The organism is Arthrobacter sp. G119Y2, assembly GCF_038069765.1.
GTDB lineage: Bacteria > Actinomycetota > Actinomycetes > Actinomycetales > Micrococcaceae > Arthrobacter_B.
Map to the genome: position 1 here is coordinate 279,316 of NZ_JBBPFS010000004.1, position 57,379 is coordinate 336,694.

53 protein-coding genes, 3 tRNA genes and 1 pseudogene (1 of these 57 cut by a window edge) are annotated in these 57,379 nt (G+C 63.9%); 28 read left to right on the top strand and 29 right to left on the bottom strand.

Features of this window, described 5'->3' with window-relative positions; translation table 11 throughout:
- The 5 genes in view from WKB88_RS10620 to WKB88_RS10640 are tightly spaced (at most 45 nt apart) and all read left to right on the top strand, a layout consistent with a single transcriptional unit that may run on beyond the window.
- Positions 1-234, top strand: partial view of a nucleotide sugar dehydrogenase gene (locus WKB88_RS10620; RefSeq protein ID WP_341394535.1) — the end only. 1,101 nt of this gene lie to the left of the window's left edge; only the last 234 of its 1,335 coding nucleotides appear in the window; its start codon lies off the left edge, out of view; the stop codon is at positions 232-234.
- 38 nt (positions 235-272) lie between these two features.
- Entirely contained in the window at positions 273-1,274 is a 1,002-nt protein-coding gene (locus WKB88_RS10625; protein ID WP_341394536.1) for an NAD-dependent epimerase/dehydratase family protein, read from the top strand.
- A gap of 45 nt (positions 1,275-1,319) precedes the next feature.
- Positions 1,320-2,948 carry a polysaccharide deacetylase family protein gene (locus tag WKB88_RS10630; protein ID WP_341394537.1) on the top strand — a complete coding sequence of 543 codons (1,629 nt, stop codon included), beginning with the start codon at positions 1,320-1,322 and terminating at the stop codon, positions 2,946-2,948.
- Positions 2,945-3,712, top strand: a complete 768-nt coding sequence (locus WKB88_RS10635; RefSeq protein ID WP_341394538.1) for a hypothetical protein — start codon at positions 2,945-2,947, stop codon at positions 3,710-3,712. The genes WKB88_RS10630 and WKB88_RS10635 overlap by 4 nt, the downstream gene beginning before the upstream one ends.
- A gap of 40 nt (positions 3,713-3,752) precedes the next feature.
- Positions 3,753-4,994, top strand: a complete 1,242-nt coding sequence (locus WKB88_RS10640) for a glycosyltransferase family 2 protein (RefSeq protein WP_341394539.1) — start codon at positions 3,753-3,755, stop codon at positions 4,992-4,994.
- A gap of 2,845 nt (positions 4,995-7,839) precedes the next feature.
- On the opposite strand, the gene WKB88_RS10645 is transcribed toward WKB88_RS10640, so the two are convergent.
- The 8 genes from WKB88_RS10645 to rpmH all read right to left on the bottom strand — a co-directional run bounded on the left by WKB88_RS10645 (position 7,840) and on the right by rpmH (position 13,879).
- Positions 7,840-9,189 (bottom strand): ParB/RepB/Spo0J family partition protein, encoded by a 1,350-nt coding sequence (locus WKB88_RS10645; protein WP_341394540.1) that lies wholly within the window; start codon positions 9,187-9,189, stop codon positions 7,840-7,842.
- Between the two features lie 101 nt (positions 9,190-9,290).
- A complete protein-coding gene (locus tag WKB88_RS10650) occupies positions 9,291-10,178 on the bottom strand; it encodes a ParA family protein (RefSeq protein ID WP_445818900.1) in 888 nt (295 codons plus the stop codon).
- A 533-nt stretch (positions 10,179-10,711) separates the two neighbouring features.
- Complete coding sequence (gene rsmG / locus WKB88_RS10655; protein WP_341394542.1) at positions 10,712-11,344, bottom strand: 16S rRNA (guanine(527)-N(7))-methyltransferase RsmG; 633 nt, start codon at positions 11,342-11,344, stop codon at positions 10,712-10,714.
- 47 nt (positions 11,345-11,391) lie between these two features.
- Positions 11,392-11,964, bottom strand: coding sequence for a Jag family protein (locus WKB88_RS10660; RefSeq protein WP_341394543.1), 573 nt, complete (start codon positions 11,962-11,964; stop codon positions 11,392-11,394).
- Positions 11,961-12,923, bottom strand: coding sequence for a membrane protein insertase YidC (gene yidC / locus WKB88_RS10665; RefSeq protein ID WP_341394544.1), 963 nt, complete (start codon positions 12,921-12,923; stop codon positions 11,961-11,963). Before yidC ends, WKB88_RS10660 begins: the two co-directional genes overlap by 4 nt.
- Before the next feature lie 8 nt (positions 12,924-12,931).
- Complete coding sequence (yidD, locus tag WKB88_RS10670; RefSeq protein ID WP_341394545.1) at positions 12,932-13,303, bottom strand: membrane protein insertion efficiency factor YidD; 372 nt, start codon at positions 13,301-13,303, stop codon at positions 12,932-12,934.
- Between the two features lie 7 nt (positions 13,304-13,310).
- Positions 13,311-13,679: a ribonuclease P protein component gene (rnpA, locus tag WKB88_RS10675; protein WP_341394546.1), complete on the bottom strand. Its 369-nt coding sequence runs from the start codon at positions 13,677-13,679 to the stop codon at positions 13,311-13,313.
- Between the two features lie 62 nt (positions 13,680-13,741).
- On the bottom strand, positions 13,742-13,879 hold the full coding sequence (gene rpmH, locus WKB88_RS10680) for a 50S ribosomal protein L34 (RefSeq protein ID WP_056010217.1): 138 nt from the start codon (positions 13,877-13,879) through the stop codon (positions 13,742-13,744).
- Between the two features lie 478 nt (positions 13,880-14,357).
- Between rpmH and dnaA the strand changes: the two genes are divergently transcribed.
- The 12 genes from dnaA (at position 14,358) to WKB88_RS10740 (ending at position 27,471) form a co-directional block, all read left to right on the top strand.
- Positions 14,358-15,776 (top strand): chromosomal replication initiator protein DnaA, encoded by a 1,419-nt coding sequence (gene dnaA, locus WKB88_RS10685; RefSeq protein ID WP_284024433.1) that lies wholly within the window; start codon positions 14,358-14,360, stop codon positions 15,774-15,776.
- Between the two features lie 562 nt (positions 15,777-16,338).
- Positions 16,339-17,463: a DNA polymerase III subunit beta gene (dnaN, locus tag WKB88_RS10690; RefSeq protein ID WP_341394547.1), complete on the top strand. Its 1,125-nt coding sequence runs from the start codon at positions 16,339-16,341 to the stop codon at positions 17,461-17,463.
- Between the two features lie 45 nt (positions 17,464-17,508).
- Entirely contained in the window at positions 17,509-18,477 is a 969-nt protein-coding gene (gene gnd / locus WKB88_RS10695) for a phosphogluconate dehydrogenase (NAD(+)-dependent, decarboxylating) (RefSeq protein WP_341394548.1), read from the top strand.
- Positions 18,478-18,604: 127 nt separating this feature from the next.
- Positions 18,605-19,789, top strand: coding sequence for a DNA replication/repair protein RecF (recF, locus tag WKB88_RS10700; protein ID WP_341394549.1), 1,185 nt, complete (start codon positions 18,605-18,607; stop codon positions 19,787-19,789).
- A complete protein-coding gene (locus WKB88_RS10705; RefSeq protein WP_445818901.1) occupies positions 19,773-20,375 on the top strand; it encodes a DUF721 domain-containing protein in 603 nt (200 codons plus the stop codon). Before recF ends, WKB88_RS10705 begins: the two co-directional genes overlap by 17 nt.
- 302 nt (positions 20,376-20,677) lie before the next feature.
- On the top strand, positions 20,678-22,744 hold the full coding sequence (gyrB, locus tag WKB88_RS10710; protein WP_445818902.1) for a DNA topoisomerase (ATP-hydrolyzing) subunit B: 2,067 nt from the start codon (positions 20,678-20,680) through the stop codon (positions 22,742-22,744).
- 57 nt (positions 22,745-22,801) lie between these two features.
- Positions 22,802-25,426, top strand: a complete 2,625-nt coding sequence (gene gyrA, locus WKB88_RS10715) for a DNA gyrase subunit A (RefSeq protein WP_341394550.1) — start codon at positions 22,802-22,804, stop codon at positions 25,424-25,426.
- Positions 25,423-25,932 carry a DUF3566 domain-containing protein gene (locus WKB88_RS10720; RefSeq protein ID WP_152220854.1) on the top strand — a complete coding sequence of 170 codons (510 nt, stop codon included), beginning with the start codon at positions 25,423-25,425 and terminating at the stop codon, positions 25,930-25,932. The genes gyrA and WKB88_RS10720 overlap by 4 nt, the downstream gene beginning before the upstream one ends.
- Positions 25,933-26,080: 148 nt before the next feature.
- Positions 26,081-26,154 (top strand) — tRNA-Ile (locus tag WKB88_RS10725).
- 45 nt (positions 26,155-26,199) lie between these two features.
- Complete coding sequence (locus tag WKB88_RS10730) at positions 26,200-26,319, top strand: DLW-39 family protein (protein ID WP_284024430.1); 120 nt, start codon at positions 26,200-26,202, stop codon at positions 26,317-26,319.
- A 68-nt stretch (positions 26,320-26,387) separates the two neighbouring features.
- Positions 26,388-26,460 (top strand) — tRNA-Ala (locus WKB88_RS10735).
- Positions 26,461-26,559: 99 nt separating this feature from the next.
- Positions 26,560-27,471 carry a DMT family transporter gene (locus tag WKB88_RS10740; protein WP_341394552.1) on the top strand — a complete coding sequence of 304 codons (912 nt, stop codon included), beginning with the start codon at positions 26,560-26,562 and terminating at the stop codon, positions 27,469-27,471.
- Positions 27,472-27,567: 96 nt separating this feature from the next.
- Here WKB88_RS10740 and WKB88_RS10745 read toward each other — a convergent pair whose 3' ends face one another.
- Positions 27,568-28,545 (bottom strand): hypothetical protein, encoded by a 978-nt coding sequence (locus tag WKB88_RS10745; protein ID WP_341394553.1) that lies wholly within the window; start codon positions 28,543-28,545, stop codon positions 27,568-27,570.
- A gap of 171 nt (positions 28,546-28,716) precedes the next feature.
- Between WKB88_RS10745 and WKB88_RS10750 the strand changes: the two genes are divergently transcribed.
- Positions 28,717-29,259, top strand: a complete 543-nt coding sequence (locus WKB88_RS10750) for a peptidylprolyl isomerase (protein WP_341394554.1) — start codon at positions 28,717-28,719, stop codon at positions 29,257-29,259.
- A 231-nt stretch (positions 29,260-29,490) separates the two neighbouring features.
- Complete coding sequence (locus WKB88_RS10755; protein ID WP_341394555.1) at positions 29,491-30,192, top strand: rhomboid family intramembrane serine protease; 702 nt, start codon at positions 29,491-29,493, stop codon at positions 30,190-30,192.
- Between the two features lie 691 nt (positions 30,193-30,883).
- Here the strand turns inward: WKB88_RS10755 and WKB88_RS10760 are convergent.
- Entirely contained in the window at positions 30,884-31,135 is a 252-nt protein-coding gene (locus WKB88_RS10760; RefSeq protein ID WP_341394556.1) for a cell division protein CrgA, read from the bottom strand.
- Between the two features lie 214 nt (positions 31,136-31,349).
- On the opposite strand from WKB88_RS10760, the gene WKB88_RS10765 reads away from it, so the two are divergent.
- Genes WKB88_RS10765 through WKB88_RS10775 form a run of 3 tightly spaced genes read left to right on the top strand, consistent with a single transcriptional unit; the run spans position 31,350 to position 32,996 of the window.
- Positions 31,350-32,156 carry a class E sortase gene (locus WKB88_RS10765; RefSeq protein WP_341394557.1) on the top strand — a complete coding sequence of 269 codons (807 nt, stop codon included), beginning with the start codon at positions 31,350-31,352 and terminating at the stop codon, positions 32,154-32,156.
- 1 nt (position 32,157) lies between these two features.
- Positions 32,158-32,328: a hypothetical protein gene (locus WKB88_RS10770; RefSeq protein ID WP_341394558.1), complete on the top strand. Its 171-nt coding sequence runs from the start codon at positions 32,158-32,160 to the stop codon at positions 32,326-32,328.
- A gap of 5 nt (positions 32,329-32,333) precedes the next feature.
- Complete coding sequence (locus WKB88_RS10775; RefSeq protein ID WP_341394559.1) at positions 32,334-32,996, top strand: aminodeoxychorismate/anthranilate synthase component II; 663 nt, start codon at positions 32,334-32,336, stop codon at positions 32,994-32,996.
- Here the strand turns inward: WKB88_RS10775 and pknB are convergent.
- Genes pknB through WKB88_RS10810 form a run of 7 tightly spaced genes read right to left on the bottom strand, consistent with a single transcriptional unit; the run spans position 32,993 to position 42,380 of the window.
- The gene (pknB, locus tag WKB88_RS10780) at positions 32,993-34,921 is read right to left on the bottom strand and encodes a Stk1 family PASTA domain-containing Ser/Thr kinase (protein WP_341394560.1); all 1,929 of its coding nucleotides are present in this window, start codon (positions 34,919-34,921) and stop codon (positions 32,993-32,995) included. The two genes, WKB88_RS10775 and pknB, sit on opposite strands and share 4 nt — an antisense overlap.
- Before the next feature lie 6 nt (positions 34,922-34,927).
- Positions 34,928-36,772, bottom strand: a complete 1,845-nt coding sequence (locus WKB88_RS10785) for a protein kinase domain-containing protein (protein WP_341394561.1) — start codon at positions 36,770-36,772, stop codon at positions 34,928-34,930.
- The gene (locus tag WKB88_RS10790) at positions 36,769-38,223 is read right to left on the bottom strand and encodes a peptidoglycan D,D-transpeptidase FtsI family protein (RefSeq protein ID WP_341394562.1); all 1,455 of its coding nucleotides are present in this window, start codon (positions 38,221-38,223) and stop codon (positions 36,769-36,771) included. Before WKB88_RS10790 ends, WKB88_RS10785 begins: the two co-directional genes overlap by 4 nt.
- Positions 38,220-39,644 carry an FtsW/RodA/SpoVE family cell cycle protein gene (locus WKB88_RS10795; protein ID WP_341394563.1) on the bottom strand — a complete coding sequence of 475 codons (1,425 nt, stop codon included), beginning with the start codon at positions 39,642-39,644 and terminating at the stop codon, positions 38,220-38,222. Before WKB88_RS10795 ends, WKB88_RS10790 begins: the two co-directional genes overlap by 4 nt.
- Positions 39,644-41,122: a PP2C family protein-serine/threonine phosphatase gene (locus WKB88_RS10800; protein ID WP_445818911.1), complete on the bottom strand. Its 1,479-nt coding sequence runs from the start codon at positions 41,120-41,122 to the stop codon at positions 39,644-39,646. Before WKB88_RS10800 ends, WKB88_RS10795 begins: the two co-directional genes overlap by 1 nt.
- Before the next feature lie 44 nt (positions 41,123-41,166).
- Positions 41,167-41,652, bottom strand: coding sequence for an FHA domain-containing protein FhaB/FipA (locus WKB88_RS10805; RefSeq protein WP_445818903.1), 486 nt, complete (start codon positions 41,650-41,652; stop codon positions 41,167-41,169).
- A complete protein-coding gene (locus WKB88_RS10810; protein ID WP_341394565.1) occupies positions 41,652-42,380 on the bottom strand; it encodes a DUF3662 and FHA domain-containing protein in 729 nt (242 codons plus the stop codon). Before WKB88_RS10810 ends, WKB88_RS10805 begins: the two co-directional genes overlap by 1 nt.
- Positions 42,381-42,812: 432 nt before the next feature.
- On the opposite strand from WKB88_RS10810, the gene WKB88_RS10815 reads away from it, so the two are divergent.
- Positions 42,813-42,895, top strand: a tRNA-Leu gene (locus WKB88_RS10815).
- A 213-nt stretch (positions 42,896-43,108) separates the two neighbouring features.
- On the opposite strand, the gene WKB88_RS10820 is transcribed toward WKB88_RS10815, so the two are convergent.
- Positions 43,109-43,540 (bottom strand): DUF5997 family protein, encoded by a 432-nt coding sequence (locus tag WKB88_RS10820; RefSeq protein ID WP_341394566.1) that lies wholly within the window; start codon positions 43,538-43,540, stop codon positions 43,109-43,111.
- A 125-nt stretch (positions 43,541-43,665) separates the two neighbouring features.
- On the opposite strand from WKB88_RS10820, the gene WKB88_RS10825 reads away from it, so the two are divergent.
- Entirely contained in the window at positions 43,666-44,478 is an 813-nt protein-coding gene (locus WKB88_RS10825) for a LysR substrate-binding domain-containing protein (protein WP_341394567.1), read from the top strand.
- Here WKB88_RS10825 and WKB88_RS10830 read toward each other — a convergent pair.
- From WKB88_RS10830 to WKB88_RS10850, 5 genes are all read right to left on the bottom strand, one after another.
- Positions 44,475-44,639: a hypothetical protein gene (locus WKB88_RS10830; protein WP_341394568.1), complete on the bottom strand. Its 165-nt coding sequence runs from the start codon at positions 44,637-44,639 to the stop codon at positions 44,475-44,477. The two genes, WKB88_RS10825 and WKB88_RS10830, sit on opposite strands and share 4 nt — an antisense overlap.
- Complete coding sequence (locus WKB88_RS10835) at positions 44,629-46,368, bottom strand: cation:proton antiporter (protein WP_341394569.1); 1,740 nt, start codon at positions 46,366-46,368, stop codon at positions 44,629-44,631. The genes WKB88_RS10830 and WKB88_RS10835 overlap by 11 nt, the downstream gene beginning before the upstream one ends.
- A 62-nt stretch (positions 46,369-46,430) precedes the next feature.
- Positions 46,431-47,204, bottom strand: coding sequence for a metal-dependent hydrolase (locus tag WKB88_RS10840; protein WP_341394570.1), 774 nt, complete (start codon positions 47,202-47,204; stop codon positions 46,431-46,433).
- 165 nt (positions 47,205-47,369) lie between these two features.
- A complete protein-coding gene (locus WKB88_RS10845; RefSeq protein WP_341394571.1) occupies positions 47,370-48,770 on the bottom strand; it encodes a GntP family permease in 1,401 nt (466 codons plus the stop codon).
- Positions 48,771-48,867: 97 nt separating this feature from the next.
- Positions 48,868-49,386 carry a gluconokinase gene (locus WKB88_RS10850; protein WP_341394572.1) on the bottom strand — a complete coding sequence of 173 codons (519 nt, stop codon included), beginning with the start codon at positions 49,384-49,386 and terminating at the stop codon, positions 48,868-48,870.
- A 153-nt stretch (positions 49,387-49,539) separates the two neighbouring features.
- Here WKB88_RS10850 and WKB88_RS10855 point away from each other — a divergent pair, with 153 nt between their 5' ends.
- Positions 49,540-50,247 carry a FadR/GntR family transcriptional regulator gene (locus tag WKB88_RS10855; RefSeq protein ID WP_341394573.1) on the top strand — a complete coding sequence of 236 codons (708 nt, stop codon included), beginning with the start codon at positions 49,540-49,542 and terminating at the stop codon, positions 50,245-50,247.
- Positions 50,248-50,319: 72 nt separating this feature from the next.
- Here the strand turns inward: WKB88_RS10855 and WKB88_RS10860 are convergent, their stop codons facing one another.
- Entirely contained in the window at positions 50,320-50,817 is a 498-nt protein-coding gene (locus WKB88_RS10860; protein WP_341394574.1) for a Dps family protein, read from the bottom strand.
- 183 nt (positions 50,818-51,000) lie between these two features.
- Here WKB88_RS10860 and WKB88_RS10865 point away from each other — a divergent pair.
- Positions 51,001-51,444 (top strand): annotated as a pseudogene (locus WKB88_RS10865) (SRPBCC family protein); the annotation flags it as partial.
- A gap of 220 nt (positions 51,445-51,664) precedes the next feature.
- Here the strand turns inward: WKB88_RS10865 and WKB88_RS10870 are convergent.
- Both WKB88_RS10870 and WKB88_RS10875 read right to left on the bottom strand, forming a co-directional pair.
- Entirely contained in the window at positions 51,665-53,149 is a 1,485-nt protein-coding gene (locus WKB88_RS10870; protein WP_341394575.1) for an FAD-dependent oxidoreductase, read from the bottom strand.
- Positions 53,150-53,152: 3 nt separating this feature from the next.
- Positions 53,153-53,950, bottom strand: coding sequence for an SDR family oxidoreductase (locus tag WKB88_RS10875; RefSeq protein WP_341394576.1), 798 nt, complete (start codon positions 53,948-53,950; stop codon positions 53,153-53,155).
- Positions 53,951-54,115: 165 nt separating this feature from the next.
- Between WKB88_RS10875 and WKB88_RS10880 the strand changes: the two genes are divergently transcribed.
- Complete coding sequence (locus WKB88_RS10880) at positions 54,116-54,580, top strand: DUF4383 domain-containing protein (protein ID WP_341394577.1); 465 nt, start codon at positions 54,116-54,118, stop codon at positions 54,578-54,580.
- A gap of 241 nt (positions 54,581-54,821) precedes the next feature.
- A complete protein-coding gene (locus WKB88_RS10885) occupies positions 54,822-55,061 on the top strand; it encodes a DUF2630 family protein (protein WP_341394578.1) in 240 nt (79 codons plus the stop codon).
- Positions 55,062-55,128: 67 nt separating this feature from the next.
- Here WKB88_RS10885 and WKB88_RS10890 read toward each other — a convergent pair whose 3' ends face one another.
- Genes WKB88_RS10890 through WKB88_RS10900 form a run of 3 tightly spaced genes read right to left on the bottom strand, consistent with a single transcriptional unit; the run spans position 55,129 to position 57,276 of the window.
- Positions 55,129-55,389 carry a hypothetical protein gene (locus tag WKB88_RS10890; RefSeq protein ID WP_341394579.1) on the bottom strand — a complete coding sequence of 87 codons (261 nt, stop codon included), beginning with the start codon at positions 55,387-55,389 and terminating at the stop codon, positions 55,129-55,131.
- A gap of 3 nt (positions 55,390-55,392) precedes the next feature.
- Positions 55,393-56,310, bottom strand: coding sequence for a non-homologous end joining protein Ku (ku, locus tag WKB88_RS10895; RefSeq protein ID WP_341394580.1), 918 nt, complete (start codon positions 56,308-56,310; stop codon positions 55,393-55,395).
- 15 nt (positions 56,311-56,325) lie between these two features.
- Entirely contained in the window at positions 56,326-57,276 is a 951-nt protein-coding gene (locus WKB88_RS10900; RefSeq protein ID WP_341394581.1) for a hypothetical protein, read from the bottom strand.
- Positions 57,277-57,379 lie beyond the last annotated feature (103 nt).

The window sequence follows — 57,379 nt, forward strand, 5'->3', positions numbered from 1 at the left end:
GCCGGCCTCATGGAGGAGGGGGCAACAGTTGCCTACACCGATCCCCTGATCCGGCAGATCCGCAGCGGAGACACCGTACTGGACTCGGTGACTGATCCTGCAGCGTTCGCCCCGGACCTCGTCATCATGCATACCGGCCACACCGGGTTCGATCTGGGCTGGCTTTCCTCCGTGCCGGCCGTCCTGGACACCACCTACAGGCTTCCGGCCGCCGACAACGTACAGCTGCTCTGACTATCAACCGCACCATTTCTTCGTAGGGAAAACACCACATGAAAACAGCTATAACCGGCGGCGCCGGCTTCATCGGCAGCCACCTCACCGAGTACCTCCTTGCCGCGGGTGACGAGGTCGCCGTCCTGGATGATCTTTCCACCGGTTCACTGGAGAACCTCCGCGGAGTCCTGGACCACCCCCGTTTCCGTTTTGTGGAGGGGACCATCCTGGACCGTGCCGCCGTCGACAGTGTGGTTGCCGGCGCCGACCGGGTCTTCCATCTGGCAGCGGCAGTCGGCGTCAAACTCATCGTTGAAGATCCGCTGACCAGCCTGCGCACCAACATCCACGGCACGGAAGTGGTTCTGGACGCCACCCTGGCCGCCGGCGCCGTCCTGCTGCTCGCCTCCACCTCCGAGGTGTACGGCAAAAACACTTCCGATTCCCTCTCGGAGGAAGCTGACCGGATCCTGGGTTCGGCACTGAAATCCCGCTGGACCTATGCCGCGGCCAAGGGCATCGATGAGGCCTTCGCCTATGCCTACTGGAAACAATACGGCCTGCGCGCCGCGATAGTCCGTCTGTTTAACACGGTTGGTCCCCGCCAGACCGGACGCTACGGAATGGTGGTTCCCAACTTGGTGGGCCAGGCACAGCGCGGCGAACCGCTGACGGTTTTCGGTGACGGCCAGCAGACCCGGTGCTTCTCCTACGTGGCGGACGTAGTGCCGGCGCTGGTTCGCCTGGCAGAACATCCGGATGCCTACGGAAAGGCCTTCAATCTGGGCGGCACGCAGGAGGTCTCCATCCTTGACCTTGCCAAGCGCGTCGTGCAACTCCTGGACAGCCCCAGCACGATCAGCCTTATCCCGTACGAGCAGGCCTACGCGTCCGGATACGAAGACATGCGCCGCCGCGTGCCGGACAATACCAAGGCCCGCGATCTGGTGGGCTTCAACCCGACGACCACCATCGACCAGATCATCGCGAACGTGGCCACTGGTTCCCCGGCGGGAATGGTTCGAAACAGCACGTCGCCCCAACTCGCCGGAGCGTAGGCAGCCAGCAGTCAGGCCGCCCTGTCAGAGAGAAGGAACCGAACCATGGGAACCAAGCGCCACCCCTCCGGCTCCCGTTCCGGACTGCATCTCCCCGCCCACCGGAAGCCGAAACGTTCCCTGCAGAACTTTGCTGCACTGCTGGTTCTTGCGTTGCCGGTGTCCTTCCTGCTCTTCGGCGGGCAATGGCTTGCAGCAGCCGGCTTGGGGCCCGACGACGGTACCCGGGACCAAGTCGAGGCGGTGGATCCCGAGGCCGAGGAGAAGTTGCGGGCGGCAAAGGAGGAAGCCGCGGCACGGGAGGCAGCCGCCGCCGAACGCAGGGCGGCGGCAGCGATCGCCGTTCCTGCGTACAACCCGCTGGATCCCATGGCTGTCACCCCCGGGCAGACCGTGGTGTCGCTGACCTTTGACGACGGCTTCAGCGGGCAGGCGGCGGCCGCACAGATACTCAGCGCGGCCGGCCTCAAAGGCACCTTCTATTTGAACTCGGGCCTGCTGGATGAACCCGGTTCCCTAACCCTGCGCCAGGCCAAGGAGGTTGCCTTGGCGGGTCACGAGGTTGCCGGCCATACCTTCTCCCACCCGGACATCGACACGCTTGACCTCGACGAGGCCAAGCGGGAAATCTGCCAGGACCGGGTGAATCTGCTGGGCCTGGGCTTCGAGGTCACCAATTTTGCCTATCCGTTCGCCTCCGGTGCTGCGGTGAAATCCCTGGTCCGGGAATGCGGCTACAACAGCGGGCGAGGCCTCGGCGGCACCTACAGCGAAGGGTGCCTGAACTGTCCGCCCCAAGAGTCCCTCCGACCCGCCGACCCCAACCTGTTGAAAGCACCGCGGCAGGTGGAAAGGGACTGGACCCTTGCCGATCTGCAGGAGGAAGTAACGTCGGCCGAGGCAGAGGGTGGCTGGGTCATCCTGACGTTCCACGGGCTGTGTCCCTATGAGTGCGACTGGATCGACATTGACGAACAGCTCTTCGCCGAATTTGCCGCGTGGCTGGCCCAGCGGACAACAACGGAAAACACCGTTGTCCGGACTGTCCAGGAAGTAATCGGCGGACCCAAGGCCCCGCCCGTGGAGGGACCGGCCGCCCAGCCTGCACCACCGGGACAAAACGGCATCAGGAATCCTGATCTGGAACAGTGGACTGAGAAGGTTCCCACCTGCTGGATCCAGGCAGGCTACGGCAGCAACCAGGCCGAATTCATCAGAGATGCGGGGATTTCCGGCAGCACCGGCTCCCGGACCACCATCCGGAGCTCTCAGGACGGCGATGCCAAACTGACGCCCAAGCAGGATCTTGGAGCCTGCGCCCCTGCCGTGGAGGCAGGCCGCTCCTACTCACTGCGGGCGTGGTACACCTCCGACGTCCGCACCCAGTTCAGCGTGCACTACCGGGACAACACGGGCGAGTGGCACTTCTGGGTTGCCAGTCCCTTCCTTGAGCCCAGCGCGGATTTCGCCCCGGCAGAGTGGACTACCCCCGCGGTGCCGGAAGGGGCAGTAGCTCTGAGCTTCGGCCTCGCCATCAGCGGTGAGGGCTACATAGTCACCGACGATTATGGACTGTACGACGCCGAGTCCGCTCCCCCTGCCCCGGCCCGCCCAGGCGCACCAGCCAGCGGCAACACCACACAGCCACCAGGACAAGGGAACGGCACCGGATGACGATGGCAAAGAACCTGACGATCTCCGCTGTTGCGGCAATCCTTCTGGCCGGGGCCGGCTGCGCTCCGAACAGCACCGGCGGCAGCGCCGGCGAGGAGCCGGCTGCCGAGAAGTACCCCTGGCACACGAACATCGTGGCAACCACCTTTTGGGTTGGTGAAATCCACGACCCGAACGCTGCGGACGGCAGCCAGGAGCGTTCCGCCTATGACAGCTTCTGGCTGGAGAGCTACGGCGGCTGTGACGGCAAGGTCATCGATGGCAGTTGTGAAACCGAAGAGCGAACCGAAGAGGAAAGCTGGCTGCCGCGGAATATGACACCGCTGGAAAACCCCTTCTACCTTGACCTGCCGTTCGACGATGTTAATGACCCGCGCGCCTTTGCCATCAGGCAATATGTCATCCCCTGGGCCGACGAACCGGGATTTGCCGGCCGGGAGAAAGACAAAAGCTTCAGCTACCTGAAGAACCGCTGGGTACGGATTACCAAGGGCGACCGCGAATGCTACGGCCAGATCCAGGATGCCGGCCCCGGCGTCTACGACGACGAGAACTACGTATTCAGCGACGATGGTGCCCGTCCGGCGAACACCGACTACAACGGTGCCGGGCTGGATGTCTCGCCGGCCTTGAACGGGTGTCTCGGGTTTGAAGCCCTCAACGGCGCAAACGACCGTGTCAGCTGGCAGTTTGTTGACGATGAGGACGTTCCGGACGGGCCCTGGCTGGAGATCGTCACCACGCGGCAGGTCCAGCATGGCTAACGGTTCAAAAACTCTATGCAACACCTTTTGGGGGTAAGCAATGGAACCATGGGCCATACTGGTCATCCTGCTGCTGATACTAGGCATCAGCACGCCGTTCTGGGCGACGGTCGGCCTGCTGCGCCGAGTGGGCGAATGGCAGAACAAGTCCTCCCCCGAGTATCTGGCGCTGCTTCAAAGACACACCGTGCGGCCCGACCAAGTGGCCGTCCTCATTGCTGCACATAATGAGGAGCTGGTGATCTCCGAGACCATAGCCTCGGCAGTCACACTCGTGCCGCCGTCGAACATTCATGTCATCTCAGACGGTTCAACCGATGCCACGGCTGCCATTGCCGCCGCCGCCGGCGTCAACTGTCTGGAGCTGTTTCCCAACCGCGGCAAGGCCGGGGCCTTGGCTGCCGGAATCGGTCACTTTGATTTGGCAGCCAATTACGAGGTGGTGCTGCTGCTGGATGCTGACACGCGCCTCTCCCCCGATTACCTCGAGACCGGCCTGCCGCTGTTTGCCGCACCGGACGTCGTTGCCGTCGCAGGACACGCGGTGTCTCTTCCGGCCAGCGGTGGACACGGGCTGCTCGGCCGTATTCTGCTGGGATACCGTGAACGGCTCTATGCCGCGGTTCAGGTGCTGATCAAATACGGGCAGGCGTCGGAGCGGGCGAATGTAGTGAATATAGTGCCCGGCTTCGCCAGCATGTACCGGACGCGGATTCTGTCCGAAGTTGAGGTGGATGCCCCCGGTCTACTCATCGAGGATTTCAATATGACCTTCGAGGTGCATGCCAAGAAGCTGGGCCGGATCGAGTTTCATCCTTCCGCTGCGACGGCCTACACGCAGGATCCCGACAATCTCGGCGAGTATGTCCGTCAGGTCCGCCGCTGGAGTTTAGGCTTCTGGCAGACAGTCCGGCGGCATGGCGTGCGCCGCGGCCGCTTCTGGACTGTCCTGCTGATACACATCGTTGAACTGATCTCAGCAAGCCTGGTCCTGATCCTGGCCGTGCCGATCGTTATCCTTTCCCAGTTGACGGATGTTTCACTACTTCGCCCCACGGATCTGCTTATCGGCGTCGTACTCCCGGATTTCCTGCTGACTCTCTTCGCGGCCGTGGTGCTTCGGCGGCCTGCGTTACTCCTCCTCGGGCTCGCTTTTCCCCTGATCCGAATCTTCGACGCGGTGGTCTGTCTGGTCACCCTGGTTCAGGCGTGGACGCGGTCCACGACCGGCGTCTGGGTGAGTCCGACAAGGAGGCTACAGCCCGCCGAGCAGGGATCTTAAAGGTAGGCAGCCGGCGACCTGGTGGGCGGACGTCAGTACTGCGGTCCCGTGTCGGACGGGCGCAGCGGAGAGTTCACTCTCCAGCGGTTCGCGCTAAGCACTCGGAGCCTACGCAGCCGCCTTGATCCGAGTCTGGTTGGGCTGCGCAACTGAGGACTTGGGCTGCACACCTGAGGACGCGCGGCGAAGACAGCCGTCCCTTCTCATCGGATCGATCTGCACCGCTGCCCTATTGCCGCTGCCGTAGTCGGGGCGGTAATCAGTAGTTGCTCGAAATCAGATGCCATGGAGTAGCTTGCCGGTGCCTTGTCTGCCTACGCCGAGTGTCTGACCACCTCAGCAGGGTCGGAAGTGGCACCGGCGAAACTGAGCTTTCTTCCATCCAGCATCTCTAACTCCTAAGGCTTCACCCACCGCGTCCGCTTAATTCGCTACTCAGGGATCCGCCCGGAACACTTGTGGTGTAGATCCGAACTACCTGGGTATGCGGTGGGATGGCAGTCTGGGGTTGCAGTCTATTGCGGGTCCATCGCCTTACAGGTGTCCAGCCCGAGATTCGTCGCTCAAGTGCTCTCCGTGCCTCCGAACATACCTTTGTGCGCGGCGATCGTACGCCCTAATGGGCTGCTAGCGGGGAGCTTGGCATGCTCCTGGCTACACGCACAGTCATATGCATAGCAGCTGTGTGACTAGCACCGGCCGGCGTTCCCGACCTTCCCGGTGGAGACTGCTCCCTCCCGGGGAACTCGACGAAGAGTGCCCTCCCAAGGCTCTCCGTGGGGCCACATTCGGGCGGACCACCAGACCTGCGACCTGGGAAAGTGGTGTGTTATGAGCCCTCGGACGTGCTGAACACGCTGTTTCACGTGAAACGGCAACCAGTCCCTCTCCTCACCCTGGGTGTCCAGGGGCTCCTGTACCCTCTGAGTCAGAAGCCCTATGGCAGCTGGCGATATGGGCTTCACGGGAGGACCAATCGCGTGGGCGCGGAATCTATCTGCCCCGACCCTGGGCAGTGTGGTTCATCAGTCAGCCTCTTCGACGACCTGACACAGCCCTGCGGAAACTGCCATACCGGCGGAAACTGCCATGCGCTTCCGACAGGAAGAAGGATCACCCCGCCGGGCGAGAACATCATTGCACGATGTCCATGACCACATCGATGTCCAGCGACGCGGGGCCGCACCGAAAGGTAGACGTCGGGCCGGTGACTTTCGGCCTTGGTAGACACGGCACCATCTAGCCTGTTTCACGTGAAACACCGTTCACGGAAGCTCGTCTCTTCGCTGGGAAACGTATGGAATGGCTCTGGCACGGAACGCTAGCAGACCTGGGGTGCAGGAATGTCGGGGTGTCTGGCGCAGAGGTTTCGGGGGCGGGGGCGCAGAGAGTCGGGGTGGTCGGTGACAGGGGTTTCGGGGGCGGGCACAGAGGAGTCTGGTGTCGGGTGTCAGAGGTTTCGGGGGCGGGGCAGAGCAGTCCGCAGGTGTTTAGGGAAGCGGGTGCAGAGCCCCAGGCTCGGATCGAGAATGACGGAGCCAGTAGAGGAGGACCCGGCGGATCGAATAGGGCTAGGGTGAGCTCCTAGCCGGCGGATCAGCGGAAGTCGACCAGGCGTTACCTGCCACTCTAAGCAGGACACCCGTAGGTGAATTTCTCCCGTTTCAGACCTGTGAAGGGGCAGGTCGCTTCACGTGAAACGTAGCGCGCACTACTCTTGCAGGTGCGTGACGGTGGACCACCAGACGCTGCCACCGTTGCGCGTTGGTCACACGCAACAAACTGAGGACTTCATATAAAACACACAAAGGTGCCGAGGATCAAGGATCAAGGATCAAGGATCAAGGATCAAGGATCAAGGATCAAGCGTAGGTCGTCTATGCGATTCAGGGCCCAATATGTGCCATCCACGTTGCTGTCGGCCGTAACCCCTCTACGGCACTTCCTTCCGACCCACTCCGCCCTGCGCGCGAAGTGGCTGTGAGTATGCATGGGCACGGTTTCTTCGGGGGGGGGGTGCCGATAGGACGCTGTTTCACGTGAAACAGAGACCAGAACCTGTGTCTTGTGCTTGTTTCACGTGAAACAGGGCACGAGCCGGAACGCCGCCAGCGAGGGAGGGGGCTTGCTCTCCAGGCGGCAGCAAACAGACGTCGCCTATGCCCCATGTCTCGAGCGTGCGGCAGCTCGGCGCCCTTCCAGATCAGAAGCAGAATGCTGTACAAGCACAATCACTAGGCAAACAGCCCTATTGGATCGATGGAACGGGCGGCAGGCACAAGGCGGACGAGTAGGCCAATCATGCACACAGGTACACCTATGCCTCCCACGCACCCGTCGGAGTTCCGTCGGTTTAGGTCAGTAGACACCCCAAGCCCTCGTTCCAGGACCACGATCGGCGCCTACCAGTACCGACAACCGGCACCAGAACCGGCACGCAGTAATTGGTATCTCGATGACTATTTCTGGACAGCTTTACCGCCACGAGTGTACTTGTTTCACGTGGAACAAGTACACACACCACTGAAGAGGCAACAGAGATACACGGCATTCTGTTCTAGATGGGGTTCGCTCTGCGGCGTAAACATGAGCCACGGGGAACAGGTGGGGAACAGTACCCCTATGAGAAAACGGGTCTATGCTAAGCAGGGTGATTCGGGCACCCTGTAAACGCGGCTCGATAAAGGACGCTGGCAACCTAGGCACACGGCTTCGACGTCAACCGCTAACGCTTGAGGAAGGGTTAAGCGTCACAGAAAAAGTGCCTGGCATCGCAAATCTAGGGAGAGAATGGGCCTGTGTTTCACGTGAAACACAGGCCAACCTCCACTTGCAAATGGGTCTTTTAGTTGGACGGAGGCGCCAGGACGCCCATGATTCGGTTGAGGTCATCGACACTTGCGAATTCAATGCTGACCTTGCCCTTGCGGGCCCCGAGCGTGATCTTCACATTGGTATCAAGCCGGTCTGAGAGCGATGTGGCCAGGTAATCCAACCGCTCATGGCGTGCACCCACCTTGGGTTTGCTCTCCTTCGGCGGGCGCCGCAAACCTTCGCTCATGGAGACGATCTCTTCCGTCGCCCGGACAGAAAGCCCCTCAGCCACGATCCGCTGAGCCAGCTTTTCCATCTCAGCAGCATCAGCCAGCCCCAGCAGTGCGCGGGAATGTCCTGCGGAGAGAATTCCGGCAGCGAGACGACGCTGGACCAGCGGCGGCAGCTTCATCAACCGAAGAGTGTTGGTTACCTGCGGTCGGGACCGACCGATTCGGTCCGCGAGTTCTTCGTGCGAACACTCAAAGTCATCCAAGAGCTGCTGGTAGGCCGCAGCCTCTTCCAGAGGGTTGAGTTGACTCCGGTGGAGGTTCTCCAGCAGGGCGTCGCGCAGCAGATCAACGTCCTGGGTGGAACGGATGATGGCAGGAACAGCTTCAAGGCCAGCCTCGCGGCTGGCCCGCCAGCGCCGCTCACCCATGACGAGCTCATAGGGGTGCTCCGGATCGTTCTCGGGAGAGGGCCGGACAACGATCGGCTGCAGAACACCGATTTCCCGGATCGAGTGCACCAGTTCGGCCATGTCGTCTTCGTCGAAGACCGACCGTGGCTGCTTCCGGTTCGGATGGATGGAGTCCACCGGAATCTCGGCGAACGTCGCCCCGGGGACCTCCACGAGTGTTTCACGTGAAACAGCGTCATGGCCCAAGGCGGCAGACGGCGAAACCGCCTCACCCTTGTCGGCGCTCTCGCCCCCTGTGCCGGATTCTCCCACAACGGGCTGTGCGGCCCTTGGCTGCCTGTTTCCCGTATTCGCGCGGCCCTTCCCGGCTGCAGCACCTTCGGAAGCTACAGTGCCCGCAGAACGCACTGCAGGACTGTCAGCGGTAGCGGGGGTCTCCGTTGCAGCTGCCTCGTCCGCCGCGGATCCGGCAGCGTGGCGCTGGTTTCTGCCCGATCCGCTGCCCGGAGCATTGTGAGCAGGTCCGCGCAGGGCATCCTTGTTGATCCCTGAACCGCGCCGCCCCCCGGCAACAGGCCTGGAAGGGGTCACGGTATCGGTGGCGGACGGGAAGAAGACATCCACGGGCCGGCCGGCACGGGTGGGAGCCGAGGATGCCGGCGAGGCTTCCTCTGGTTCTGCGCTGCTGGGAATCAATGCTCCCAAGCCTCTTCCCAAACCACGACGCTTTTCGGTCATGGGTATGTCCTTCCCTTATGCACACAGCAAGCGGCATGGATTGATTGTGACTGTATTCTACGATTCCGAACGTCATTTACTGCGCAGGGCATGACGGATGTCTAGCCGCGCTGGGCGATCTCCGCAGCGGCTTCCAGATAGGAGAGCGCACCGCTGGAGGACGGGTCATACGTCATAACCGTCTGCTGGTAGCTGGGGGCTTCCGAGATACGCACGGAGCGCGGTACGACGGCGCCAAGAACCTGGTCGGGGAAATGTTCCCTGACTTCGGCGGCTACCTGAGCCGCGAGGTTTGTCCGGCCGTCGTACATAGTCAGGAGAATCGTAGAAACAACCAAGTCAGCGTTCAGATGCTTCTGTATCATCTCAATGTTCTTCAGCAGCTGGCTCAATCCCTCCAATGCGTAGTACTCGCACTGGATGGGAATCAGAACCTCGCGGGCGGCAACAAAGGCGTTGACGGTCAGCAGCCCCAGACTCGGCGGGCAGTCAATGAAAATGTAGTCCAGGCGTTCTTCGCCCCGGCGTTCCCGTTCGGCCGCATAGGTATCGATAGCCCGGCGGAGCCTTTGCTCCCTGGCCACCAGGGAGACCAATTCGATTTCGGCACCGGCCAGATGGATGGTTGCAGGAGCACAGATCAGATTGGAAATGTCGGGGCACTGGGCGACGACGTTCGCCAGGGGCAGGTCATCAATAAGCACATCGTAGATGCTCTCAACCTCAGCGTGGTGGTCAATCCCGAGAGCCGTGGACGCATTGCCCTGAGGGTCGATGTCGATGACCAGCACGTTGAGTCCTGCGCTTGCGAGTGCAGCAGCCAGGTTCACGGTGGTGGTTGTCTTTCCGACTCCGCCTTTTTGGTTACTGACCGTCATAATCCGGGTTTCCACGGGGCGTGGAAGAACCCTTCCCCGTAGCTTCTCACGGCGGCGGTTTTCATGTGCGAGTTCCCGGGCGAGCGGGGTGCTTTCGTCCATCAGATCCATAACGTCTACCGACTTCGACGGTATAACCGCGGAGTCAGATACACCACCTTCGATAGCCTCGGGGCCAGCAGCTGATTCAGCTGCGGTTTGCAGGGTGACAACGCTGTCCAATGTTTCACGTGGAACCATTTCCACGGGAGCTGGAGCGGGTTCCTCATCGGTAACGGGTGCCGGTGAAACAATATCCGGCTTTTCAGCAACCGGCTCGGCGGAAGGCGGCCGGAAGTGTTTTGGCGCAGCCGGCTCATGCACCACCGGCGCCTTATGTGCCCGGTTCGCGGGCACTTCATCCGGCGGCGTTACCGGCGTCTGACTGCCCGCAAACATTTGGGGTTGAATCCTGGAGAACTGTGCCGAGAGGGCAGAACCCAACGCTGCAAAGGGTGGAATCCGTTTTGCAGCGGAATCACGGCGCGCACTCACCTGGACAGGCTCACTTTCCAAACATAGGCATCAGTTCATCTAGCCTATCCGGTGCCCGCCAAATATCCCGGATCACACCCGGTGTGTGCATAAGATCATGCCCTTGCCGGCTACCCGACGAGAATGCGCACAACCGTCGTGTGCTCCTCGAGGAGCCCCTCGCCCGCGGTCAGAATCGATGTTTCCCTGCCGCCGAGCTTGCGGATGGCCTTGGCGGCCTTCTGAATCTCTTCTTCGGCACTTCGGCCCTTGATCGCCAGCACCTCTCCCTTGCCTTTCAGCAAGGGGATTGTCAGGCCGGCCAGCGTACCCAGTGCGGAAACGGCGCGGGCAGTGACAACATCAGCATCGACGTCGTCTATCACCTGCTCTGCGCGGCCGCGGATCACCGTGACGTTTTCCAGCTCCAGATCAGTGACCACCTCGTTGAGCCAGATGACCCGGCGCTCCAAGGGTTCAATCAGCGTCAGGTGAAGATCCGGGCGGGCAATTGCCAGGCAGAGACCGGGCAGTCCGGCGCCGCTGCCGACGTCCGCCACCCGGGCGTTTTCGCCAATCAGATCAGCAACCACGGCACAGTTCAGCACGTGCCTGCTCCACAGACGGGGCACTTCGCGGGGCCCCAACAGCCCGCGTTCCATGCCGGACGTCGCCAGGTGTTCTACGTAGCGCTCGGCCAGTTCCAGTCGGGAACCAAAGATCTTTTCCGCCGCCGTGCGTTCAGCGGGCGTTGTTTCAACCACGTGGTGTTTCCTTGTCTGCGGTGCAGTTCTACAGCAATGAACGGGCCTCAGGCCGAAGGCAGCGACACCACAATGTGGCGGGCATCCCCTTCGCCCTCGGACTCGCTGACGAGCCCCAGGTCGGCAACGGCGTCGTGCACGATCTTGCGTTCGTACGCGCTCATCGGGCGCAGCGCAACATCCTGGCCGTCTTCCTTCGCCCGGCTGACCGCCTGTTCTGCGATGATCTGCAGTTCGGCGCTGCGTTCCCGGCGGTACCCGGTGATGTCCAGAACGAGCCTGGAGCGGCTGTCAGTGGACGTCAAAACCGCGAGGCGGGACAGTTCCTGCAATGCCTCAAGCACTTCCCCCTCGTCGCCCACGAGGGCGCGCAGACCGGTGCTGTCACCCTCTTCAGCGACGATGGAGATGTAGGTGCGGCCGTGACGGACCTCAATGTCGATGTCTCCGTCAATATCGGCGATATCGAGAAGTTCCTCAAGGTAATCGGCCGCTACATCGCCTTCTTCTTCGAGGCGGGCGGGACCGCGGGATTCTCCCGTTGCAGCCGCAGCCGGCGAAGCTTCTTCGACAGGCTCGGGCGCCGCATCAGGAGATTCCGCTACGGGCTCGGAGGTCATCGCCTTTTCCTGTTCTTCCGCTGGGGCTGCTGACGCTGGGTTTTGGTGGCCACCGGGGCAGGCTCGGCGGCGTCGCCCTTGGCCTCTCCCAGCAGCGGGGTCATCGGCAGACCCTTCTTGGCGCGGCGGTCGGCCAGGGCCTTAGCCGCGGGGGAGCCGGGAGTCGGCATCCGGCGAATCACGAAGAACTGCTGGCCCATGGTCCACAGGTTGGTGGTGGTCCAGTAGATGAGCACACCGATCGGGAAGTTGATGCCGCCGATGCCGAAGACCAACGGCAGGATGTAAAGCATCATTTTCTGCTGCCGCATGAACGGGCTCGCGAGGGCTTCCTCGGACATGTTCTTGGACATGATCTGCTTCTGGGTGATGAACTGCGAAGCGGTCATGGCCAGGATCATGATGATGGAGAGGATGACGACGGCCAGCTGGCCGTCTCCGCCGCCGCCGTGCAGCAGCGAGGAGGAAAGGGGAGCACCCAGGATGGTGGCTTCATCGAACTGCGCGATGGCTTCATGCGAGAGGGCACCCTGGCCTTCGCCTGCAGCGTTGGACGATGAAATCCCGTTCAGCACCTGGAACAGGGCGAAGAAGAACGGCATCTGGATCAGCATCGGCAGGCAGGCTGCAAACGGGTTGGTGCCGTGCTTCTTGTAGAGCGCCATCTGCTCCTGCGTCATTGCCTGACGGGAGAGCTGGTCGGTCTTGCCCTTGTACTTCTGCTGGAGTTTCTTCAGGTCCGGCTGCAGCGACTGCATGCCGCGCTGGGCCTTGATCTGCTTCACGAACACCGGAATCAGTGCTGCACGAATAACGATCACGAGGCCGATGATGGACAACGTCCAGGTCCAGCCGGATGCGGCATCCATGCCGAGGAAAACGAAACCCTCGTGGAAAATCCACATGATCCAGGACACTACCCACTTAAAGGGGAACAGTATCGCTTCGAAGAAACCCATTTACTCTCCTAAGCCGCTTCGCGGCTGTCTTCGTCGGCTGGAATCACGGGATGATTCAGCACAATAATCCTCGGAACCTTTTCCTGGTCCCAAATCCTGTGTCCAGGCGGGACATGGTCCACACCGCCGTCGTTCCACGGGTGGCAGCGGACAAGCCGCCGCGCCGCCAGCCAGGTACCGCGAACGGCACCGTGAACAGTCACGGCTTCAAGAGCATATGCGGAACAGGAGGGGAAAAACCTGCAGACCGGTCCGTACAGAGGCGAAATGGTTTTGCGGTAGGCCATCAACAGGCCCATGAGAAGGAAGCGCGGGAGATTCCACACGCCCCGGGCAATCGCCGGAACAGCCCTTACCGGATTGGTACCGGAACGGCTCATCAGCGGATCACCCCTTCTGGCTCGGAGTTCGGGTGCGGTCGAGTTTCCCCGCACAGGTGCGCAGCGCACCCAGATAGTCTGCGCGGAGTTCCTGCCAGGACGCGGTTGCCGCCGGCGGTAAGGCGCGGACGACAATATCGAACCCGGTGGGATACTCACACAGACTTTGGGCAGCTGCTTCTCTCAGTCTTCTCTTAACGAGGTTCCGTGTCACGGCGTTCCCGACGCTTTTCGCGACGATGAAACCTACCCGGGTAGGGTTCGGCCCTGTTGCCACGGCATATAACACGACGTTCCGGCGCCCACTGCGGGCACCGGAACGTACAGTAAAAGAGAAATCCGCCGATGTCCGTACCCGGTTCCCTACGGCCAGCATTCAGACCACCTGGAATCGGAGACGGGGCTGCTGGTAGGCAGCATCGGCAAACTTGAGGCTATTTAGGCCGACAGTTCGGTACGGCCCTTGGCGCGGCGTGCGGAAAGGATTCCACGGCCTGCACGGGTACGCATGCGAAGGCGGAAGCCGTGCTTCTTGGCACGACGGCGGTTATTCGGCTGAAAAGTCCGCTTGCTCACGGTAGTTACTCCAAGACAATCTGAGTTGCGCTGGCTTGCTACGACAAGGGGGAAGAACAAGCGGCGCTTATTTCATGTGTTCTGACTGCTCTCAACCCGGACCTGGACCCTGATTCCCAGAACCCTGATGGGCATGAATGAGTGCAGATAGCAGACACAAAGGACTACTCCACGTTAGGGGCAGGACCGCCGCCAGTCAAACCGGGCGGCACGGGGTTCACCCCCGGCCCTGTTCATACAATTACATCAACACCTGTGGACAACTACCCGCTGCAACCCCTGACACCCGGTGGTGTGAGCCCAGTCCCAGCCGCTGTCCACAGCCGGAATCCAGCTACCACCGGGGTAAATCATCCTCTAGGCTTGGCCACGGGCGTTTTATCCACTAACTGTGCATAAGTCTGTGGATGAACTGCCGGAAACCCGATCGGGCTTCCATGTTTTCTGAGACCGCTGAGGGCGATCACGAGAGGTTTTTGTGGGCACGGACGAAATCAACGACGTCGGCAGTTCCTGGCGCAAGGTCATTCGAACCCTGGAAACCGACGACCGCGTCTCGCCGCGGCAGCGAGGTTTCGTGGTTTTGGCCCAGGCCCAGGGCCTGATCGGAACCACCCTGCTGGTGGCCGTTCCAAATGAACTCACCCGCGAAGTCCTGCAGACCCAGCTGAAGCACATTCTGGACGAAGTCCTCCGGGGAGTTTTCCAAGCCGACATTCAGTGTGCCTTCGTCATCGACGCGGACATGATCCCTGCCGTGAAGGCTGATCCGGAACCGGAGCCGGAACAGCCCGCCCCCAGCCCGGTCCCCAGCGGAGAAAGTGCTCCCTCGCCGACGCCGCCGAGCACTTCCCAGGAGTTTGGCCGGCTGAATCCGAAGTACGTCTTCGAAACCTTCGTTATCGGTTCCTCCAACCGGTTTGCGCACGCTGCCGCCGTCGCCGTGGCGGAGGCTCCCGCCAAGGCCTACAACCCGCTCTTTATTTACGGCGACTCCGGACTGGGCAAAACCCACCTCCTGCACGCCATCGGCCACTACGCGCGGCACCTCTACACCGGCATCCGGGTCCGGTACGTAAATTCCGAAGAATTCACGAACGACTTCATCAACTCCATCCGCTACGACGAAGGTGCCAGCTTCAAGCAGCTGTACCGCAACGTGGACATCCTGCTGATTGACGACATCCAGTTCCTGGCCAACAAGGATGCGACGCAGGAAGAGTTTTTCCATACCTTCAACGCCCTGCACAACCACAACAAGCAGGTTGTCATTACCTCCGACCTGCCGCCCAAGCAGCTCTCCGGCTTCGAGGAACGGATGCGTTCACGCTTCGAATGGGGCCTCCTGACCGATGTGCAGCCGCCGGAGCTTGAAACCCGGATCGCGATCCTGCGCAAGAAGGCCATCGGTGACAGCCTCAGTGCCCCGGACGACGTGCTGGAGTACATCGCCTCCAAGATTTCGACGAATATCCGGGAACTTGAAGGCGCACTGATCCGGGTGACCGCGTTTGCCAGCCTGAACCGGCAGCAGGTGGATGTTGGACTTGCGGAGATTGTCCTCAAGGACCTCATTACCGACGACGGCGCCCAGGAAATCACGGCCGCCTCCATCCTCGGGCAGACCGCGGCCTACTTCCAGATCAGCCTGGAGGAACTGTGCTCAAAGTCCCGGACCCGCACCCTGGTGACCGCGCGGCAGATCGCCATGTACCTCTGCCGTGAGCTCACTGACATGTCGCTGCCGAAAATCGGCCAGGAGCTGGGCGGCAGGGACCACACCACAGTTATCCACGCGGACCGCAAGATCCGTGAACTGATGGCCGAGCGGCGGGCGATCTACAACCAGGTCACGGAACTTACCAACCGCATCAAGCAGCAGCAGCGCGAGGCATAATCCCCGGAACGGCGGGGATCCCGGGCCCCGCAGGGGCTCAAAATTAACAGATGTGGACAAGGGTGTGGATAACCCGGTGGATAACTCTTCCTGCGCAGCACTTCCCTGTGGATACGCGGAATTACACAAAAGTTCCCCACAGCCCGCCGAGATCGCCGCAGCGTGGACCCACAGGTTATCCACAGGCTTAAAACGCCTTGACGCCCGGATGGGCTGGGTTATCCACAGTATCCACAGGAGTTATTAACACTACGAACCTTAAGAATTCGGTTCCTCCAAATAACATCTGACCTTTCCGGACCCCTCGCTTCGCCCCCTTGGAACGAACATCGGATGTCTTCTCCGAAGAGGAGCAGGCAGATCACCGGCATGCCGAACACCGTGCATCAACAGCAGGTCGGGAGCTAAGCTGACACAGAGTATTGTTGTCATCCGCGGCTCCATCCGAGATGGGGTCTCGAAAGCGGCGCAGCTGCGGCGCCGCAGCGCCCGCGATGCTCCCTCACTTGTCATGAAGATTCAGTTGTACTGAAAAGTACGTTGTGAAAGGCGGCACCCTGCAGTGAAGTTCAGAGTTGAGCGGGATGTCCTGGCCGAAGCGGTTACATGGACAGCGCGTTCCCTCTCCCCGCGTCCTCCGGTTCCGGTTCTATCGGGCCTACTGATCAAGGCGGAGAGCGGATCACTGAGCATCGCCAGCTTCGACTACGAGATTTCGGCGCGGCTTCAGATTGCCGCCGACATCGCGGAAGAGGGCACCATCCTGGTTTCCGGCCGGCTGCTGGCCGAAATCTGCCGCAGCCTTCCTTCGGCTCCCGTTGAAGTCGAAACGGACGGATCGAAGGTCACCTTGACCTGCCGCAACAGCCGCTTCAACCTGGCCACCATGCCCGTTGCCGAATATCCGGAACTTCCGGCTCTTCCCGAGGTGAGCGGCGTCGTCGACGGCGATGCCTTTGCCCAGGCCGTCTCCCAGGTCATCATTGCTGCCAGCCGCGATGACACCCTGCCCATCCTTACCGGCGTGCGCATGGAGATCGAAGACGATCTGATTACCTTCCTCGCCACCGACCGCTACCGACTGGCGCTGCGCGAACTCTCCTGGAAGCCGGCTACCCCCGGCATCTCCACCAGTGCGCTGGTCAAGGCCAAAACCCTGAACGAAGTAGCCAAGACCCTCGGGGGCGGCGGTGACCTGAACATCGCGTTTTCCGACGACAGCGAGCTGATCGGTTTTGAAAGCGGCGGACGCCGCACCACCTCGCTGCTGGTTGACGGGGACTACCCCAAAATCCGGTCGCTGTTCCCGGACAACACACCGATCCACGCCACGGTGGAAACCAGTGCCCTCGTTGAAGCCGTGCGCCGCGTGTCCCTCGTGGCCGAGCGCAACACCCCGGTGCGCCTGGCTTTCACCGACGGCCAGGTAACCCTCGACGCCGGCACCGGAGAAGATGCCCAGGCTTCCGAAGCTCTGGAGGCATCCCTGATCGGCGACGACATCACGGTTGCCTTCAACCCCCACTACCTCAGTGAAGGCCTGGGCGCCTTCCCCAGCAAATACGTGCGCTTCTCGTTTACAACACCCCCGAAGCCCGCTGTGATTTCCGCACAGGAGGAACTCACCGGCGACGACCGGGAAGATTACCGGTACCTGCTGATGCCGGTCCGGCTGCCTAACCAGTAGCAGCGGGGCCGGCCCGGCCGAGGACTCAGGAAAGAGGAACCCGACATGCATGTAGGCCTGATCGGACTCGGCAAAATGGGTTTCCACATGCGGGAGCGGCTGCGCGGCAACGGCATCGACGTCACCGGCTTCGACCGGAACCCGGTGGTCAGCGATGTCATGTCGCTCACGGAACTGGCCGCGGACCTGCCCTCGCCGCGGGTGGTCTGGGTCATGGTTCCGGCCGGAGACGTCACCGACGCGGTGATCACGGAGCTGGCCGAGGTGCTTTCCAGCGGCGACCTCGTGATTGAGGGCGGCAATTCCCGGTACGACGCCGACATCCGCAACGCCCGCACACTCGCTGCGGCGGGAATCCGGTATGTGGACTGCGGAGTCTCCGGCGGTGTGTGGGGCCAAGACAACGGCTACGCCCTGATGGCGGGCGGCAGCGACGAGGATATAGCCCTGGCGCTTCCGGTTTTCGACGCCCTGCGGCCCGAAGGCAGCCGTGAACGGAGCTTTGTCCACGCCGGCAGCGTCGGGGCCGGCCACTACGCCAAAATGATTCACAACGGCATCGAATACGGACTGATGCAGGCCTATGCCGAAGGGTATGAACTGCTGGCGGCCAAAGACATCATCACCGATGTTCCCGGCGTCATGCATGCCTGGCAGGACGGCACGGTGATTCGCTCGTGGCTGCTGGACCTGGTGGTCAACGCCCTGGAAGACGATCCGGAGCTGAGCAGGATCGCCGGCTACGCGGAGGATTCGGGGGCCGGCCGGTGGACTGTGGAGGAAGCCGTGGCGAGCGGAGTTCCGGCACCGGCCATCACGGCAGCGCTCTACGCGCGGTTTGCCTCCCGGCAGGATGAATCCCCGGCAATGAAAATGGTGGCCGCACTGCGGAACCAGTTCGGCGGCCACGCAGTTAAGCCTGCCGGCGGCGGAGCGGAAGAGCCGCCCCTTCAGCAGCCGGCAGCCGGGAACCTTCCGCCGGCCGCCGTTGACGGTGCCGGCAGCCCGGAATAGACCGGCGGCAGTAGGCTGGAAGAACAGAACATTCCGCCCGGCGCACCACAGGGGAAAATCCTCGGCAGGAAATCCACGGCGGAAACAGAAACACGGCAACCGGAAGGCAGGGCAAAGGTGGACAGGCTTGTACGTTGATTACCTCTCCCTGACCGGTTTCCGCAGCTACGCGCAGCTCGACCTTGAACTTAAGCCCGGAATCACGGTTTTTGTCGGACCCAACGGGACGGGCAAAACCAACATTGTCGAAGCCATCGGCTACCTCGCTTCCCTGTCCTCCCACCGGGTCAGCAGCGACGGACCCCTGGTTGCCTTCGACGCCGGCCAGGCGCTGGTCCGTGCCCGCCTGGTCCGGGGAACCCAGCGCACCAGCGTTGAACTGGAGCTGAATCCCGGCCGCACCAACCGAGCCCGGATCAACCGGGCGAATCCGGTGCGGGCACGGGACATCCTCGGGCTGTGCCGCACGGTCCTGTTTGCTCCCGAAGACCTCACCCTGGTCAAAGGCGATCCGGCCAGCCGGCGCAAGTTCATCGATGACCTGATTGTGTCGCTGGTGCCGCACCACGCGGCTACGCGCAGCGACTATGAGCGGGTCCTTAAGCAGCGCAACGCCCTGCTGAAGTCAGCCCGTGCCGCCGGCCGCTTCACTTCCTCCCACGAAGCGACCCTTGAAGTGTGGGACCAGCACATGGCCGCTGCGGGAGCGCGGCTGCTGTCCGCCCGGCTGGAGGCACTGCGCCGGCTGCAGCCGCATCTCCAAAGCGCCTACCGCGACCTGACGGACGGGAGCAAAACTGCCCGGGCCGTCTACCGCTCCACCCTCCAGGGTGCGGTGAACGACGACGGCGCCGTCGTCGGCGACCCGGATCCGGAGGAGCTCTACGGGCTCACCGAGACGGAACTGACCGAGAGGTTCCTGGCTGCCTTCGCTGCCAACCGCCGCCGCGAAATCGAGCGCGGAATCTCCCTGGTGGGCCCGCACCGCGATGACCTCGAACTCGTTCTGGGCCAGGCACCGGCCAAGGGTTATGCCTCCCACGGAGAAACCTGGTCCTTCGCCCTGGCCCTGCGCCTGGGAACGTACTATTTGCTCCTCAGCGACGACGAAAGCCCGGGCGCCGGACCCATCCTCATCCTGGACGATGTGTTCGCCGAACTCGACGTGCAGCGCCGCACCCGGCTGGCAGGGATTGTCTCGGGCGCCGAGCAGGTTCTTGTCACAGCGGCGGTGGCAGAAGATATTCCGGAGGCCCTGGCCGGAGAAGTGGTAACCGTGGTTCCCGGAGGCATCAGTGTTCCCGCCGTCTGACGGCTCAGGCGCCGCAGGAACGACGCCGGATCCCGACGCAGGCCTGCCGCCGGCCGGGGCTCGGGAGCAGAGGCCTGAGGAAACGGAGGTCCGCCAGGACGCGGCCCAGGCGCAGCTGAACCGCATGCGGCAGGCGGCCCAGGCCCGCGGCAACCAGCGCATCCCGGCAGGACGGCGCAAGGCCGGGCACCGCCGGGCGGCACTGCCGTTTGTTCCGGGCGAATACACCGGGCGGGATCCCCAGGGCGTGGGGAAGGTCTTCAACCGGTTTGTCAGCGAACGCGGCTGGAACTCCCCCGTTGCCGTGGGATCGGTGATTTCCCGCTGGGAGGAACTGGTGGGTGCCGACGTCAGCGCTCACTGCAAGCCGGAATCCTTTTCAGACACCACCGTCCAGGTCCGCTGTGATTCCACGGCCTGGGCCACCCAGCTGCGCCTGCTGCGCAGCTCGCTGATCAGCCGTTTCGATGCCGAACTCGGCCCCGGCGTGGTCACCAAGATTGAAGTGATAGGCCCCGCAGCACCCAACTGGCGCAAAGGGCTGCGCAGCGTTAAGGGCCGCGGGCCGAGGGACACCTACGGGTAGAAGTCCGCCGGCATCGGGGGTGTGCGCCGGGAGCGTCGCCGGGCCCCCTGGAACGTTCACGCGCAGCCGAAAGTAGTCCGCATCACAGTTGCTCTGTGGCTTTTAGCGGCGCTGGCACCCCTCCGGCCATATCCGGACCTAGAGAAGGGGTGGATATGGGCTCAAACCCAGCTTTGGTGGCCGCTAAGAGGGTGTTTTGGGACGTAATGACCCCTCCGGCACGGTAGAATTGGTAGTTGAGACGCCTGTCCTGCGGAGAGGCGTCAATATTTGACCAACACACTGAGGAGTCGACAGCACCTGTGGCTAACGACAATGAGATGGACAACGCTGACGTAACAGCAGAGCACCACAGCGAGCCTGATGCGGCCACTCCGCACGAGTACGGCGCCAACGAGATTACCGTACTGGAGGGCCTCGAGGCCGTCCGGAAGCGCCCCGGCATGTACATCGGTTCCACCGGCCCCCGCGGGCTGCACCACCTCGTTTACGAAGTGGTGGACAACTCGGTGGACGAGGCCCTGGCCGGATACTGCGACCGCATCAACATCACCCTGCAGGCCGACGGCGGTGTACGCGTCGAAGACAACGGCCGCGGCATCCCGGTGGACATGCACCCCACCGAGAACATGCCCACCGTCCAGGTGGTCATGACCATCCTGCACGCCGGCGGCAAGTTCGGCGGCGGAGGCTATGCCGTTTCCGGCGGCCTCCACGGCGTCGGCATCTCAGTTGTTAATGCCCTCTCCGCCCGCGTGGAAACCGAAATCCGCCGGCAGGGTTTTGTCTGGCACCAGTCCTTCGCCGACGGCGGTCGCCCGGTGGGCGGCCTGCGCAAGGGCGAGGCCACGGAGGAAACCGGAACGACGCAGACGTTCTACCCGGATCCCACGATCTTTGAAACCACGGAATTCGATTTCGAAACCCTGCGCGCACGGTTCCAGCAGATGGCCTTCCTGAACAAGGGCCTGCGCATTGTCCTCACCGATGAGCGCACGCTCGAGGAGGAAACCGAGGAAATCACCGAGGCTCCCCCGGCGGACGGCGAAGAGACCGGCCCCAAGCACCGCGTGGTCGACTACATGTACAAGGACGGGCTGCTGGACTACGTCAAGCACCTGAACACGTCCAAGAAGTACGAAGCCATCCACGACGACGTCATCGCCTTCGAAACCGAAGACAGCGACAAGAAGATGGCCGTGGAAATGGCCCTGCAGTGGACCACCGCCTACTCCGAGAGCGTCCACACCTACGCCAACACGATCAACACCCATGAGGGCGGAACGCACGAAGAGGGCTTCCGGGCCGCCATGACCTCGCTGATCAACCGGTACGCCCGCGAGAAGAACATCATCAAGGAAAAGGATGACAACCTTACCGGCGATGACATCCGCGAGGGCCTGACCGCCGTCATCTCGGTGAAACTGGCCGAGCCGCAGTTCGAAGGCCAGACGAAAACCAAGCTGGGCAACTCCGAGGTCAAGGGCTTCGTGCAGCGCGTGGTCACCGACCAGCTCGGCGACTGGCTCGAACGCAACCCCGGCCCCGCCCGCGACGTGATCCGCAAGTCCATCCAGGCCTCCCAGGCCCGGCTGGCTGCCCGCAAGGCCCGCGAATCCACGCGCCGCAAGGGACTGCTGGAATCCGGCGGCATGCCCGGCAAGCTCAAGGACTGCTCCTCCAAGGATCCGTCCAAGTCCGAAATCTACATCGTGGAGGGTGACTCGGCCGGCGGTTCCGCCGTCCGCGGCCGCAACCCCGAAACCCAGGCCATCCTGCCGCTGCGCGGAAAGATCCTGAACGTCGAGCGCGCGCGCCTGGACCGGGCCCTCGGCAACGCCGAAGTCCAGTCCATGATCACCGCCTTCGGTGCGGGTATCGGCGAGGACTTCGACGTGGAGAAGGCCCGGTACCACAAGATCGTGCTGATGGCCGATGCCGACGTCGACGGCCAGCACATCACCACGCTGCTGCTGACGCTGCTCTTCCGCTACATGCGGCCGCTGATCGAGAGCGGTTTCGTGTACCTGGCGCAGCCCCCGCTGTACCGGATCAAGTGGTCCAACCATGCGCACGACTACGTCTACAGCGACCGCGAACGCGACGAAGTCGTGGCCCGCGGCCTGGCGAACAACCAGCGCCTGCCCAAGGACAACGGCATCCAGCGCTACAAGGGCCTGGGCGAGATGGACTACACCGAGCTCTGGGACACCACCATGGACCCCGACCACCGCACGCTGCTGCAGGTCACCATGGACGATGCCGCCGCAGTGGACCAGATCTTCTCCGTCCTGATGGGCGAGGACGTGGAATCCCGGCGCAACTTCATCCAGCAGAACGCCAAGGATGTGCGCTTCCTGGATATCTAGGACCACGCCACACCTGCGCCCGCGGATTTACAGAGCTTTTGAAGAACGGAACAACCAATGAGTGAAGAGACCCTCTCAGACCGGGTTGAACAGATCGACCTGCAGACTGAAATGCAGCGGTCCTACCTGGACTACGCCATGGCGGTCATCGTGGGGCGTGCCCTGCCGGACGTGCGTGACGGACTGAAGCCCGTGCACCGCCGCGTCCTGTACGCGATGTTCGACGGCGGCTACCGCCCCGAGCGCTCGTTCAACAAGTGCGCCCGCGTGGTCGGCGAAGTGATGGGCCAGTACCACCCGCACGGTGACTCGGCCATTTACGACGCCCTGGTCCGCCTGATCCAGGACTGGACCATGCGCTACCCGCTGGCGCTGGGGCAGGGCAACTTCGGCTCCCCCGGCAACGACGGCGCCGCCGCACCGCGGTACACGGAAACCAAGATGGCCCCGCTGGCCATGGAAATGGTCCGCGACATCGACGAGGAAACCGTCGATTTCATGGACAACTACGACGGCCGGAACCAGGAACCGACCATCCTGCCGTCCAGGTTCCCGAACCTCCTGGTTAACGGCTCCTCCGGCATCGCCGTGGGCATGGCCACCAACATTCCGCCGCACAACCTGCGGGAAGTCGCCGACGGTGTCCAGTGGTACCTGGAAAACCCGGAAGCACCCAACGATGTGCTGCTCGAGGAACTGATCCGCCGCATCAAGGGACCGGACTTCCCCACCGGCGCCCAGATCCTGGGCCACAAGGGCATTGAGGACGCGTACCGCACCGGCCGCGGCTCCATCACCATGCGTGCCGTGGTCAACGTCGAAGAGCTCCAGGGCCGCACCTGCCTCGTGGTCACGGAACTCCCCTACCAGGCCAACCCCGACAACCTGGCCATCAAGATCGCCGAGCTGGTCAAGGACGGCAAAGTCACCGGCATCGCCGACATGCGCGATGAAACCTCCGGCCGCACCGGCCAGCGCCTGGTGATCGTGCTCAAGCGCGACGCCGTCCCGAAGGTGGTGCTGAACAACCTCTACAAGCACACGCAGCTGCAGGAAAACTTCGGTGCCAACATGCTGGCCATCGTGGACGGGGTGCCGCGCACCCTGAGCCTGGACGCGTTCATCCGCCACTGGGTGACCCACCAGCTGGAAGTCATCGTCCGGCGCACCCGTTACCGGCTGCGCAAGGCCGAAGAGGTTGCCCACATCCTGTTGGGCCTGCTCAAGGCCCTGGATGCCCTGGACGACGTCATTGCCCTGATCCGCCGCTCCACCACCGTCGAAGAGGCCCGCAACGGCCTCATGGGCCTGCTGGAAATCGACGAGCTGCAGGCCCAGGCCATCCTGGACATGCAGCTGCGCCGTCTGGCCGCCCTGGAACGGCAGAAAATCCAGGACCAGTACGCGAAGCTGCAGCTCGAGATCGCCGAGTACAACGAGATCCTGGCTTCGGAGGCGCGCCAGCGCCGGATCGTCAGCGAGGAACTGCGCGAGATCACCGATAAGTACGGCGATGACCGCCGCACCCACATCCTCATGGGCTATGACGGCGACATGAGCATGGAAGACCTCATCCCCGAAGAGGAAATGGTGGTCACGATCACCCGCGGCGGCTACGTCAAGCGCACCCGCAGCGACAACTACCGCCAGCAGGCCCGCGGCGGCAAGGGCATCAAGGGTGCACAGCTGCGCGGCGACGACGTCGTCGAGCACTTCTTCGTCACCACCACGCACCACTGGCTGCTGTTCTTCACCAACCTGGGCCGGGTCTACCGTGCCAAGGCCTACGAGCTGGCCGAAGCCGGCCGTGACGCGAAGGGCCAGCACGTTGCCAACCTGCTGGCGTTCCAGCCGGATGAACACATTGCCCAGGTGCTGGACCTGCCCGGCTACGACGCCGCCCCGTACCTGGTGCTCGCCACCAAGCGCGGACTGGTGAAGAAGACCCGCCTGGAGGACTACGACACCAACCGCTCCGCCGGCGTCATCGCCATCAACCTGCGCGACGGCGACGAACTGGTCTCCGCCCAGCTGGTCTCGGAAACGGATGACCTGATGCTGGTCTCCCGCAAGGGCCAGTCGCTGCGCTTCACGGCCACCGACGACGCCCTGCGCCCCATGGGACGCGCCACCTCGGGCGTGACCGGCATGAAGTTCCGCGAGGACGATGAACTGCTGGCCGCCGACGTGGTCACCGATGATTCCTTTGTGTTCATTGTCACCGAGGGCGGCTACGCCAAGCGCACCGCGGTGGAGGAATACCGTGTGCAGGGCCGCGGCGGGCTGGGCATCAAGGTTGCCAAGTACGCCGAGGACCGGGGACACCTGGTGGGTGCCATGATCGTCCAGGAAGAGGACGAAGTCCTGGTGGTTATGCAGGGCGGCAAGGTGGTCCGTTCATCCGTGGCCGGCGTTCCCGCCAAGGGCCGCGACACCATGGGCGTCATCTTCGCCAAGCCGGACAAGAACGACCGCATCATCGCCGTTGCCCGCAACTCCGAGCGCGATCTGGGCATCGAAGAAGCCGACGACGACGACGCCCCGGCCGGCCCTGATGCCGGTGACACAGCCCCGCAGACCGCAGGAGAGTCTGTAGGCACGGATGCCGATGAAGTACCGTTGGCTACAGACGAAACGGCCGCGCAGGATGCGCAGCCAGCAGAAGATGGAGGTAGCGAGTGAGCTCGACCAACTCAAATCCCAGGTCGACGTCGGGCGCGGGGCCGCGGGTAAAGACACCCGCACGCCCGGCCCAGCGCCCCGGGGGTGGTCAGAGCGCGCCGGCCAACCGGCAACCGCTCGTGAAGCCGGCACCGAAGGCCAAGGCCCGCAAGGCCCGCCTCCTGGTGAGCAAGATCGATCCCTGGTCCGTGCTGAAGATGGCGTTCCTGCTTTCCGTGGCACTGGGTGTGGTGACCGTGGTTGCCGCCATTGTGCTGTGGACCGTCCTGGACCTGACCGGCATCTTTGACCGGGTCAACACGCTGCTGGGGGATATCGCCGGCACCGAATCCGGCGGCTTTGACCTCCGCGAGTTTGCCTCGCTGGGACAGGTGGTGTCCTTCGCGACCATCATCGCCGTCGTCAACGTCCTGCTGCTGACGGCCCTGTCCATGCTCGCCTCCGTGCTGTACAACATTGCCTCCACTCTGGTGGGCGGCATTGGTGTCACGCTGACGGACGACTAGACCGGAAAATACGGCAGAAAATCCCAGTTTTTGCCCGGCCGGCGCTGCGAAATTGCCGGCCGGGCAAAATTTGGAGCCGAAACCGGATCCCGATTTGGGTTCCCGGCAGAGGTGGGGTAAAGTTTTATCTCGGCCCGAGAAGGTATCGGGGCGCATAGCTCAGGCGGTTAGAGCGCTTCGCTGATAACGAAGAGGTCCCAGGTTCAAGTCCTGGTGCGCCCACGGAACATCACCGCAAGGTGATGCGCCACTAGGCAAGGAGGCACTGTGAAGAAGTTGCTGGCAGCAGCTGCAGCGGCAGTCGCGGGAATCCTTGCAGTAAAAAAATGGCAGGAAACTGCCGCGGAGAAATCCGTCTGGAAGTCGGCAACCGACAAGGTTGATTGATTTCCACAACTGAATGAAACGGTTCCGCCGCAGGTCAGGGTGGGTTATACTGGATGAGTTCACATTTCGGGGGCATGGCGCAATTGGTAGCGCACCTGCTTTGCAAGCAGGGGGTTCGGGGTTCGAGTCCCCGTGCCTCCACCGAAAGAAAGTCCCGGCCGGCGGCCGGGACTTTCTGCGTTTAACGACGCCGCGGCACCATCGTCCGGACAGCCCCTCCTGTTCCCCTATTGTTGCTCTGTGATCGTTTTCCTCGCCGTGATCGGCGTCCTCGGAGTCTCAGCCTCCGGCCCCATCATGGCCGCAACCGCCGCTCCCGCCCTTGCCATTGCCTTCTGGCGCAATGCCCTCGGCGCGCTGGTCATGGGCGCACCGGCAGCACTGCGCAATCCCGGTGCCTTTACCCGTCTGACCCGTTCCGAGATCAAGTGGACGGCTTTTGCCTCCGTTGCCCTCGCACTCCACTTCGCCTGTTTCATCACCGCACTGCAGCTCACCTCGGTGGCTGCAGCGACCGCACTGGTCTGCCTGCAGGCGGGCTGGATTGCGCTGTTCAACCTGTTCCGGGGCATTGCCGTTGCTCCGCGGGTGCTGGCCGGGCTCGGTGCCGCTCTGGCCGGCGTCGTCGTCATTACGGGCTTCGACCTGGCACTGTCCCGCGAAGCCCTGACCGGGGACCTGCTTGCCGTTGCGGGAGGGGCGCTGGCCGGGCTGTACACCATTGCCGGAGGCAAGGCCCGGGCCACGATGAGCACGGGCACCTACACATCCCTCTGCTACGGGGCGTGCTCCATTCTGCTGCTGATAATGTGCGTGGCATTCGGCCAGCCGCTGGTGTCCTTCGAACCGGCGGCATGGGCTGGCATCCTGGCCGCAACGGTAGTGGCCCAGCTCCTGGGGCACAGCGTGTTCAACCATCTGCTGGCGGTAATCTCTCCGCTGGTGGTCTCCATGATCATCCTGCTGGAAATCCCCGGTGCTGCCATTCTTGCGGCGGTGTTCCTCGGTGAACAGCTGCCGGCGGGGACGTACGGAGGCCTGGCGCTCATCCTTGCCGGCCTCACCGTCGTGGTGGCCGGGCAGGGGCGCCGTACCCGCTCCCGGGTGCTGCCGCCGGCGCCGCCGGCACTGGGCGGAGATGTCGGGGACTAGCGGAGATATCCGGCCCAAAGGCCGGTTGCACACAAAAGGAGGGCCCCGCCGAAGCGGAGGCCCTCCTTTTACGCGTTAGCGGTGGCTACAGCCGTTTTACTCGGCGGTCTTCTCCGCGGACTTGTCGGCATGGGCACCGGAAGCCTTGGCAGCGTCAGCAGTCTTCGAAGCTGCTTCCTTGCTGTGCTTGGCGGCCTCGGTGACCTTCTCGCCGCTCCGGGCAGCTGCGCGCTCGGCAGCTTCCTTGATGCTGGCAACGGTCTCCTTGGTTTCCTGCACGGATTCCTTGCCGTTGGAAGCAGCCTTGGAGGCGGCGCTGTCAGCGGGCTTGGGAGCCGCAGGAGCCGGAGCCGTGGAAGCAGCTGCGGCGGACGGAGCCGGGGAGCTGTCAGCGGGCTTGGGTGCGGCGGGCTTGGGCTCGGGAACCTTGATGGTTTCGGGCTTGGCCGGTGCCGGAGTCTTCCACGGATCCTCCACGGGACGCGAAGCACGCCAGGCAGCAACACCGGCAGTGACGGCTGCGGCGAGGATGCCGAAGATCAGCCAGCCCTTGCCGCCGCCCTTGCGGTTCTTGCGGGCAGCCTTGGCAGCCTGTTCAGCAGCCTTCTGGGCCTTCTTCAGGGCCTTCTTGTTGCCGGTCGCCTTGGCAACGGCCGTCTGCACCGGAATGGAAGCGGCGCCCAGGCTGCGGGTTACCGTAGCCGAAGCGTCTCCGATCCGGGTGGACAGGCCGGGAATGTAATCATCCACAACCTTGTCCCGTGCACCGGTGATTACCGGAGTGGCACGGTCCAGGGTGTGCTGGAGACGCGGTGTGGCTTCGTCCACGGCGCTGCTGATCTTCGGTCCGACCTTCTGCAGGCCTTCCTGAATACGGGGGGTGACCGTTGCTACTCCCGCGGCGACGCCGTCGCCGGCGCGCTTGAGGCCTTCCTGGATCTTGGGTGAAGCGGTTTCGATGCCCTTTTCGATGCGGGGCATTGCCCAATCGCGTGCGGCTTCCACCTTCGGTGCAGCCCAGTCACGTGCGGTCTCTACGCCTGCAGTGACATTGGCTTCAAAGTCATGGGCCATGCGGTCCTTCTTCTTCAAAACTACCTCCCGGGATAGTGACGGTTCATCCTTACCCTACGTTGCCATGGCAGGTGCGTGCTATTGACGGTCCGGACGGGACGGACTTTTCACTGTGCGCTGAACCTGGCCATTTCCGCCCACGGGCGGCGCCGCCGTGGAACAATGAAATATATGACTGCTATTCCTACCGCAATTGCAACCATCCACACTTCCCTTGGCGACATCAAGGTCAACCTCTTCGGCAACCACGCGCCCAAGACGGTCAAGAACTTTGTCGGCCTCGCCACCGGTGAGATCGAGTGGACCGACCCGGCAACAGGAGAGAAGACCAGCCGTCCGCTGTACGACGGCACCATCTTCCACCGCATCATCAAGGACTTCATGATCCAGGGCGGCGATCCCCTGGGCCGCGGCACCGGCGGACCGGGCTACCAGTTCGACGACGAGATCAACCCCGACCTGGACTTCTCCACGCCGTACAAGCTGGCCATGGCCAACGCCGGCATCCAGATGGGACGCGGCACCAACGGGTCGCAGTTCTTCATCACCTCCGTGCCGACCACCTGGCTGCAGGGCAAGCACACCATCTTCGGCGAGGTAGCCGATGACGAGTCCCGCGCACTGGTTGACCAGCTCAACGCCGTCGCCACCGACATGCGCGACAAGCCGGCCGAGGACGTTGTTATCAAGAACATCACCGTCGAGCAGCTCTAGTTTTTTCACGGATGCCCCGGTCGGATTTTTCGGCCGGGGCCTTTCGTCCATCTGGCCTCATTTCTTTTTGGGAGTACCGCAATGTCGTATGGAGTGCCTGCTGAAACACCGGCCTCACAGGTTCCCGTCTGTCCGCGACACCCCGACCGGGTCAGCTACATCCGCTGTCAGCGCTGCGGCCGCGCAGCCTGCCCGGAGTGCCAGCACGCAGCCCCGGTAGGGGTCCAGTGCGTGGATTGTTTCCGCGAAAGCCGGCGGCAGGCCCCGGAATACCGGACGCCCTACGGGGGCAGGGTGTCGCAGGGCAGGCCTGTTGTCACCATCTCCCTGATGGCCCTCTGCGCGGTGTTCTTTGTCATTCAGTTCCTCTATCCGCCCTTCACCCAGCAGCTTTGGTACGCTCCGGTGCTTACCGGCGTCGAACCGTGGCGGATGTTGACCTCGGCTTTCTTACATTTCCCCGGTGGAATACTCCACATCCTGTTCAACCTCTACGCTCTCTGGTTCCTGGGGCAGGGGCTGGAACCGCAGTTGGGCCGGCTCCGCTTCACCCTGTTGTATCTCATCTCCGCGTTCGGGGGCTCGGTGGGCGTACTGGCGATCAGCCCGCTCTTCCAAGCGGTTGTCGGGGCATCCGGGGCAATCTTCGGCCTCTTCGGAGCCCTGCTGGTGGTCCTGCTGCAACGGCGTGCCAGTGTGCGGTCCGTGCTGATTCTGCTGGCCGCCAACTTTGCGCTGGGACTCTTTGTTCCCAACATCGCCTGGGAGGCGCACCTGGGCGGTCTCCTGACCGGCGCGGCCTGTGCAGCCGTCCTCGTCTACGCGCCCAAGGGCAAGAACCGGTCCCTCGTGCAGTTCGGCGGGCTGGCAGCAATCGCCGTGGTCCTGTGCATTCTGACGATGGTGCTGGCCGGGGCCAAGGGCCTGGTCTAAACCCCGCCGCGGCATCCAATCCACAGGCACCCGCGAGTTTTCCACAGGGATACCCACAGTGTTAATAACTCGTGGTGACGCAGTGCCCGTTAGCGGCGCCGACTGCGCCCTTTCCGGCTGCAAACCAGCAGTGATTAAGGGGTTTGCGTGGTTGCGGACGGGTGTTCTTGGGAGGTGCCCCGCTGGGAGGAACCACTGCGAAAACCTCATGCAGGCTTCGATACTGAAAGTTATCCACAGGCTGTGGGGACAGCTGTGAACAGGTTATCCAGAGGTAAAACTGAGTTACACACATGTAATTCCACAGTTGTGGATAACTTCTGAGCCCGTGATGCCGGTGATTTCGCCCGGATGCTCCGGAAAGTTACGCACACCTGTGGATAACTCTGTGCACAGTGTGTGCACAAAGGTTCTGCACAGGGGAAGGTGTTGCGGTTGTGGCTGCATGGTCATCTCGCAGCTGCACGATGGATCCGTCTGTACCCGCTATCTGCACGATAGATCCCGCATGTTCCCGTATGTACTGCCGGTGCTGACCGCTCCTGATCGGCTGCTTGGCGTGACCCGGCATTAAAAGGACGGCGCAGGTTGACCGGCGGGAGCCGGGCAACCTGCGCCGTCCTGTGCGCTCTCGGCGCTGCTAAGGGTCTCTGTCAGCTTCGGTAACGGTACTGCCGGGAGGAAGCTGTCCTCAGCGCCAGCGGGTGGTCATAAGGAAACCGACAATGGCGATGCCGAAGCCCACCAGGATGTTGCCGGCTCCGAGTGCGGGAACCGGGAAACGGCTCTCCGAAATGTAGAAGACGATGATCCACAGCAGTCCGATGATCATCAATCCGAACATCACCGGCTTGTACCAAACCGGATTGGGCTTGGGGGCCGAAGCTGCCTTGGATACAGGCGCTGCGGGTGCGGATTTCTTGCGGGACTTCGACTCGGGCACGGATCCTCCTGGCGGAACCGGCTCTTTTGACGCCGGTGTATACGGTCATGGCGGGGCCCGGGGTGCAGTGCTGCCCCAGCGGGCTGCTGCCCGGCTGTATCCTGACTGGGGGCTGCCACCGCACCTGGGTGTTTCCCTTGTACTCATCGTAGCGAATATCGGTCCCCATCCGTGCCGCCGCACGACACTCTGGTCTTGAAGGAAAAGGGGAACTATGGCGACCACCAGCAGGGCAACGCACACGCGCCGGGGATCCCGCGCGGCCGGCGAACGGAGACGCAGGCGCAGTCCCGGTCAACTGGTGATTCAGGTGATCGGTGAACTGCTGATCACCCTGGGGCTGCTATTGGTGCTGTACGTCGTGTGGGAACTCTGGTGGACCAACATCGACGCCAACAACAAACAGGAGCAGGCCGTGGGCAACCTGTTCTCCGAATTCGACGGGCCGGTTGCACCGGCACCGGATGCTGCGGCGTCGGTCCCCGACTACGGTGACCCGGTGGTGCTGCCCGCCATCGAAGAGGAGGGCCGCACCTTTGCCGTGGTCTATATTCCCCGGTTCGGGGACACCTATTCCCGTCCGGTCACCAGCGGCGTCGGGACAGCGGTGCTGGATTCGCTGGGACTGGGGCACTATCCCTCCACAGCGATGCCGGGAGAAATCGGAAACTTTGCGGTTGCGGGACACCGGCAGACACACGGGCAGGTCCTGGATGCCATTCATACGCTTGTTCCGGGAGACGAGATTTACGTGCAGACCAAGGACGGCTACTACACGTACGTCTACCGCAACAACCAGATCGTGCTGCCGGACCGGGTGGATGTCATTGCGCCCGTCCCCACGCAGCCTGCAGCGATACCGACCGAGCGTTTCTTGACGCTGACCAGCTGTAACCCCCGCTTTGGCGCGGAGGAGCGGATTATCGCCTACGCCGTAATGGACGACTGGCAGCCGCTGTCCGCTGGACCGCCCGCTGAGATTGCTGCCCAAGTAGCCCAGAACGCGGAAGGAGCGAAGTAAAATGTACGCTTGGATCTTTCGAAATCTCCCGGGTCCGCTCTGGGTGCGCATCCTCACGGCGCTCGTGCTGATTGCCGGGGTGGTCCTGCTCCTCATGAACTACGTCTTTCCGTGGTTCTCCGAATACAGCTTCCTCAATCCCCTCACCGACTCCACGATTGGCGGTTCCTAGAACGCATGAGCAGCATCCGAATCCTGGTTGTCGACAACTACGACAGTTTTGTTTACACGCTGGTGGGATACCTCCAGCAGCTTGGCGCGGAGACCACAGTGGTGCGCAACGATGATGTCACCCTCGCCGAAGCCGTTGAGCTGGCTGCCGCCCGCGACGGCGTCCTGGTCTCACCTGGCCCCGGAGCTCCGGCCGAGGCCGGCGTGTGCGTTGATCTGATCCGCTGGTGCGGGGAAGTCAACAAGCCGATGCTCGGGATCTGCCTCGGACATCAGGCCTTGGCCGAGGCCTACGGGGGGACGGTGACCCACGCACCGGAACTCATGCACGGCAAAACCTCGCTCGTCCGGCATGAGGGCACCGATGTCTTTGCCGGTCTGCCAAGCCCCGTCACAGCCACGCGCTACCATTCCCTGGCGGCAGTGGCCGACAGCATTCCGAAGGAACTCCAGGTCACGGCGCGCACCGACAGCGGAATCATCATGGGACTCCGCCACGCCTCCGCGCCTCTTTCCGGGGTGCAGTTCCATCCCGAATCGGTGCTGACCGAAGGCGGTTACCAGATGCTGGGAAACTGGCTGGAAGGACTGGGCCTGGCCGGAGCGGCGGCCCACGCCGCCACTCTCAGCCCGCTCATGTCCACCGCATCCGACGCCCAGTCCCGCTAGTCGTTGTCCTTCTTCTTCCCCTTTGCCGTCTCTGACGGTTCAGGGGAGGCACTCGGGCTGGGCTCGGGTTCCTCCGTTGGTTCAACCGGCGCCTTGGCCACGGTGAGGGAGATGGTGCTTCCCTGCTCCACGTCCATTCCGCCGGGGACGCTCTGCGCGGTGACCGTGCCGGGGGGTACGGTCGCATTTTCCACCTCGTTGACGGTGACCGGCAGCTGGTAGGCAGGATCGGCGAGGATGATCTGCGCATTCTCCAAAGTTGTGCCGATGAGATCCGGAACAGTCACGTTGCCGGTGGAGAGCACCAGATTCACGCTGCTGCCCACAGGCACGGCCTCGCCGGGGGCCGGATTGGTGGACAGCACCCTGCCCGCCGCCACTGTGGCGCTGTTCGCCTCTGCCGTTGTTCCGCCCTGCAAGCCAAGGCTTCGGAGGGCATCGCGTGCTTCGGGTTCCGTCATACCGGCCAGGTTGGTCGGTATGGTCACGCTGGAGGGCCCCTGCGAGATCAGGAGAGTGACATTTTCATTTAGCGGAACCTCAGTTCCGCCCTCCGGCTCGGTACCGATCGCAAGGCTGCTCTTCACGGTGTCGCTGTATTCGGTTTTGATGGTCGGGGGTCCGAACCCCGCGTCCATGATGATGTTCAGCGCGTCCGTCTGGCTCTTGGACTGCACATCGGGCATCACGGCCGTTGCCGGGGCCGTTTCCTTGGGATTCATCAGGTTGAAGGCCAGCACGGTTCCGGCGCCCAACAGCAGCAGCAGGACGATGAACAGCGTGGTGATCCAGGCCCGGCGCCGGGCTTTCTGCTCCGGATCCCGCTCTCCGGTGGAACCGATGGCCAGTGCCTCGGGGGCGTGGCCGCCGTCGTCCTTTCCCTCGGCGGAAGTGGTGAGCGGACCGCCGGCCCGCACCCGGGCCATGGCCCGCGTGCGCGGCTCGTCTTCGATGGCGCTGACGTCGACGGCGGGACGGGCCGGGGCTGAAACGGCCAGGGCCTCGGTGGCATCCGTCGCCGGTGCCGGATCATGGGCAGGCTCCCCGCTGCGGACAGCGAGCAGGGCATCGCGGAACGCATGGGCGTCCTGGTAGCGGTCCCGGCGGTCCTTCGCCAAGCCGCGTTCCAGTACGGCATCCAGCGCTGCGGGGATCTCCGCGTTAAAGCTGCTGGCTTTCGGCGGCGTTTCACGGACGTGCTGGTACGCCACGGAGACCGGGCTGTCGCCGATGAAGGGGGGCCGGCCGGCCAGCATTTCAAACAGCAGACAGGCAGCCGAATAGAGATCGCTCCGGGCATCAACGGTTTCCCCGCGGGCCTGTTCCGGTGAAAGATACTGGGCCGTGCCGATGACGGCTTGGGTTTGGGTCATGGTGGCGGCGGAATCCGCCATGGCGCGGGCAATGCCGAAGTCCATGACCTTGACGCCGCCGTCAGCGGTGACCATGACATTGGCGGGCTTGATATCCCGGTGGACAATGCCGGAACGGTGGCTGTATTCCAGCGCCGAAAGGACCCCGAGGATGTACTCGACAGCCTTGTCAATGCTGATCTCCCCGGCTTTGACCAGGTCCCGCAGCGTCCGCCCCGGGACATACTCCATCACGATGAACGGAAGCCGGACGTCGTCCGGCGACGACCCCGGGGACTCCTGGTCGCCCGTGTCGTAAACGGAAACAATTGCCGGGTGGTTCAGTCCGGCTACTGCCTGTGCCTCCCGCCGGAAGCGGGACTGGAAGAGGGGATCGCGGGCGAGATCGGGGCGCAGCACCTTGATAGCCACGGAACGGCCCAGCCTGATATCCCGGCCAAGGTACACGTCTGCCATGCCGCCGCGGCCGATAAGCTCAGCGATTTCGTAGCGGTCGTTCAATACGCGCTCGGTATTCAGGGTGGGCTGTCCTTTAAGGAAGTCTGCGCTCATGATGGCTTACCCGGCCGAAGGATTCGTGCCGCTGGGTGCTGCGGGTACGGTGGCCTGGTTTGTCTGGGACGGCTCCGGCACCGGAACGCTCGTCGGGGCCGGTTCAACTGCGGCGGGTCCCTCGGAGGTAAAGTACGTCACGGTTGATCCCTGGGGAAGAGGTGCGCCCTCGGACGGATTGACGGCCACCACCGTTCCCTGCGGCTGGTTGGAGGCACGTGTGCCTCCGTTGACCGGGACCAGGCCGGCGGCGCTGATCCGCTGTTCGGCAGCGGCCGAGGTCTGTCCGCTGAGTCCGGAGGGAACCGTGGTCATGGTCTCGCTCGGTGCCGGGGTGCTGGGCTCGGCGGTGGGCTCCGGTGCCGTGTAGTAGCTGACCGTCACCCGATCGCCGCGGGAGAGCACGCCTACGGGACTGACGTCGAAAACCAGCCCTTCCGGGTTGTCCCCGGATTCCACCGGGTTGCCGCTGACGGAAAGTCCGAGATTGCTCAGCTCAGCTTCCACATCGGCAAAGTAACGGCCCTCAAAACTGGCGGCGTTGATCGTGATTTCGTCGGCGTTCTCCGTCGGAGTGGCGGACGCCGAGCGGGTGGCGCTCGGGCTGGGCTGGGAGGACGTGGCCGACGGCGCCGGCTCCGCCTCGTCGTCGTTGGATCCGGTGAGCAGGAACGCGGCAACCGCGCCGGCGATGATCAGCACCAGCACGGCAATGAGGGGAATCAGCCAGGGGCTGCGGCGCTTGGCCGGAGCATCATCCCCGTCACCGTCGGAGGCATCGCCGTCGACGTCGTCCACATCCTCGTCCGTCCACTCACGCGATGCTGCGAGCTCGCCGGTCGCGGCGGACTCCGACCCCACTGCCGCGCCCGCGACGGTGGGCAGTGCGGAGGTGGACGGCGCGGTGTTCACTACGCGGGTGGCTGAGGTTCCGGTGGTGGGCACCGGCGCGGTCACCGCATCGGTCACGGCAGTGGCGCCGCCGCCGCCGAAGAGCAGCATGCCGGGAACGGCAGCTTCGGCAGCGGCAATGTCACCGCGGCGGATGGCTGCAACAGCCCGGGCCAGCGCTTCGGCGTCGGAGGGCCGGTCGGCCGGGTCCTTTGCCAGCATGGACATGATCAGCGCGCGGACCGGAAGCGGAATGCTCTCGGGCAGCGGCGGCGGGGTGTCATTGACCTGTGCCAGGGCAATGGCAATCTGTGATTCGCCGGAGAACGGGCGGGTACCGGCCAAAAGCTCATAGCCGATGACGCCAAGGGCGTAGATGTCACTGGAGCCGGTGGCCTGCTGGCCGGTGGCCTGCTCCGGCGCCAGGTACTGGGCGGTGCCCATCACCTGTCCGGTGGCGGTCAGCGGCACCTGGTCGGCAAGGCGCGCAATGCCGAAGTCGGTGATCTTGACGCGGCCGTCGGGCAGAATCAGGAGGTTGCCGGGTTTGACGTCGCGGTGGACGAGACCCTGCTTATGGGCGGCAGCCAGTGCGGTGGCCGTCTGGCCGATGATGGAAAGGGCGCGGTCCGGCGTCAGGCTCTTGTCGCGTTCGATGATGGAGGACAGGGGCAGGCCCGGAACCAGTTCCATCACCAGGTAGGCCGATCCCTCTTCCTCGCCGTAGTCGAACACGTTGGCAATGCCTTCGTGGTTCAACAGCGCCGTGTGGCGGGCCTCGGCCCGGAAACGGTTCAGGAAACCAGGATCCCCGGTGTACTCCTCCTTGAGGATCTTGATGGCAACAATCCGGCCCAGGACCAGGTCCCGTGCCTTCCAGACTTCACCCATACCGCCAATGGCGATACGGTCAGTGAGCTGGAATCTGCCGCCTAAGGTGATTCCCGATGTAGGCCTCACTTATTTAACACCGCCTCTAGGAGTTTCTGCGCGCTTGGAGTGGTCAGTTGGGATCCGGTGGTCAGGTCCACGTCTTCCATGACGATGGAAATGGCCACTTCGGGGTCGTCGGCCGGAGCGAAGCCGGTGAACCAGGCGTTGTCGCCCTTGTTCTCCACTTCGGCGGTGCCGGTCTTTCCGGCCACCTTGAAACCGGGAACCTGAGCTGCGGATGCGGTGCCGTTGTTCACGACGCCCACCATCCAGTCAGTGAGCTGGCGGGCGGTCTCGGGGCTTACTGAAGTGTTCAGGACTTCCGGCTCCGGCTCGTCAATGATCGACAGGTCGGCCGCACGGACATTCCGAATCAGGTTGGGGGTCATCTGGACACCGTTGTTGGCGATGGCCGAGGACATCATGGCGATCTCCAGCGGAGTTGCCGTGACGCTGTACTGGCCGATGGAGGCCTGGGCCAGCTGGGCCTGGTCCATTTCAGTGGGGAAGCCGCTGGCCACTATGTTTTCAATGCCGCGGTCCGGAAGCCGCAGGGATTCGTTCCAGCCAAATTTCTCGGCCTGCGAGGCAATGGCATCCTCGCCGAGATCCCAGGCGATCTGCGCGAAAACGGTGTTGCAGGACTGCTCCAGCGCGAATCCGATCGTGGCCTCGGTCCGGACACCGCAGTTGCCGTTGGTGTAGTTCGGCAGGGAAATGTTGGTGCCGGGCAGCGGCAGCGAATTCGGATTGTCGATCAGCGTGTCAGCGTCATATTCGCCGGACTCAAGGGCGGCGGCGGCATCCACGAGCTTGAAGACCGACCCGGGGGCCAGCAGCGACTGGGTTGCGGCGTTGGTATAGGGGGACAGCCCCTCGACGGTCAGCAGTTCCTGCATGTTTTGTTCCACCACCGTGGTGTCATGGCCGGCGAGGAGATTGGTGTCATAGCTGGGCTTGGACACCATGGCCAGGATGTTTCCGGTTTTCGGTTCCATCATGACGATGGAGCCTTTTTGGCCCTCGGGAATGAGGTCGTAGGCCAGCTGCTGCAGTTCGGAATCGATGGTCAGCTCCACCGAGGCACCCTGGACCGGGTTGCCGGAGACCAGCTGCACCAGACGGTCGAAGAACTGCTGGTCACTGGTCCCGCTGAGCTGGGCATTCATGACACTTTCCAGCTGCGTGACTCCGCTGGCCAGGGAGAAATATCCCGTCAGCGAGGAGTAGAGCTCGGGCTGGTGGTAAACCCGCTGGAAGTTGAACTGATCATCCGAGGGCACGGATTCAGCGATCGGAGCTCCGTCCACCAGGATGGCGCCGCGGTTCTGGCCGAAGTTCTGGTAGATGGTCCGGTTGTTGTTCGGATCAGCGTTAAGCTCCTCGGCGGCGAAGAACTGGACGTAGGTCAGCGACCCGAGGATGACGATAAACATGGACAGAGCTACGATCCAGCTGTTGCGGATGGCCTGATTCATGAGCTGTGCACCTCCCGGTCCCTTGACTTGTTTTTCCGCGGTGCCGAGCCCACCGGTGACTCCTGCATTGCAGGCACCATGGGCCCGGTCACGGGCCCCGTGGCCGCAGGACGGCGGGCGGCGTCGGAGATCATCAGCAGCAGCGCGACAATGATCCAGTTCGCCAGCAGCGACGATCCTCCCGCCGACATGAACGGCGTGGTGAGGCCGGTCAGCGGAATGAGGCGGGTGACGCCTCCGATGACGACGAAGCACTGGAGTGCGATGGTGAAGGACAGCCCGCACGCCAGCAGCTTTCCAAAGCCGTCGCGGGTCCCCAGTGCGGCGCGGAATCCGCGGGAGACGAGCAGGACATACATCAGCACAATTGCGAAGATGCCCAGCAGGCCCAGTTCCTCGCCCAGGGCGGCGATGATCATGTCGGAGTTGGCGTAGATGACGAGGTCAGGGCGGCCCTGTCCCAGCCCCGTTCCGGCGAGGCCGCCGCTGGCGAGCCCGTACAGGCCCTGGACCACCTGCCAGCTGCCGCCCGGGCGGTCGATGACCTCGGGGTCGAAGGCATTAATCCAGCCGTCGATCCGCAGCGCGACGTGGCTGAAAAGCTGCATGGCGACAAAACCGCCGGCGGCGAGCAGGGCAACGCCGATGAGCACCCAGCTGACCCGGCTCGTGGCCACGTAGATCATCGCCATGAAAAGGCCGAAGAACAGGATGGAGGAACCCAGGTCGCGCTGGAGGACCAGCACGCCGATGCTGACAACCCAGGCGGCCATCATGGGGCCGAGGTCCTTGAGCCGTGGCAGTTGCAGCGGACCCACCTTGCGGCCGGCCATCAGGATGAGATCGCGGTTGGTGGATAGATACCCGGCGAAGAATATAGCGAGGGTAATCTTGGCGACCTCCCCGGGCTGGAACGTGCCGAAACCGACGTTGATCCAGATCCGGGCACCGTTGATTTCCTGTCCCAGAGGAGCGGGCATCAGCGGCAGCAGCAGGAGGATGGCGCTGACAATCAGGGAAATGTAGGTGTACCGCCGCAGGATCCGATGGTCTTTGATCACGAAAAGCACGGCGATGGCCGCGGCGACCGCGACGGCGCTCCAGAGCAGCTGCCGGTCGGCGGCGTTATCGTCGTTCGCGATGTCCAGACGGTGGATCATCGCGAGGCCGATCCCGTTGAGCGCTGTGACAATGGGAAGTATTACCGGATCGGCATACTTTGCGCGGATCCGCAGGACGATGTGGAACACCAGAACGAGTCCCACGAGTGTGGCTCCCTGGGTCCAGAAGTCGGAGTCAAAGGCCCGGTCCTGGTCCAGGCCGACAACGAAGTTCGCCCCGATACCCACCAGAAGGGCGAGCAGCAGGAGCACTGCTTCGATGTTGCGCCGGGATTTGGGCACGGTCAGCACATCGGACATTACTTCTGCCCTCCGCAGTTAACGGGACTGGCAGGGGGCTGCGCGGACGCCGAAGGAGAGGCCGACGCCGAGGGTGCGGGGGCCGCACCGCCGGCGACCGGAGCCGTCGTGGCGGGGGCAGCGGGATCACAGGCACCGGACTGGGCCGTGCCCCGGAGGTCCTCGACGATTTGTTCAGCGTGCAGCAGGTCCTTCGCGGGAATGGTGCCCTGGACCCGGTTGCGCTGGTATTCGGGAAGGCTGTCCACGGGAATCTCGGTTCGTTCAGTGACGGTGGAAAGCCGGATCGGTCCGAGTGACTGCGAGACGCCGTTGTAGATGGCGACGTTGTTGTCGCTGGAGCCGACGTAGTAGCGCGTCTGGGTCCAGGTGTAGCCGACCCAGAGCACGGCTGCCAGCAGGACGGCTATCAGGGCCAGCGCGGCAGGCACCAGCCAGCGCCGCCGCTTTTTGGGCGATTCCTGCTCGGGTGCGGCTTCGGATTCCGGTGCGGCCTTATGGGTCAGCAGGCGGGCGGCGCGCCGTTCGGCCGTCCTTTTGGTGACGATGGGGATTTGTCCGGTTTCGGTGGCCAGCGATGCTGCTCCCACCAGGATGTGCGGACGCGAGGAAAGGTCCTGACGGATCAGGTCCGCACGGATGGGTTCGTCGTCGTTGGGCCCGGTATCCGACGGGTTTGCAGTGTTGTCGTTGCCGGCGGTGGCCGTTGCTGCGGCTGGCGAAGCTGCCGGCAGGACGGGTCCACCGGGGAGGGGGATGCGGGAGGAAGGGGTTTCGGCGGGAAGCGAATCATCCGGGACTTCGTCAATTTCGATGACCGCAACCGTCACGTTGTCCGGGGAGCCGCCTGCAAGGGTGAGCTCCACCAGGATGTCCACGCAGCGCTGCAGGTCCGGGGTCTCCCGGAGGACTGTTTCGATGTCCGAGTCCCGGAGCACCGCCGTCAACCCGTCAGAACACAGCAGCCATTTCTCGCCCGGTTCCACCTCGAAAGTGGCAAGATCCAGCTCAGGGCTGGCATCCACGTCGCCAAGCACGCGCATGAGGACGTTTTTGTGGGGGTGTACTTCGGCTTCGTCGGGGCGCAGCCGGCCTTCATCGATAAGCCGCTGGACAAAGGTGTGGTCGATGCTGACCTGTTCGAAGACGCCGTTCTTGAGCCGGTAGGCGCGTGAATCGCCGATATGGGCAAAAGCGAACCGGTTGCCGTTCAGCAGCAGCGCCGTCACGGTGGTTCCCATCCCGGACAGCTGCGGGCTGGTGGTTACCAGTTCTGAAAGGAGGGAATTCGCGGCCTGGATTTCATCGGCGAGCACGGTCAGGGGCTCGTCGTCGTACGTTCCCCGGTCCAGATGGACCAGGTCCAGGACGGTGGAGGCCGAGGCAACGTTGCCGCCTGCATGGCCGCCCATGCCGTCGGCGACGACGGCAAGATAGCGGCCGACGTAGGCGGAATCGTCATTCTTCAAACGAACCATGCCGACGTCGGACCGTGCTGCATATTTGAGCACCAGCGCCACGGCTAAGGCCTCAACTCAAGGACCGTCTTGCCGATGCGGATCGGCACCCCGGGTTCCACGGGCAGGGCCCGTGTCAGTTGGCTGCCGCCGAGGAACGTGCCGTTGGTGGATCCGAGGTCCTCGATGAACCAGCGGCTGCCCTGGGGGAACAGGCGGGCGTGACGGCCGGAGGCGTAGTCATCATCGAGCACGAGCGTTGCTTCCTGGGCGCGGCCGAGCAGGATGGGGCTGGAGGCGAGCTCCAGCGTGGTGCCGCGCAGCGGTCCCTCGGTCACCACAACCTGGCGGGCCGGGACCTTGGCCGGAGCGGGCGCCTGCTTTTCCAGGGCCGGGTTGCGGCGGATCTGCCGTGCGCTGGGCGTACCGGTCCGGTTGCGGCTGCCGACCACCAAATCGCGCCGGATCGCTCCGACGACGCTGAGGACCATCAGCCACAGCAGAATCAGGAACCCGTAGCGGAGCAGGGTCACGATGAGTTCACCGTTCACTAACGTCCCCCGGCCCGATGCGGCAGAAGCCGGAACGTGATGCGGGTGCGACCCATGGCAATAGTGGAACCATCCGTAAGATCTGCTTCCCCTTGTACTTTCTGACCGTTGACGAAGCTTCCGTTGGTGGAACCGAGGTCGATGGCGCGGCTGGCACCGTTTTCGGTGCGGATTTCCAGATGCCGGCGGGAAACGCCGGTGTCATCAACGAGGATATCGGCCTCGGAGGACCGCCCGAGAACAACGGAGGGAGCGTTGAGCGAATACCGTTGACCGTCAATATCCAAAACAGGCTGCATCCGCCCCGGCCCCTGGCGGGGAGTGGGCGGGGGAGTCGCGCGGGGTGCGGGCGATCCGGCCTTCTCCGTTGCGGAGTCAACCTCGAGGACGCCGGGCTTCAGCGCCGAGTCTCTGGTGAAGGAAACACGCACCGGACCCTGGAGGGTGTACGACTGGCTCCGGGCGTGCTTAATGACGACGTCGCACAGCTCTTCAGCCAGCGGTGCTCCCCATTCCTGGGCGCGCTTGAAATCTGAGTCGGACAGGCGGGCAGTGAAGACGTTGGGTGCCAGGGTGCGTCCCTGACCCACCGTGAAGGAGCGCTCGTCCAGTTCACGCCGCAGGGCGATGGCCAGTTCAAGTGGTTCCACCCTGCCGGACGAGCCCGAGGAGAAGGCACCCCGCACAACCTTTTCGATCCCGCGTTCGACGTTATCGAGTAAGCCCATGTCCGCCTCCTTCCCTAGGTCCTGATGCTGTCCGGATGTCCGGCTGATACGTGGACCAATGTGCCATAACCAGCCGCCCGGCAGCGGCGCCGAATGTGCCCGCAGGGGCGATTCCAGCGCAGTGACAAGGCAGGCCAAAGGTACACAGGTCCTCTTCGATACTACTGGGGACAGCTGAGAAATGTCCTAACGCGGCTGCGGCGCCCGAAGGTGTCGCGCGGCCGCAAGCGTGCCCCCGGGCAGGCGGCGAAGCTGTGCTTCCTGGCACTCCCGGTACCCAAAAACCTTGCAAACGCGCGGTTTTTAACCCGATTCCACGGCCGTTTAGGTGTTTCCCCAAAATGTGGGTATGCTTGATTCTGCTGTTCCCGAGGAATCGAGACGCCGCCGGTTGTGAGACCGAAGGCACACTCTCCACGGGAAACCATTTAGGCGCGAGTGGCGGAACGGCAGACGCGCTGGCTTCAGGTGCCAGTGTCCGAAAGGGCGTGGGGGTTCAAATCCCCCCTCGCGCACAAAATGAATCACCCCGGTCGAGAGACCGGGGTGATTTTTTTATGCCCAAAACCGCCGGTCTTCCCGAACCTCCGGTCGGCGCAGCGAAACCGGCGCCCGTAATCCGTACGGTAGATGCCGCCACGATGCAGGAGGTTGCCGGCACACCGGCAACCTCCGTATTTCCGGCAGTGAAGCTCCTGTCTGCCGAACAGGCCTGACGGAACCGGGGGCTAGCGGCGCTGTTTGGGCTCTTTCGCCGCCATGTGCGCTGCCTGCTGGGCTTTGCGCTCCTTCTTGGCCTCTGCTTCCTTGACGCGCTTGGCTTCCTCTCGCACTGCGGCAAAGCTGGCGCGTTCTTCGACGAGCCATGCGGGCGGAGCGGCCAGCAGAGCGGTGATTTCCTCCGTGGTCAGGGCTTCCGTGATGCCGGAGCGGGTAAGGCCGCTGATGGAAATGTTGAGCTTCTGCGCGACGACGGGGCGGGGGTGCGGGCCGTTGCGGCGCAGATCCACCAGCCACTGAGGGGGATTGGACTGAAGTTCATCAAACTGGGCCCGGGAAATAGGCCCGTCCTGGAACTCCTGCGGAGCGGCGGGCAGATAGATGCCCAGTTTCTTGGCTGCCGTGGCAGGTTTCATGGATTGGGATTTCTCGGAAGTCATCTAATAAGGGTATCCGGAGCAGGAGGCGCGGGTATCCTTCAGCGGCACGCGGGCGGCATGGCCGGACAACACCCTGGCTACCGGCAGGGAAATGATGGGTGTCCTGCCTGGGCTAACCTGAAAAGGTGCCAACTGATGCCCCCCACCACACGCCCCGTCCAGCCCGTCCCCTGAAGCTGGCCTACGTTCCCGGAGTGACGCCCGGAAAATGGATCGGCCGGTGGAATGAGCGGCAGGACCGCGAGCTGCAGGCTTATCAGTGCCCCGAAGATTCGGTTGAGGATGACCTGCGCGCCGGGCGCGCCGACGTGGTCTTTGTCCGCGTTCCGGATCAGGAGTACACCCGTCCCGCCGGCTTGAGCGTCATCGCCCTCTATGACGAGCGTCCGGTAGTGGCCGCGGCGAAGGATTCCGCCGTCGCCGCCTTCGATGAGTTGGACCGTGCCGACCTGGCCGGCGAGAACCTTCTGGACATCCGTGAGGTCGGCGGCGCCGACGTCGGCATGGAAGTGGTTGCTTCGGGTGCCGGGCTGCTGATCCTTCCCATGTCCGTGGCAAAGCTCTACTCCCGCCGTGATGTCGTGGCACGGCCGCTGACCGGTGTTCCCGGGACCCGGATTGCCGTTGCCTGGCTGGAGGACAGCGAGGACGAGGGAATCGAAGAGCTGGTGGGTATTGTGCGCGGGCGGACGGCGAACAGTTCACGCCAGCCCTCCGTGCAGGCGGACCAAAAAAAGACGGCCCGGCAGCGGACAAAGGAACGCCAGAGCCGAAGCGCCGACAAGACCGCCTCGACGTCCGGCGGGCGCTCCGGTGGCAAGGGGAGCGCCGCAGGCAAAGGGAGCGCCGGCGGCAAGGGGAGCGCCGGCGGCAAGGGCAGCGCCGCAGGCAAAGGCAAGGGCAGCCGCCAGGGCGGAAAGCCGCGCGGGGGCCGCTAGCCCGGAAGCCGCGTCTGTCCCGTCAGCTTGGCGCTCGAGCGGCGCAGCGTCGGGTTCGCGCCCGGCGTCCCGCTGGCGGACACCCGCGGAAACACCGGCTTCAGCTCCATCAGGACTGGCCTGTCCGGCGGCAGGGACGTTCCGGACAGGTCAGTGCTCACCCAGCCGGGGCTTCAGCCGGGACTCTTCCAAGTCCAGCAGGCGCTGGGCGTCGGCGAGGGTCCGGGACGGGAAGTGCCCTTCCCTGCGTGCCAGCAGCAGCGCCTCGCGTTCGGCGTCGACGACGGCGCGGCGCAGTTCGCGGTACTGCAGCTGGGGGGTGGGGGAGGTCCCGACACCGAGAGCCTTGACCCGCTCCCAGGCCAGCTCGCTGCGCAGGAAGGTGCTTTGCCGCACGCGTTCCACGACGTCCGGATCCACATCGGCATCCAGATGGAGGCAGGCAGCCGGATTCTCCAGGACCCGCAGGCCCGCATCGCTGATTTGGTCCAGCAGGGTCGCCAGGCTGCGCTGGTCCGCAGCGGCATTGACCCCGCGGACCTCGAGCGCCCGGATCACCCAGGGCAGGGTTCCGCCCTGCAGCAGCAGGGTCACCACGGCCACGGTAAACGCGATCAGCACCAGCTGTTCCCGGTACGGAGTGCTGTCCGGCAGTGACTGTGCCGCGGCAAGAGTCACCACGCCGCGCATGCCGGACCAGCCGATCACCACGCCGCCGCGCCAGTCCAGGCCTTCGGCGCGCAGCTGCACAATGTCGCTTTTGCGGCGGCGGTAAATCTGCTCCCTGCGCTCGGCGCGGCGCCGGGCCCGCTCATCTCCGGGACCCTGCAGCTTCACCCGGTCCAGGGCGGCCCGGAACCGGTTGGTCCGCCTTTCCTGGTAACCCACCTTGGCCCGCAGCAGCAGGATCAGCGGACCCATCCAGGCAAACCGGATGAGAATGAGCAGGGCTGTCACCGCCAAACCGATCCCCACGGACTCCCCGACGGTCAGGAGTTCCGGATTGATTTCCTCCACGAGGTACCGGATTTCCAGTCCCATCAGCAGGAAGACTCCGTTTTCCAGCAGGAACTGGACCGTGTGCCAGTTGACGCTGTCATTAATCCGCGCCTGGGCACTGAACGCAGATCCGCTGCGGTGCCCGGTGTACAGCCCGGCAACCACCACGGCCAGCACTCCGGAGGCATGCATTTCCTCGGCAGGAATAAAGGCCAGGAAGGGCACCACAAAGGAAATGGCGGTATCCAGGACAGGGTCATGCAGCTTGGAGCGGATGTAGACGGTGGCAGCACCCACCAGGAGCCCGACGGCGACGGCGCCGACCACCGCAAATCCGAAGTCGGCCACCCCGTCCCAGATGCTGGCCAGGCCGCCGGCACTGGCGGCGATCGCAGAGCGCAGCAGTACCAGGGCGGTGGCGTCGTTGACCAGCCCTTCACCCTCGAGGACGGTCACCAGCCTCGGCGGCAGTCCGAGTTTCTTGCCGATTGAGGTCGCAGCCACGGCGTCCGGCGGGCTGACGACGGCGCCCAGCGCAATGGCGGCGGCGAGGTTCAGATCCGGCAGCAGGATATAGAGCAGCAGTCCGGTGGCAAACGCCGAGAACAGCACCAGGAAAACGGACAGGCTCGAGATGGCGCCAAAATTCCGCCGGAAGTCCACCACGGGGACGTTCACCGCCGCCGCGTACAGCAGCGGAGGCAGCACACCCATCAGGATCACTTCATGCGGAACGGTGAAGGTGGGCAGGCCGGGCAGATATGACAGCCCGAGCCCGACCACCACCAGGATCAGGGGCGCAGCAATGCCCAGCCGCTTGGAAAATGCGGCGACGGTGACGATGACAGCCACGCCGATGACAGCAAATAGGGCTAGTTCCACACCCGCCATTATCGTTCACGACGGTGAACGATTCTAATTTTCCCGGCGGCGGAGCCGCCGGAATGCAGCCGCTAGGCCACAGCCCACTGGGTCAGGGTCAGGAAGGCGGCATGGATGACTCCGTAGATGGCGTAGACGGTGACCGGAACCATCAGGGCCCATTCCCGCCACGATCCCGCTGCACCGATGAGGGGCAGTGACATGGCGCCGCTGCTGCGCCACAGCTTGTTCAGCACCGGCATGCCGGCCAGGGAGCGCGGACGCTTGATCCGCAGAGGCCAGAGGATCATGACGCCCTGATGGGTCAGCAAATCTCCGACAATGTGAACGGCGACGCCCAGCCCAACGGCCACGGGAAGCCAGTCATTGTTTTCGGGGGCGTAGACGGCAATGAAGGCCGAAAGTCCGAGTGCCAGCAGCCAGCTGCGGCCGGGACCGCCGGCGATCTTCAGGGCTTTGAGTGCAAAACCCATCAGCAGTACCGACAGCAGCCCCGCCCCCACGGCCACGGAACCGAAGAGGGGGACGACGGCGGTGACCTTGCCGAGCGCGGTGGACAGGGCAACAAACACCGCCAGCCCCAGCAGGGAATGCGTGCCGCGGCGGTGTCCGCCGCTGATCTGCTCGGTAATGCGGGCCAGGACCTTGGTGACCGGCGGCAGGGAATGCGCAATGGTTCCGCTGTGGTGGTCGAGGTCCGGGAGCAGGGCTGCTCCGGCGGTGAGCAGGGCTCCGGTAACCACGCCCAGCGGCGTCACCGGATACCAGCCGAGGGCGTGCGGTGCGGTTGAAGCGACAGCAATCCAGGCTGCTGCGCCTGATGCTGCGTGATGACCACCCATCATGGTGCGTGGGGTCCTTCCCTAGGGCGGTGTGAAGCACCGAAAACTTTCGTAACTTCTTATGTTTTCACGCGCCGGTGACACTTCCGGCACGCCAGTCACATCAGCACCGCGGACACGACGACGGCGGGGCACCCGCCCGGGTGCCCCGCCGTCGTCGTGCGCCGGTTAGGCCAGCGAAGCCAGGCCGAAGATTGCTGCCGCCAAGCCAAAGCCCATGACGCCGATCAGTGTTTCCAGCACGGTCCAGGTCTTCAGGGTGGTTTTGACATCCATACCCATGAACCGGCCAACCAGCCAGAAGCCGGAGTCATTCACGTGGCTGACCACCACGGAGCCGGCGGCGACGGCCACCACCATGGCGGCGGTCTGGACGGTGTTGTATCCGGCGTCCAGGACGCCCGGGGCGATCAGTGCGGCGGCGGTGGTGAGGGCCACCGTGGCCGAACCCTGGGCGATGCGGAGGATGGCGGCAATCAGGAAGCCGGCGAGGATCAGCGGAACACCGAGGTCGCTGAGGACGTCGCCCAGCGCGTCACCGATGCCGGAGGTGCGCAGGACGCCTCCGAACATGCCGCCGGCGCCGGTGATCAGGATGACGGAGCAGACCGGGCCCAGCGCGGATTCCAGGACCTTCTCGATGGCCGTTTTGGATTCACCGCGCCGGGTTCCCAGGACCACGCAGGCCACGAGGAGGGAAATCAACAGTGCCACCGGCGTTTCACCCAGGGTGCGCAGGAAAGCGAACCAGGGCTGCTCGGCGGCTTCGGCGGAAACGACGCCGGCCGAGGCCAGGGTGTTCAGCCCGGTGTTCAGGAAGATCAGGATCAGGGGCAGCAGCAGGACGGCCACCACGGTGCCGAACTTCGGCGGGTTCTTGATCTCGTCGCCGTCGACTTCACCGAGCACAGGGGGGACCGGCAGGACAAACTTCCTGCCCGCCCAGAGGCCGAACAGATAGGACGTGACGTACCAGGTGGGCAGGGCAATAACCAGGCCGATGATCAGCACGACGCCGATGTTGGCTTCGAAGAACCCGGAGGCCGTGACGGGGCCGGGGTGCGGGGGTACGAAGACGTGCATAACGGAGAACGCTCCGGCAGCCGGAAGTCCGTAGCGGAGCACTCCGCCGCCCAGGCGCCGTGCCACCGAGAAGATCACGGGGAGCATGACCACGAGGCCGGCGTCAAAGAAGATGGGGAAGCCGAAAATCAGTGAGGCAACGCCCAGGGCGAAGGGGGCGCGCTTCTCGCCGAAGGCCCGGATCATCGTGTCCGCCAGAACCTTGGCGCCGCCGCTGGTTTCCACCAGCCGGCCAAGCATCGCGCCGAGGCCCACCAGCAGGGCCACCGTGGCCAGCGTCGAGCCAAAGCTTCCGGTGAGCACCGTAACCACGCTGGCAGTGGGAATGCCGGTGGCGAACGCCGTCAGCAGGCTGACCAGGATCAGCGAGACAAAGGCATGCAGGCGCAGTTTCAGGATCAGGAACAGCAGCAGCGCGATGGCTCCTGCCGCGATCAGGAGGAGGGGACCCGCGCCGAGGGTTTGGGACCAGCCTTCAATTGTCATGGATTTGCTCCGTTGTTGTGGGGAACTGCTGCTGGGTGGGTGGCTGCTGCGGCAGGCGCCGAAGCATGAGCCGTTGGTGTGGGGTTGTTGCTAGGGCTTAGTTGGCGGGGAGGTGCAGCCGGGTGATGATGTCCCCGGCGATCTCGCCCGGAGGTTTCAGGATGTCGACGACGATGCCCGCCTCATCCTCGGCCAGCGGCTCCAGGGTGTTGAGCTGGGAGGGCAGCAGGGAAGCGGGCATGAAATGGCCGCTGCGGGTCTTCATCCGTTCGCGCAGCACGGCGGCGTCCCCGTTGAGGTGGATGAAGTGCACTTCTCCCGCTGCTGTGGCCAGCACATCGCGGTAGACCCGCTTGAGCGCGGAACAGGTAACGATCGTGGACCGCCCGTTCCCGGCCTGGGTGTCCATCCACGTGCGGATGGAGTCCAGCCAGGGCCAGCGGTCCTCGTCGGTCAGCGGGGTGCCGGAGGACATTTTCGCAATGTTCGCTGCGGGGTGGAATTCATCGGCTTCCGCGGCTATCCAGCCCAGCTGCTCCGAGAGCAGCGTGGAGATGGTGGTCTTGCCGGAACCGGAAACACCCATGATGACGAGGTGCTGGGGGGTGGGGCTCATGTCTCTCCTTGGACGCCGTTGTCGCGGAGCGGGCGAACCCCTCCGAAGTAATCTGAGCACAAAGGTATCACCATACAAGTGATTGATAACACCAATGCCGCGCTAGGCTTGTTTTTTGTAGATCTTGCCGCAACAGGCAGTCAGGGGAACAGCGTGGAGCGCAGTGTGCCGCAGCGGCCGGCGGCAACCGTCATGAACGGTGCCATCATTGACGCCATCGGTGCCGACATCATCTCCGGAGTCCTCCAGCCCGGGGGCCGGCTGACGCTGGACGGCCTGCAGGAAGAATTTGGCGTCTCCCGCACGGTGGTGCGGGACTGCATGCGGATCCTGGAGTCCATGAACCTGGTCTACTCCAAGCGGCGGATCGGGATCGTGATCCAGGAGCCGCGGCACTGGAACTGGTTCGACTCCAGAATCATCCGATGGCGCCTGAACGGTCCCGGCCGGGACGAGCAGTACCGGACGCTGACGGAACTGCGGGTGGCGGTGGAACCGATGGCAGCCTGCGGGGCGGCACGGCACGCCGGCACGGAGGACCGGAAAACGCTGGTGGAGCTTGCCGCGCAGATGCGGGAGCTGGGGGAAGAAGGCCGGCTGGATGATTTCCTGGCGGCCGACATCGCCTTCCACACCCTCCTGCTGCGCACCAGCGGTAACGAAATGTTTGCGTCCCTGGATTCGGTTGTCGCGGAGGTCCTGACCGGGCGGACCCTGCAGGGGCTCATGCCCGACCACCCGCGGGAAGTGGCACTGCAGGGCCACGAGCAGGTGGCACGGGCCGTGGCGGACGGCGACTGCGACGAAGCGATGCTGCAGATGGCCGCCCTGCTGGAAGAAGTCCGCACTGCGGTGACGTAGCTGCCGGGTTAAACGGCAGCGGCCGGCCGTCCCCGGCGGGACGGTCCGGCCGCAGGCCCGACGCGGCAGCAGTTACAGAGTTGCCTGTGCGTTGGCGTGGTCGGGGGTGACGACCGAGGCGGTGGGCTTTACATTTTCGGCGTTGACCATCCACGCATACTGTTCGAGTTTGCTGATGAAACCGTGCAGGATGTCCGCGGTGGTGGGATCTTCCTCATCCACCTGGTCATGGACCTCCCGCATGGTTCCGACGGCGGCGTTCAGCATGCCCACGGTCAGGGTTACGGTGTCCTTGGTGTCAACCAGCCCGGCGGGGAAGGGCGGCAGCGAGGTTCCCTGGGCAACGGCCACGCTGCGGCCGTCCGGGACGGCCTCCAGCGCACGCATCCGCTCGGCCAATTCATCGGCGAACACTCTGGCGTCCTCAATGATTTCATCGAGCTGCAGGTGGAGGTCGCGGAAGTTCTTGCCCACAACATTCCAGTGTGCCTGCTTGCCCTGCAGATGCAGTTCGATGAGGTCGACGAGTACGGCCTGCAGATTGGTGGTCAGTTCTTTAGATGCCTTCACGTTTCCTCCAATAGTGACGAAATATGTTGACGAAAGACGCCTGCGCGCTTCACTGCCCCTGGCCGGGGGAGGGAATCGGCAGCCGCCAACCTAAGTAAGCTTACCTTCCGGTTGAAGTCCACAGGTCCCTTGGGTAGCGTGAACACCGAAATGACGCACGATCCGACTACCGTAGGGACGTATATGACCACCGTAGAAGAATCAATCGATGTTGCTGTTCCCGTGTCCGCGGCTTACAACCAGTGGACGCAGTTTGAATCATTTCCCCAGTTTATGGGCGGTGTTGAAAGCATCACCCAGACTTCCGAAACTACTAATCACTGGGTGACCAAAATCGGCGGCGTGGAGCGCGTTTTCGACACGGAAATTACCGAGCAGCACCCGGACGAGCGGGTCGCCTGGAAGAGCACGGACGGCACCTCGCACGCCGGAGTGGTGACCTTCCACCGGCTCGGCGATTCCGAAACCCGCGTAACGGTCCAGCTGGACTGGGATCCGGAAACCTTCATGGAGAAGGTCGGACACGTTGTCGGAGCAGATGACCGCCAGGTCAAGTCTGACCTCAAACGCTTCAAGGAGTTCATTGAAGGCCGCGGCGCCCCCACCGGCGCCTGGCGCGGGAACGTTGATGCTCCGCCCACGGCTGATCCGGCGCCGGTTGCTCCCGCAGCCACCTCCACATCGGGGCTTGCGGCTGCGCCTGAATCCGACCCCGCCATGGATGATCCGGAATCAGGCGGTCCCCGCGCCGGTCTCTGACCGCTCGGGCACCTCGAAAGCACGGCAAAGGGCGCACCCCGGTGGTGCGCCCTTTGCCATGCTTCGCCTGCGGGCCTGGAACCTGTCCTCAGGCCCGGTCCAGTCCGCGGACTGCAGGACCTTCCAGCAGAGCTCCGTCGGCGGCGAAGCGGGAGCCGTGCAGCGGGCAGTCCCAGGACGCCTCCGCATCGTTCCAGGAGAGCACTCCGCCCAGATGGGGGCAGATCGCCGAGACCCGGGAAACGTCTCCGTCCACCGTGCAGACGCCTACGGGTTTCAGATTCCGGCGCACCACCTTGCCCTGCCCCTCCGGGGGTGCGGACTCGTTGGTGTCGGCCATCGATGACGCCCATCCGGCCAGCATTTCCAGCCCCACTTCGGCGTTGTCCCGCACAGCGGTGAGCACGTCCCGCGAGGACAGCTTCGGCTGGTACCAGTTCCTTGCCCGGCTGCTTTCCGGATCCGGGCTTATTGCCTCGCTGATGGACTGTGCCGCAGCAACGGCATTGGTCATGCCCCACTTGTTGAAGCCGGTGGCGGCAAAGATGCTCCCGTTGCCGAACGGCACCTGTCCCACATAGGGCAGGCCCGCTGCTGGCTCATAGTCCTGCGCGGACCAGGCATAGGCCGCAGCCGACACCGCAAAATTCCGTACCGTCCACTCCGCCAGATCATCCACCAGCGCCTGGGGGTGCGGATGGCGCCCGACGGCGTGTCCGTTGCCGCCGGAGATGAGATAGTCCGTCCCGTCCACCCGGGCGGTGCGCAGAGACCGGGACGGGGTATCGATGGACAGGTACATTCCCTGCGGAACCTCGCCGCTGATGGGATGCGCCGCCGCGTAGGACCGCAGCGGCAGGAGCCGGGCGAAGTAACCGCCGCGGTCCAAAACGGGAATGCCGGTGGCCAGAACCAGATGCCGGGCGGTCACCGAGCCGGATGAGGTGACCACGCGGATCCGCTCTCCGGCAGCCGTGCCCGCCCCGGTGACCCGGACGCCCTGGACCAGGGTGCCGCCGCTCGCCCGGAATTCGACGGCGAGCGAGGCCAGGGCCTGCATCGGATGGATCTGTGCCTGCCCGGCAAGCTCAAGGGCACCGGAAACTTCAAACGGCAGTTCAGTGTCCCGGGTCATCCGCACCGGAAGTCCGGCCGCGGACGCCGCGGACAGTTCCTTCTCCAGGCTCTGCCGGCCGCTGTCGCTGTTCGCATAGGTGTAGGCGGTGCGGATATCGTGGTCAACGCCGTGCTCCCGGCAGAATTCCAGGAGCCAGTCCTGGCCCGCGCGGTTCGCTTCCACATAGCTGCGGACGCCGTCGGCTCCCTGGTGGGAGGAGATGTTGGACAGCTGCAGACCCTGGAGCAGGGATACCTTCGCGGTGGTGTTTCCGGTGGTGACGGCCCCTGCCTGGCGGGCCTCCAGCACAGCCACTTTCCGGCCGCGGCGGGCCAGCAGAAGGGCAGTGGTGAGACCTGTCAGGCCGGCGCCGACCACGACCGTGTCGTAGGAACCTCCCGGATCGAAGGCGTCCACGGGAATGGGTGGAGAAGTGGCCAGCCATAGTGATTCCAAGGATCAGGCCTCCAGCCAGTCGGTGGACGTGATGTGCGAGCCGCCCTGGGGCCCCATCTGCAGCATCCCGCCGTCCACGGGCCAGGAGGCGCCGGTGACGTAACTGGCGGCTGGGGAGGCGAGGAAGGCGACGACGGCGGCAATCTCCCGCGCGTCCCCGGGCCTGCCGAGGGGAATGCCCGGGCGGTCGGCCAGATGCGGATCCTCATTGTGCTGGTCCGTCATGGGGGTGGCGATCTCACCCGGCGCCACCGAATTGACGGTGATCCCGTACTGGCCCAGCTCCAGAGCCAAAACCTTCATCAGACCGCCCAGGCCGTGCTTGGAGGTTGTGTAGGCGGAGGAGCCCACCCTCGGCTGGGTTTCGTGGACGCTGGTCACTGCGATCAGCCGTCCTTCCCGTCCCGCGTCAACCATCGTGCGGGCCGCATGCTGCAGGCAGACAAACGCGCCGTTGAGGTTGGTGTCCAAAGTCTGCATCCAGGTTTCATAGTCCAGCTCCAGGAACGGCTTTCCGTCTCCCGTGCCGGCATTGTTGACAAAGACGTCCAATGAACCGAGTTCCCGGACCAGATCATCAATGACGCTGCCGCAGCCGGGCAGGTCGGTGGTGTCCAGCCGGGCGGTGAAAGCCCGCCGGCCGTGGGAGCGGACCTCGTCGGCGGTTTCCTTTGCACCTTCCTCGTCCGTGTTCCAGGTGATACCCACGTCCAGCCCGGAAGCTGCCAGCGCCACTGCCGTGGCCCGGCCTATCCCGGAGTCCGATCCGGTGACGATCGCTGTGCGGGGGGTGAAAACCATGACTCTGTTCCCTTCTATCGGTGATGCTAAGTATGCTTCCCATGTTCCCGGAATTGTGCAACAGTTGAAGAGTATTCGTTCCGGGGAATATGTCCCGTGTGCCGGCTGCAGCCGGCGATCAACAGGCAAGGCAAAAGGAGTTCGGCAAAGCAAAAGGAGTTCGCTATGTCCTATCCCACCGGCGGCAGATCACTCCGCCGCACCAATGCCCAGCGGGCGTCCTGGTACTTCGGCTTAATCTTCATCGTGATCGGTGTTCTGGGATTCGTTCCGGGAATTACCCAGAACTACGAGGCCCTGTACTTCGCCGGAAATACGTCGGAGGCAGTCCTTCTCGGGGTTTTCCAGGTGTCCATTCTGCACAACATCGTCCACCTGTTGTTCGGCTTCCTCGGGCTCATCATGGCCAGGGCTAACAACACGGCCCGAATTTTCCTCATCGGCGGCGGGGTTGTTTACCTGCTGCTGTGGATCTATGGATTGATCGTTCCCCATCACTCCGCGGGAAACTTTGTTCCCGTCAACAACGCGGACAACTGGCTGCACCTGATTTTGGGCATTGCCATGGTCGGACTGGGTCTGCTGTTTGGCCGCAGCCAGGCCACTTCGGGCAGGACCTCCACCGCGTAAAACAGGACCTCCACACCGTAAAAGACCACGGAAAGGACCGGCAATTGCCGGTCCTTTCCGCTGTCCAGCCCTTGTTCACCCGTGATGGTTCAACCGCCATTGTTCAACGCCGTCCTAATACCGTTCGGATTTCACCCGGGCCTGCAGAAAAAGGCAATAGACCCCTGGCATCCCGGGTACATCCGCCTCCGGCGGCTGCGGGGTGCTGGTCACGGGCGTGCGCGGTGGCTAGCGTAGGGGAATGGACGCCAGCGAGATTCAGCACCGGATTTCAGAACTAGTGGAGAAAGAACAGTCCCTGAGGGACTCGCCTGCCGGCGAGCATCCCGAGGACCGGATGGAGCAGCTGCGCCGGGTTGAGGAGCAGCTGGACCAGTGCTGGGACCTGCTGCGGCAGCGCCGGGCTCGCCTGGACGCCGGCGAAAACCCGGACGATGCGACAGTTAGGCCGGTCGGCGAGGTCGAAGGCTACAAGCAGTAACTGCACCGCAGGCTGCGCCATCGGCTCAGGACTTCGGCGACCTCAGGACTTTGGACGCAGTACTTTGTCAGTCGCCGGGCAGGACCTCCCGGGCGAGTGTGGCTGCGCCCAGGGTCCGGCGGAACGGGCTCTGACCGGTCGCAGTCTCCAGCAGGGCCCAGATCACCAGTGAAGCTTTGCTCAGGCTGCCCATGAGGTCCCGGTACTTCGGCGTCAGCGCCATCATGGACGCGGCACCAAACCCGGCCCACGCAAGGATGGGAAGGTTGGGTGCTTCAAAAATCCGAATCCGCCCGTTGCGGTCGCGGAAAAAGTTCGTGATGGCCATGGCCTACGCACCCTTCTTGGTTTTGGCGGCAGTTTTCCGCGCCGCGGGTTTCTTCTCGCTGGATTCCCCGTCGTCGTTTTTGCGCCGGGACGAGGACCGTGACCCCGAGCCGCCGGATTTCGTCCCGCCGGACTTTTTGCCGCGGTTTTTTTCCACGCTGCGGCGCAGCGCTTCCATCAGGTCCAGGACCTTGCCGCCTTCGTCGTCGGACTCGCCACCAAAGGTTTCCTCGGTGTCCAGCGCCTCGCCCTTTTCGAGCTTCGCTTCGATCAGCGTCTTCAGCTGTTCCTGATAGTCGTCGGTAAATTCGGCCGGGTTGAAGTCCGAGCTGAAGGAATCGACGAGGGCGGAGGACATTTCCAGCTCCTTCGCGCTGATCCGCACCTTCTCGTCCAGGGACGGGAAGGACGCCTCGCGCACTTCGTCCTCCCACAGCAGTGTCTGCAGGGTCAGGACGTCACCCCGGACCCGCAGGGCACCGAGCCGGCTCTTCTGGCGCAGCGAAAACTGTACGATGGCCGTGCGCTCGGTGTCCTCGAGCGTCCGGCGCAGCAGCACATAGGACTTTGTGGACTTGGAGTCCGGCTCCAGGTAATAGGCCTTGTTGAAGAGGATCGGATCGACCTGCTCGCTGGGAACGAATTCGACGACGTCGATCTCCCGGCTCTTTTCCACCGGCAGGGAGGCCAGGTCCTCATCAGTGAGCACCACGGTCTGCTCGCCGTCGTCGTACGCCTTGGCGATGTCCTTGTACTCCACCACCTCGCCGCAGATTTCGCAGCGGCGCTGATAGCGGATGCGCCCGCCGTCCTTTTCGTGGACCTGGTGCAGGCTGACGTCGTGGTCTTCGGTGGCGGCGTAAACCTTGACTGGGACATTGACCAGTCCAAAGGCGATGGCGCCCTTCCAGATGGCTCTCATGTAGTCCAGTGAACACTAAACCCCGGCGTCCGGGCCAGAGCGTCCCCGGGCCGGATCCGCGCCCGCCACCTCCTCGCCTATGGCCCGGTAGAGGTCCGGATCGGTGAAGTAGGCACTGTGCGACGCCGGAAACGGTTCGCCCGAGGTGATCTCCACATCACGGATCCCGGCGCCGCCGGAAAAGACATTTTCGGCGCAAAAGGACAGCAGATCCCGCTCATCCCAGAAGTTCAGCCACGGCACCGGAACGCTCCCCGGCTTTCCGGGTCCGGCAAGGGCCAGCCCGCCCAGCAGGTAGAGCCACGGGCTTTGGGAGCCGGCGGTGACCAGCAGGTCAACCCGCATGCCGGCTGCGTCCCACTCCGGCCCGGTCAGCAGATCCACCGCCGCCACCCCGCCGAGGCTGTGCCCGAACAGGATGACCGGGGCGTCCTGCGGGGACAGGCGCAGGGCATTGGCAATGACGGACCGGGCGTCGGCTCCGCGGCGGAGGTAATAGATGATGCTGCGGGAAAAATCCGAAGCGGCTTCGGTCAGCGGCACGCGTCGGTCTACGGCGGCATTGGTCACCAGCTCCAGCACCCATCGCTGCACGCTGCCGGCCAGCACCCGTTCCTCCGCAGCCGCCGTATCCGTTTCCGCGGCCGCACCGGCCCCGGAAGCAGCAGGCCAGGGCGCCGCTGCTGCGCGCAGCAGATCCATTCCGGCCATTGCCAGGCCCCGTCCGCCGTCGGGCCCGGGCAGCTCCGCCGCGGCGGCGCTGTCCCGGTAGCGCGGCGGCAGTGCCGGCACCACGCTGACATCGCGAGCAGCGCCGGCGGCCCACGCGACATTCAGGACGGTGTAGTTGGCCAGACCGGGTTCCAGCACCAACTGTTCGCGGATGATCCGGGCAGGAACAGGATCGGGGCCGCCGGTGCCCTGCAGGAAAACCAGGGTTCCGGCGGCGGGAGGTGCAGTGCTCACGCCGGCCTTTCCGGTCCGGACCGGGCGCCCGGACACTGTTCAGGGCGCCACTGTAGGCACGCCGGCGGCGGAGCCGCCAGAGTCCTGACGAGAAAGCCCGGAT

Excerpts from the sequence above, each read along its gene's own strand:
- WKB88_RS10820 (WP_341394566.1), bottom strand. The coding sequence starts at position 43,540 with ATGACTTCCGAGAAATCCCAATCCATGAAACCTGCCACGGCAGCCAAG.
- WKB88_RS10635 (WP_341394538.1), top strand. The coding sequence starts at position 2,945 with ATGACGATGGCAAAGAACCTGACGATCTCCGCTGTTGCGGCAATCCTT.
- gnd (WP_341394548.1), top strand. The coding sequence starts at position 17,509 with ATGCATGTAGGCCTGATCGGACTCGGCAAAATGGGTTTCCACATGCGG.
- WKB88_RS10645 (WP_341394540.1), bottom strand. The coding sequence starts at position 9,189 with ATGACCGAAAAGCGTCGTGGTTTGGGAAGAGGCTTGGGAGCATTGATT.
- WKB88_RS10890 (WP_341394579.1), bottom strand. The coding sequence starts at position 55,389 with ATGGCCATCACGAACTTTTTCCGCGACCGCAACGGGCGGATTCGGATT.
- WKB88_RS10875 (WP_341394576.1), bottom strand. The coding sequence starts at position 53,950 with ATGGTTTTCACCCCCCGCACAGCGATCGTCACCGGATCGGACTCCGGG.
- WKB88_RS10880 (WP_341394577.1), top strand. The coding sequence starts at position 54,116 with ATGTCCTATCCCACCGGCGGCAGATCACTCCGCCGCACCAATGCCCAG.
- WKB88_RS10660 (WP_341394543.1), bottom strand. The coding sequence starts at position 11,964 with ATGACCTCCGAGCCCGTAGCGGAATCTCCTGATGCGGCGCCCGAGCCT.
- WKB88_RS10885 (WP_341394578.1), top strand. The coding sequence starts at position 54,822 with ATGGACGCCAGCGAGATTCAGCACCGGATTTCAGAACTAGTGGAGAAA.
- WKB88_RS10630 (WP_341394537.1), top strand. The coding sequence starts at position 1,320 with ATGGGAACCAAGCGCCACCCCTCCGGCTCCCGTTCCGGACTGCATCTC.
- WKB88_RS10775 (WP_341394559.1), top strand. The coding sequence starts at position 32,334 with ATGAGCAGCATCCGAATCCTGGTTGTCGACAACTACGACAGTTTTGTT.
- yidD (WP_341394545.1), bottom strand. The coding sequence starts at position 13,303 with ATGAGCCGTTCCGGTACCAATCCGGTAAGGGCTGTTCCGGCGATTGCC.
- WKB88_RS10845 (WP_341394571.1), bottom strand. The coding sequence starts at position 48,770 with ATGACAATTGAAGGCTGGTCCCAAACCCTCGGCGCGGGTCCCCTCCTC.
- WKB88_RS10790 (WP_341394562.1), bottom strand. The coding sequence starts at position 38,223 with ATGAATCAGGCCATCCGCAACAGCTGGATCGTAGCTCTGTCCATGTTT.
- WKB88_RS10840 (WP_341394570.1), bottom strand. The coding sequence starts at position 47,204 with ATGATGGGTGGTCATCACGCAGCATCAGGCGCAGCAGCCTGGATTGCT.
- WKB88_RS10835 (WP_341394569.1), bottom strand. The coding sequence starts at position 46,368 with ATGGCGGGTGTGGAACTAGCCCTATTTGCTGTCATCGGCGTGGCTGTC.
- rnpA (WP_341394546.1), bottom strand. The coding sequence starts at position 13,679 with ATGCTGGCCGTAGGGAACCGGGTACGGACATCGGCGGATTTCTCTTTT.
- WKB88_RS10650 (WP_445818900.1), bottom strand. The coding sequence starts at position 10,178 with ATGGATCTGATGGACGAAAGCACCCCGCTCGCCCGGGAACTCGCACAT.
- gyrA (WP_341394550.1), top strand. The coding sequence starts at position 22,802 with ATGAGTGAAGAGACCCTCTCAGACCGGGTTGAACAGATCGACCTGCAG.
- WKB88_RS10745 (WP_341394553.1), bottom strand. The coding sequence starts at position 28,545 with ATGGCCCATGACTTTGAAGCCAATGTCACTGCAGGCGTAGAGACCGCA.
- WKB88_RS10795 (WP_341394563.1), bottom strand. The coding sequence starts at position 39,644 with ATGTCCGATGTGCTGACCGTGCCCAAATCCCGGCGCAACATCGAAGCA.
- WKB88_RS10765 (WP_341394557.1), top strand. The coding sequence starts at position 31,350 with ATGGCGACCACCAGCAGGGCAACGCACACGCGCCGGGGATCCCGCGCG.
- ku (WP_341394580.1), bottom strand. The coding sequence starts at position 56,310 with ATGAGAGCCATCTGGAAGGGCGCCATCGCCTTTGGACTGGTCAATGTC.
- yidC (WP_341394544.1), bottom strand. The coding sequence starts at position 12,923 with ATGGGTTTCTTCGAAGCGATACTGTTCCCCTTTAAGTGGGTAGTGTCC.
- WKB88_RS10800 (WP_445818911.1), bottom strand. The coding sequence starts at position 41,122 with ATGGTTCGTTTGAAGAATGACGATTCCGCCTACGTCGGCCGCTATCTT.
- WKB88_RS10640 (WP_341394539.1), top strand. The coding sequence starts at position 3,753 with ATGGAACCATGGGCCATACTGGTCATCCTGCTGCTGATACTAGGCATC.
- WKB88_RS10850 (WP_341394572.1), bottom strand. The coding sequence starts at position 49,386 with ATGAGCCCCACCCCCCAGCACCTCGTCATCATGGGTGTTTCCGGTTCC.
- WKB88_RS10810 (WP_341394565.1), bottom strand. The coding sequence starts at position 42,380 with ATGGGCTTACTCGATAACGTCGAACGCGGGATCGAAAAGGTTGTGCGG.
- WKB88_RS10625 (WP_341394536.1), top strand. The coding sequence starts at position 273 with ATGAAAACAGCTATAACCGGCGGCGCCGGCTTCATCGGCAGCCACCTC.
- pknB (WP_341394560.1), bottom strand. The coding sequence starts at position 34,921 with ATGAGCGCAGACTTCCTTAAAGGACAGCCCACCCTGAATACCGAGCGC.
- WKB88_RS10750 (WP_341394554.1), top strand. The coding sequence starts at position 28,717 with ATGACTGCTATTCCTACCGCAATTGCAACCATCCACACTTCCCTTGGC.
- WKB88_RS10770 (WP_341394558.1), top strand. The coding sequence starts at position 32,158 with ATGTACGCTTGGATCTTTCGAAATCTCCCGGGTCCGCTCTGGGTGCGC.